The organism is Natronococcus amylolyticus DSM 10524 (assembly GCF_000337675.1).
Classification (GTDB): domain Archaea; phylum Halobacteriota; class Halobacteria; order Halobacteriales; family Natrialbaceae; genus Natronococcus; species Natronococcus amylolyticus.
Map to the genome: position 1 here is coordinate 1 of NZ_AOIB01000026.1, position 54442 is coordinate 54442.

The window sequence follows — 54442 nt, forward strand, 5'->3', positions numbered from 1 at the left end:
CAGAGATGTGTATAAGAGACAGGGCGGTAAGCGGCGAGACCCTGTACGAGGAGTACGTCACCGAGGACACCACCTGCGCGAACTGCGCGGTCAAGTGCGGCAAGCACGTCTCGGTCGAATCCGAGGGGATCACCGAGGGGAAGATCCCGGAGTTCGAGTCGCTGTTCGGGACGGCGACGCTCCAGGAGGTCTACGACCCCGAGCGCGTCATCAAGGCCAACGACCTCTGTGACCGCCTCGGCATGGACACGATCTCGTGGGGCGTCACGGTCGCGTTCGCCCGGGAGTGTTACGAGAAGGGCCTGCTCGACGACGACGACTCGCCCCACCTCGAGTTCGGGGACGCCGACGGGCTGGTCGAACTCGCCCGACAGACGGCCGAGCGCGAGGACTTCGGAGACGACCTCGCCGAGGGCTCGTTCCGGCTGGCCGAGTCCCTCGACGACGAGGCCGACCGCTACCTCTACGGCGCCAAGGGTCTCGAGTTCGCGGCCCACTCCGCGCGCGGCCTGAAGGGGATGAGCATCGGCTACGCGACGGCGACGCGCGGGGGCTCCCACCACGACACCCGACCAACCCTCCAGTACGACGGCAACCACGATGAGACGACCGAGGGAACCCCCGAGTTCGCCGCCCGAACCCAGCACTTCACCGCGCTGGGCGACTCGCTGACCCAGTGTCGGTTCGTCAGCGAAGCGGGCTGGGGCGCTCAAATTAACGAGCGCTACGCGGAGGCGATAACCCTCGCGACCGGCTGGGACCTCTCGACGGAGGACGTCGAGGCGATCGGCGAGCGCATCTACAATCTCGAACGCCTGATTAACGTCGCCCGCGGGGTCGCCGACCGCGGGACGGACACGCTCCCCCACCGGACGATGCACGAGCCGATCCCCGACGGCCCCTCGGAAGGGATGTACTGTCCGCCCGAGGAACTCGAGGGGATGCTCGACGAGTACTACGAGTTCCGCGGCTGGAACGACAACGGGCACCCGACGACCGACACCGTCGAGCGCCTCGATCTGTCCGACGTCGCCGAGCGCGTCGCCGACTGATGGAGCTCGAGCTCCGGTATTTCGCGATGATTCGCGAGGCCGTCGGCGAGCGGACGACGACTCGTGAGTTCGACTCGGGAACGACCGTTCGGGACGTCCTCGCCACGCTCGAGAACGACTATCCCGACCTCGAGGGGACGCTGCTCGCCGACGACGGGACGATCGCTCGGAGCGTCACGGTGTTGCGAAACGGGACCAACGTGACCCACCTCGAACGCGGCGCGACCGAGCTGGCCGACGGCGACACGCTCTCGATCACGCCGCCCGTGACCGGTGGGTGAACGGTGCCGAGCTTCGGTGAGCGACCGCCGTCGTCATCTATAATGGTGAACCTTCTTGAACACGCTTTGCGTTGGCACAACACATGTCCGAGCTCACGCGCGGAACGCGTACCGTGGTCTCGCCGGGAAAGACGCTGTTCGGCACCGACGCCAGCGAGCGAATCGGCGAGTACGCCGATCGGTACGGGGAGACGGCGCTCGTGGTCGCCTCCGAGATGATCTACGACATCCACGGCGAGCGAATCGTCGAGAACCTCGAGGCGAGCGGCGTCGAGACGGCGCTGTACACCGGCGTCAGACCCGATCCGACGGTCGAGAACGTAGAGAACGCCTTCGAGGTCTGGGAGGACCGAGACTGCGACGTCATCGTCACGCTCGGAGGTGGCTCCTCGATCGACGTCGGCAAATCGGTCGGCATCCTCGCGGCCAACGACGGCGACCTCCGGGAGTTCGGCGTCGACAAGGCGGGCTACGAGGGGGTCCCGAACCCGGCGCCCCCGATTCTCGCGGTCAACACGACGGCGGGAACCGGCAGCGAGACGACCCGCACGGCCGTGCTGACCGACGAGTCCACCGCTACGAAGTTCATCATCGTCTCCGAGAACATCGTTCCCGACGTCGCCATCGAGGACCCCGAGCTGACCCGGTCGCTCCCGAAGAGCCACACCGCGTTCACCGGAATCGACGCCTTCGCCCACGCCATCGAGGCGTTCACCTCGGTCGAGAGCTACCCCATTACGGACGAGTACGCCCGTAGCGCGATGGAGCGCATCGTCGACTCGCTGCCGGCCGCCTGGGCCAACGGCGACGATATCGAGGCCCGCTCGGAGATGATGATCGGCCAGTTCCACGCCGGCAAGGCCTTCGGCAACTCCTCGGTCGCGCTCATCCACGGGATGGCCCGTCCCCTCGGCGCACAGCTACATATCCCACACGGGCTGGCGAACGGACTCATCCTCCCCTACGTCGTCGAGTTCAATCAGCTGGCCGCACCCGGAAAGTACGCCGAGGTCGCCCGGATGCTCGGGGTCGCCGACGAGACCGACGCCGATCGCGTGGCCGCCCGACGGGCCAGCGACGGCGTCGAACAGCTCTGTGAGGATATCTCGCTCACCGGCTACCTCGACGAGTTCGGCGAGGTTCCAGACCGCGAGGCCTACCTCGAGGTCGTCCCGAGGATGACCCAGGACGCCTTCGACTCGGGCTCGCCGGACAACAATCCCCGAAAGCCGACTCGGGACGAACTCGAGGCGCTCTTCGAACGGGTGTACGACGACGCGCTCGCGCCCGACAGCCGGCGCCGGTCCTGAGCCGCTCGGTAACTGCTCGGGGAACTGCCCGCAACGCGGTCTCGACGCGTCGACGAGTTGTTGGCACTCGATTCGGCGTGGGAGCCCACTCCTTGACATCCTTCCCGCCCTGAAGGGCGAGGATTCCCAAGCGTTGGGATATTACGGTTTGCAGACTCGCTGTTCTCTCGTCTGAAACGACCCGCTCTCGCGGTCGAACAGGAAGACTCCGGGCTGTGCCAACCAACCGTTACTCATATCCCCCGTTGGGGGACTCTGAGTTATCTTTCGTCGGATATTCACCGCACCGTTCACGTCCGCGTTCATCGGTGTCCCGCACGATGAACAGACGTACAATCCGCGCTCCACGCGGTTCGCATCTCGAATCTGCCCGCAACACGAACACGTCTTCGAGGTGTTCTCTTCGTCCACTCGGTCAACGAGGATACCATGTTCCTCGGCTTTGTATTCGAGGAGACGGGCGAATCGGTCGAACTCCCAGCCGTGGAGCTTCTTGTTCCCAGACTGACCCCAGTTCCGCGAGTCACCGTTCTCATCCTCACGGATGTCGCTGAGGTCGCCAACCGCAATCTTCCCCACACCTTCTTCGACACACCGCTCAACGATGTGCTTGCTGAGGGTGTGGAGGAAATGGTCTTTGCGTCGGGAGAGTTTTCGCCGAGCCTTCAATGCACGCTTCGACGGGCCGTTTTCGCCTTCAGTTTGGTACTCGTCGCGGGTGAAGTAGTGCTTGTCCTCTTTCAGCGTGTTCCCCGGATACAACTCCGAAGGGCCGTCTTCGTAGTCGATGGCGAGGTAGTTGCTGATACCGAGGTCGATACCCGCCGTTTTGTCGCCGGGTGCGTCCTCAGCGGGAATTTCCTTCTTGCAGACGAGGTGCAGTTCCCAGCGGTCGCCGTTCCAGACGGCACGCACTTGCTGGATGTTCTCGACTTCTACGTCAGGCCGGGTTTCGTACTCCGCGAGGATGAAGTCAGACCGACTCTCTTTCAGGTTGAACCCTTTCGAGAGGCGGAGTTGGCCGTGTTTGTCGTCGTGCTTGATGGCTCGTCTCTTCCATGTGACGGTGGAGCGCGGGTGTCGGTCGCCACGTTTTCGGTAGCCCGGTGGGTTGTTGCCGTCGTCGGAGTTGTACCAGCCGTTGAACGCCTCAGCAAGCTCTTCGAGAACTCGCTGACTTGACTGAGAATGCAGGTCACTGTAGCGTTCGTGGTCTTTCAACTCCGATTTCAGTTCTGATTCGTTGGGTATCTCACCGTCTTCGTCCCACCGACCTTGGATGTAGTAGCGTCCGACGTTCCACAGTTTGGATGCGGAGAACCCGCACTGGTCGAGGTCGTCACGAACCTGACTGTGGTTCGTGATGCGTGCGACGTAGGTGCGGGTCGTCTCCAGCATCGGACTGTATTCATAACCAGTTATGGAATAGAGTATACTGAAATCTGTGTTTAACGTGGAATATCCAACCGGACCGTTATCGGAGGGTAGCGTCTTCCCGTGACGGCGCATATCCCCGCGCTAAAACGCGAGGTTTTGCGCCTGTTCATCCCATAACCGAACCGACGACCGAACACCCATCGTGTGCAACGTTCACAATTATTGTGGCGGATGTTGGGACTGACGTGTATGGTAATGGACCCGCGAGACGACGAGAACGTCGAAGAATCGAGCGCGTTCCCCTGTCCAGTCTGCGAGGAGACCTTCGACTCCCAGCAGAAACTGGCGGAACACGGCGAGAACGAGCACGAAGATACTGATATCGGTTCGAAACAGCCCTGACCGGACGCTGGCGTACGCACGACGCGAATTCGGCGGGTACAATTAAGTAGTACGACGTTGATAAGTATAGGTAACGGAGAGTTGACTGTGTCTCTCACTGACAACCCGCGCCCGCCGCTTCCGTCGTGGATCACGGACGCCTACGAGGTGCTGTCGACCCGGATCGTCGACTCGAGCACCGGCCACGACGGGGTTCCGGCGATCGATCGCGAGCGGGCAGTGACAATTCTCACTGGCGTCGAGGAGCTCGCGCTCGAGCGGGTCGACGCCGAGCACGCGATCACGCGACTGCTCGAGCGGGGCTACCTCTACGAGGTCGACGGCGAGCTGCGCGTGACTAGTCGCTCCGACTGACCGTCGACGTCGCGACCCGCGTTCGCCCCCGTCCGCAAGGTGTGGGGCTCCAACAGTACCCAGCGATACGGCTCAGGGCCGTTCGTCCTCGCCTCGGAGCCGATCCCGGCGCTTTTCGAACTCCTCGTCGGAGAGCTCCCCGCGAGCGTACGCAACTCGCAGCGCCTCGAGTGCGGGATCCGAACGACGGCTCGAGGAGTCGACGAGAACCCCATACAGCGGTAGCCGACGCCGAGGATCACCGCCAGCGGGAACAGCCACAACAGGACTGCGAGCCACCCGATCCCTGCGGCTCCGTTCCATGTCCACACGTGGCCGCCGCCCCTCAGTCCCGTCATCGGAACGGCCAGCAGCATCAGCAAAACCGACAGCAAGAACAGGACGGCGAGAGCGAGCAGCAGGGTTCGAACGACCGTTTCGTCGGCAGCCGTACGGGGACGTTCGACGGCGATCACCAACGTATCGAACGGGTGCTTTCGCGGCCAGTCAGGCTCGACCGCCCAGCCGACTCGTCACCCGTCGAAGCGACTGGGTCACCGCTCCGGGGTGGGGAAGCCCGAGGCGATACCGGATTCGGTCATGGTGCTTGAACGGCTCGAGCACCGCGGGTTCCTCGAGCTCCCAGATCCGTGCGGTTTCGCGAACGCCGTGGCGCCGGCAGATCGCGTTCGCGGCCCGGCGCCCGGCCTCGTTGGCCGACTCCATCGACGCGAGGTCGCTGTTGGTCCGGACGTAGTCGCTCGCGATCGTCAGGTTCGGAACGCCGACGTCCGCGGGCGGCCGGTTTCGCAACGCGCCGACCGTGTTGATCAGCAGCGGCGAGCGGTTCTCGACGCCCTCGACGGTCTCGTCACGGGTCTCCGACGCACCGCCCACCTCGACGAGTGCGGGATCGAGGAACCAGTCGACCAGCAGACCGTCCGTGAGCCGCGTCTCGGGGCCGTCGAGGTGTCGCTTGAGCTGCTCCCAGATCTCCGTCGCGATCTCCTCGCGGGAACACCGTCGCGCGGGCTTGTCGTAGACGATTCCGGGTGTGTCCCAGTCGGAGGCGATCACCGAGAGGACGCCTGCGACCTCCTCGGGGCCGCGCTCGTCGAGGTCGCACCCCGTCCAGAACTGCCGCTGGGAGATCGACGTCAGCGCCCAGGGGGCGTCGGCGTACACCTGGTGGCCGCGGGTCAGCTCGACGTCCTCGCGAAGGTAGAACTGGATCCCGTTCATCCAGGCCGTCTCGAGGCGGTCGATCCGTCGGAGCTCGGGCGCGACTCGAGCCAGCTCCGGCGTGACGAACTCCGGGGCGACCTCGACGGGAACCGCGAGGACGTACTCGTCACTTCGGACTTGGTTTCCGTCGGCCAGCTCGAGGCCCGCGACCTGCCCCCCGTCGACCTCGAACCGGCGGACCGGCGTCGCCGGGCGGAACTCGACGCCGAGCTCCTCGAGGTACGCGACCCAGGGATCGATCCAGGCCTCGTTGGTCGGCCCGTTCAGGATCCGTTCGGTCGGCCTGCTCGGATCGAGCTGCCCGAACAGCAGCTGCATGTAGATCGTTCCGATCGTCCGGGCGCTACCGACCTCCGGCCGGAGCGCGACCAGCGACTGGGTGGCGAAGGCGAGCCGATCCTGAAACTCCTGCGAGCGGTTCTCGGCGTCGATGAACTCCCACCAGGAGACGTCGTCGAGCTCCTCCTCGCGGCGCTCCTCGCAGGCGGTCAGCAGGTACGCCAGCCGCTNCCAGCCGCTCGAGCAGGAACCGAACGTCCTCGGGCGGCAGGTCCTCGGCGAACGCCGGCCGGAGCGCCTCGAGCCACTCGCGGAGCGACTCCGGACTTCCAGTTTCGGCGACCTGGTCCGGACGGTGGGTGCTGGCGATCAGCGTCGCCTCGGTCTCGACGAGGTTGTCGGCGACGGTAGCCGTCCCGTCCGGAATCCGCTCCATCGTGTCGACGACGTGGCGGTAAAACGCCGGAAAGAAGCGAAACCCGTGCTCGCCGTGCAGTCCGCCGGGGTCGCCGTCGATCGGCATCGAACGGGCCTTCCCGCCGAACCGGTCGTTGGCCTCGTAGACGGTAACGTCGAACCCGCGCTCGGCGAGTTCCTGTGCCGCGGTGAGCCCGCCGATCCCGCCGCCGACTACGGAAACCTCGGTCATTACAGCGGCTAGGTCGACGACGTACCTAACGGGTGGGCCTAACAGTGGTGTTCCGGGAGTCGATCGAACGTATCAGCTCCCGAGGAAACGCCTATTTGTCCCTCCGTGGTGCGAGATCCTCGCATGATTCGGTCGTTCAAATCACCGGCAGCGTACGTACAGGGCCGCGACGCCCTCGACCAGCTCGGCGACCGCCTCGCGCCCAGCGGGGAGTCGGCGCTGGTGCTCGCCGACGCCGACGTCCTCGAGATCGTCGGCGATCGGGCCGAGGCGAGCCTCGAGGACGCCGACGTCGAACCGATTCTCGAGGAGTTCGGGGGCGAGTCCTCGGAGGCCGAGATCGACCGCCTCACCGAGATCGCTCGCGAGGCCGACGCTGACGCGATCGTCGGCGCCGGCGGCGGGAAGGCCCTCGACACGGCGAAGGCCGTCCGGGAGAACACGGGCGGCGCGATGGTCTCGGTGCCGACGATCGCCTCGACGGACGCGCCGACGTCGGCGCTCTCGGTGATCTACTCGGACGAGGGCGAGTTCGAGCGCTACTGGTTCTACGTGGACCACCCCGATCTGGTGCTGGTCGACACGGCGGTGGTCGCGGGCGCGCCCGTTCGCTTCTTCAGATCGGGAATCGCGGACGCGATGGCGACCTGGTTCGAGGCCGACGCCGTTCGCCGGGCCGACGGCGAGAACTTCTTCGACGAGGAACCGACCCACGCCGCCCACTCGCTCTCGCGGCTCTGTTACGATCTGCTGCGAGAACACGGTCGCTCGGCGGTGCAAGCTATCGAGCGGGGGATCGTCACCGAGAGCGTCGAGGCGGTGACCGAGGCGAACACCCTTCTGAGCGGCCTGGGGTTCGAAAACGGCGGGATCGCGGCCGCCCACTCGGTCCACAACGGACTCACCCAGCTCGAGGCCACCCACCATGCGACCCACGGCGAGAAGGTCAATTTCGGGATCGTCACCCAGCTCGTCCTCGAGGGGCGGGACGACGCGTTCGTCGACGACGTGGTCGACTTTTCGATCGAACTCGGGCTCCCCGTCACGCTCGGCGAGCTCGGGGTCGACGATCCCACCGAGGACGACCTCGAGCGGGTCGCGCAGGCGGCGGTCGCCGAGGGGGAGACGATCCACAACGCCTTCGACGCGAGCGCAGCGGAGGTTCGGGACGCGCTGCTGGCGGCCGACGACCTGGGCGCACGACGGCGCGCGGGTGACTGAGCCATCCGCTGAGAACGAACGGCTTTTACTCGGATTGGCCGAACCCACGCCATGGAGCGCCTGCTCGCCTCGCTCGACGACGCACCGATCATCGACAAGGACGGCTACGAGTATCTCGTGCACCCGATCAGCAACGGCGTCCCCCAGCTCGAACCCGCCCTGCTGCGGGAGGTCGTCGTCGAGGTCATGCGGACCGCCGACCTCGAGGTCGACAAGATCGTCGCCCCCGAGGCGATGGGAATCCACCTCGCGACCGCGGTGTCCCTCCAGACCGACATCCCGCTCGTGGTGATCCGCAAGCGCCCCTACGGGCTCGAGGGGGAGGTGTCGCTTCACCAGGAGACGGGGTACTCGGAGTCGGAGATGTACATCAACGACGTCGACGAGGGCGATCGCGTGGTGGTTCTCGACGACATGCTCTCGACTGGCGGCACCCTGGCCGCGATCTGTGAATCCCTCGACGATCTCGGCGCCGAGATCGTCGACGTCGTCGTCGTCATGCGGAAGGTCGGCGACTCCGCGCTCGACGACACCCCCTACGAGGCGACGAGCCTCCTCGACATCACCGTCGAGGACGGCGAGGTGATCGTCCACGACGTGCCGGACTCCGTCGATGCCGACACGATCTCCGACTCTGCACAGGATAGTGGATAGATGGGGCAGTAGCTGGCAGGAGACGGTCGCGATTTCGAAATCGCTTCTGTGACGGTTCGCAACCCGGCAGCCATAGCTGTCGACACCGGAACGAGGAGACGGACCTCGAGGACGAACTCGACGACAAGCCGCCGTTGCCGAAGGCGGTGCTGCTGGCGATCTAGTCCCTCAGGAAGACAGTGCCTCGACCTCGAGTGGCTCCGCCGTCCGCCAGTAGTGGTCGTAGGTGTCCTCGGCCCACGCCCGGACGGCCGGATCGTCGGAGTCGATCGACGCCCGGAGGACGCCGTTCTCGTCGCGAAGGAGCAGGTAGACGACGTCGTCGACGATCATCGCCGCGATCGGGACCCCCTCATCTCGAACTCTGAGTTCCGCCCGGTCGGACTCGACGAGCGACCGCAGTCGGTTCCGAAGCGCCGACTCCTCGGCGAGCGCCTCGATCGCGCGTCGGGAGAAGACGCCCCTGAACCGCTGGTTGCCCGCGGCCGTTCGCTCCTGAACGACCGTCAGCGTCTGCTCGTTGAACGCGTGGGAGAACGTTCGGACCTCCTCGCCCTCGCGCAGTAGCTCGAGCAGGCGCGACAGCGGCGCGTTCGGCCGCATCTGTGAGGGCCGGGTGATCGTCGCGTCCGCCAGCCGTTGCAGGTCCACGTCCATCGCGTGGGTCGGAAGGTAGTCGATTACCCCCCGAAGTTTCATCTCGGCCTCGAGAATCTCCCGGAGGTCGGTAAACCCCTCGGCGACGAGTCGCCCCGTCGCCGTCGCCACGTAGGCGTCGCCGTCGCGTCGAATCCACGATCGGTCCTCGAAGTCGCCCAGAATGCGTCCGAGCGTCGCCTGCGAGGCACCCGTCGCCTCGCCCAGTTCGCCTCGAGTCCTCCGTCCGTCGGCGAGCAGTCCGAGGACTTCGACGCGGTTCGCCGACAGCGCGAGAAACTCGATCTCCTCGAGCGTCGATTCCATACGGTCGCTGCGTCCTCCGAGTGTAAGTCGGTTTCGCACTGTGAAAGAGTTTCATACTGTGAAACCTCCGCGCGGGATCTCTGCCTTTCCCGATATGAAATATTTTACGAACGAGCCTATACGTGCTGCGTTCGTACTCGAGAGCAAGATGGAAGCTCTCGAACCTACACTCTCTGCGCTCGATACCGCGGAGGTGTCCAGTCGGTGATCGCCAAGCGAACGATCGTCCTGTTCGCGCTCGCGAGCCTCTTCTTCGGGGGTACGTTCGTCGCCGCGAAGGCCGGTCTCGAGTACTTCCCGCCGCTGCTGTTCGTGGCGCTGCGCTTCGACATCGCGGCCCTCATCATGGTCGCGTACGCAGTCGTCCGGTTCTCGCGGGAGGACCTTACCCCGACGACCGCAGGCGACGTCATCGGGATCCTCGCGACCGGTGGGCTGGTCATCGGGCTGGCGAACTCGCTACTGTTCGTCGGCCAGCAGTATGCCACCAGCGCCGTCGGCGCGATCGTCTTCAGCCTCAACCCGATCCTGACGCCCGTGTTCGCGGCCGTGCTCCTCTCGAGCGAGCGCCTCTCCGGTCGCGGTGCGATCGGGATGGGGCTCGGCCTCGTCGGCGTCGCGCTCGTCGTCAGCCCCGATCCCGCGATGCTGGTCGGCGGCGACGCGCTCGGGCGCGCGATCCTGTTCGCCGGGGCGGCCAGCGCCGCCCTCGGCGCCGTGCTCATCCGACGGGTCGACGCGACCCTCTCGAGTTCGGTCCGGATCGCCTGGGGACTACCCCTCGCCGCGGCGCTCTCCCACGCGCTGTCACTTGCCGCCGGCGAGTCGGCGGCGTCGATCACCTGGAGCACCGGTGCGATCGCCGCGCTGGCGTACGTCAGCGTCTTCGCCGGCGTTCTCGCCTACCTCGCGTACTTCGCGCTGCTCGACGAGACGGGCGCGATCGAGGCGAACCTGGTGTTCTACGTCGTCCCCGTCGTCTCGACGCTGGGCGGGTGGGCGATTCTGGGCGAACAGATCGCCCCGCTCGCGGTCGTCGGATTCCTGACGATCTTCGCGGGCTTTGCGGTGCTGGGCAGCGAGTCGGTCGACGTTCGCTCGCGGCTGTTCGCTCGGCTCCCGCTCGAGCGGTCGCGGTCGAACGCCGCCGACTCGTCCGATCGGACGTCGGTGCCGAACGACTCCTGGCTCTCCCGCTCCGACTGAGCCGGCGTGCTTGAGAACGCTGGCCGGTTTCCTAATCACTCGCTCCTCGTAGAGGCGGGTAGTTCCGGTTCGGGACTGCGTTCCCCTTCGTCTCGAGCCGATCGTCGAGCCTATGTCACTCTCGAACTACGACCTCCACGAACGACTCGACCGCCTCTCGAACGTCTCCGCCGAGCAGGATGTCCTGGTCTCGCTCGCGGTTCCGCCCGGCGACTCCATCGGCGAGGCCCGCCAGCCCGTCGAGACCGACTACGCCGAGGCGACCCAGCTCGACGAGCAGTCGTCCCCGAAGCCGCCCGTCGACGCCCTCGAGGCGGTTCGCGATCGGCTGGACGAGTACGACGAGATTCCCGACAACGGCCTACTCGTCTACGCCGGCGCCCCCGACGGCAACCTGTTGACGGCGACGTTCGACGACCCCCCCGTCGAGATCGAGGAGTCGATCTATGCACACGCCACCGAGTTCGACCTCTCGCCGCTCGAGTCCGTCACCGAACCCTCGGCGACGTACGGGCTGCTCGTCGTCGAGCGCGGCGGGGCGGCGCTGGGCCGACTCGACGACGAGGGCGTCGAGGAGATCGACGTCTTCGACAGCGACGTCCCCGACAAGTCGGGCGCCGGCGGACAGTCGGCCGAGCGCTTCGAGCGCGATCGCGAAGGCCAGGAACGCAAGTTCTTCGGCGACGTCGCCGAGCGGGCGACCGTCACCTTCGTCGAGGACGACGAAATCGACGGCCTGTTGCTGGGCGGCACCACGGGAACGATCGAACGCTTTCGCGAGGAGGCCGAGCTCGACGACCGCCTCGAGGAGCTGATCGCCGGCGAGTTCACCGTCGAGTACGCCACCACGCAGGGTCTCGAACAGCTCGCCGAGAGGGGCCAGGAGGCGATCGACGAGCGCGACCGCGAGGAAGTCAGCGAGGCGCTCGATCGCTTTTTCGACGACGTCGGCTCCGGCCAGGTCGCGTACGGCAACGCGGACGTCGACGACGCCCTCGAGTACGAGGCCGTCGACACGCTATTGCTCTCGACGACTCTCGAGGGAGCGGCGATCCAGAAGTTAGGCGAGCGAGCCGAGGAGCAAGGCGGCGAGGCGCTGGTCGTGCCCGACGACTTCCCGAACGGCGATCGGTTCGCCGACGCCTTCGACGGGATCGGGGCGATTCTTCGGTTCCCGATCGAGTAACCGGCCCGAGAACGCTCGAGACCCCTTCTCGAGCGACGTGGTCGGATCTCTCGGGACGACGGAGAAGAGAAATCCTCATAGGAGCGGATCGCGATGTGAGGACCAACGTCAATGAGTCCCGTCACTACCGGTGGCACCGCAGCGAGTATCGCCTCGAACATCGTCGCGTTCGACGCCACGTACGGCGTCACGGTCGTCGCGACCGCCATGCTGGCGCTGTTCATGGTCATGATGGTGTTTCTCGCCGTCGCGCCGATCGTCTCCTCGAAGTGGAGCGAACAGCTCGGAACCGACGTCGCCGTCGAGACGGCCGACGTCCTCCCGGAGGACGAGACGGCCGACGCCTCCTCGGAAGACGAGGCTGCCGCCGCCTCGCCGGAAGCCGAGACAGCCGTCTCCTCGTCCGAGGCAGCCGCTGCTGGCGGCGCAGGTGCCGCCGTCGGCGACGCAGACGACGTCGAGGAGGGAACGTTCACGAGCGAGGACCTCGGCAAGCTCGTCGAGCGGGCCGACGGCAAGGTGATCGGCACCGTCGCGTCGGTCGGCGGCGAGCAGGCCCGCGTCGAACCTAGCCCCGACGCGCTCGACCAGATCCTGATCCGCCTCGACCGGATGGAGGTCGGCGAGGCCTTCGTCCTCGAGGCCGAGGACGTCCGGGAGATCAGCAGTACGCGGGTCCTCCTCGAGCGGGAGTTCGTTCGGCCGACGGGCGAACCGACGCCCGAAACCGAGACCGAGGCGGACGACGTCTCCGCCGCGACGGAGTAACTCCCTTCTATCGGTGACGTCCCGGGCCCGATCCGAGACCCAACCGTGTTCGACTTCCTCGAGACTGACTTCTGCAGGCACCACGCTCTTTTTCGGCTGCCGTGAGGTCGACCTATGTGCGACACGTTCACGGACGACGATATCGGTGCGCGAGTCGAGACGGCCGGCGGCGAGACGGTCGGCGTCGTCGCCGCGGTCGACGGCGCCGTCGTCCGGGTCTGTCCCCCGCCCGCGACTGACGGTCCGGAGTCGGCAGCGCCCGCCATGGCGACCGGCCCCGACGAGACGCGCCCGCTCGAGCCAGCCGCCGTGGCCGAGCGAAAGGGAGACCGGCTCGTTCTCGAGCCCGGTCGATCGCTCGAGTTCGACGTCGAAGATCAGGATCGCATGTCGGCCGAAGACGAGGCCGCCGCGCTCGAGGCGACCGAGCCGACCGATCGCGGCGCCGAAGCGGGTCCCGACGCCCTGACGGACCGAGAGCCGGAGGCCGAACTCGATCCGTCGGATCCGGGCCGCAGCCCCGAAGTCGAGATGTCGATCGACGAGGACCCGGATCGAACGAACGGAACGAACGGTTCGAACGATGACCGTCGCGACGAGGGCGACTCGGAGGACCGCTGAGTGCGATCGGACGTCCGGCTCGTTTCCTCGAGCGACAGGCGGGTGGATCTCCTATACGATTCGACGGATGATTTTGGCGTGTAACGTGATTACGCCAGACTGGGAGGAATATACCGGGCAATCCGCGATGCCACCGCTCGAGTTTGGTGTCCGTTCTCAAGTCGACCCAGTGATAGCGACGACGCTTGAACTCAGAGCCAGTCGTCGGGCAGTTCGTCCGCGTGGGCCTCCATCAGTTCCAATAGCGGGCGAATTTCCTCGAACTGTGGCCCCTTCCTGACGACGTTCGTCTCTCGATCCCACTCGATGAATCCTGCCTCCTCTAGTTTGGGGAGGTGCGTGTGACGCATGCTGATCATCAGGGATTCGAGGTCCCCCGTTCCGAGGGTGACGTCGTCGGGGATCTGTGGGTTGTGATCGTCCTGGGGATTGTGCTCGAGTAGCGCAACGAGTACTCGTCGCCGGTACTTGTTCGCCAGGACATCCAGCATCGTATCCAGACCCGGACCTACTATCGCATCACCACCACTCATGAGCGCCGGCCATCCGTGTCGTGACTGTCTTCTCCGTCCGCTTCGGACGACGGATCGGTGGCAACTACTGTCAGGGACTCGAACGCGACCGACTCGTCCTCGCAACGCGGCCGGAAGCGGACTCGACACTCGGGGCGGCGACTGAGTGTGCCGACCATTTCCGAGATCGAATTCAAATTGCCAGTTGTCGAGGAAGTATCGACGTTCAGCATCCCCTCCTTGCGCTGCGATCGATCACCAGTCATACCACCGTCTTCGACACCACGATGGGTAACCCTGAACTGAAAGTAGTTCGTGCTGCGCCGCTGACCTGTGCAACTATTTCGACTCTTCTTCGAAAACTGTCGCTGACGAGCGAATCGAGTCTGTTGTAGATGGTGCGCTGCGTACAGTCGAACCCCTCGGCGACCTCCGGCGCACAGGGTTGGCCGAGGGTATGGAGCCTCTCCAGTACGCCTTTGGGTGTTGGTGGGCTGTCATCGCAGGAAAACATGGTCGAGAACAGACAAATCCGTTCTCTCGATGGAAACGGAAAGTTCAAACGATCGGGTTGGAATATGGCATCCATATTATGGGAAGCAGAAGAGTAAATCCTCTCCGTCACTACCGATAGATCGCTACCCAACGTCTGTCTGGAGTGAACTGCGGGACCACCGGCCATGCGGCGGGGCGAGTAAAACGAGGAACCAAATGACTGATGAAAACAACCCGCTGGCCGACGCCGAACCGGTCGTTCAGACGCAGTATTCGAGTGACGAACCCGTGAGTGAGGCGGTCGTCCGAGCACTCGCAGTGGTCGAAGACGTCGAACCGACCGAACTCGATCTGTTGTACGAGTCTATCGATCCCGAGGCACTCGATGCGATTTTTGATACACCGGTGATCGACAACAAACCACCGACGAGGATCGAGTTCGGCGTATCGGTCTACCTGGTCGTCGTCAACAGCAACGGCCAGATCACGCTTCTGGAGACCGATAGATAATCGTGGAGGCCCTGATCCTGACCGGGCCCGAACGCTACTGACGACGGCATTCAGTTCTTCGAACTGTAGACGTACACGAAGATGCCGCGATCTGAAAGCCCTGGATCGCTGGGTGGCGACACCCTAAACGACGGGGAAATCCAGTCAGTTTCTGAAGACAGCTCCGGTCCGAGGAACGTCGTCCGATCCAACCACCGTCGCGCTCTATTATTCCGGTGTAGCACGAAACTGGCCCGGCTCCAGCTCGTCCTCCGAAACTGTGATCGCGCCGCCAACACCGTTTGATATCGCACTGTGCAATTTATGCTGGCGGCCGAGGAGTGGCTCTCGGCTGTCGTTGCCGGGCCGGGAACTATCCACGTCGTCGTACACTGGGAGGCTATGGGGATATTCGACCGCAACGACCTCGAGGGCGTCGACGTCGACGGCCCGGCAGACGCACAGGCGATCGTGTTCGTCCACGGCGCGATGTTCACCAAGGAGATGTGGCTCCCCCAGCGCCGGGCGCTGGCCGACGAGTTCCGCGTCGTCGCGCTCGATCTGCCCGGGCACGGGACGTTCGCCGACGAAACGTTCCGGATGGAGCCGGCGATCGACCGTCTCGAGGCAGTGATCCAGACCGCAACCGACGGTAGCGCGGTGCTGGTCGGGCTCTCGCTGGGCGGCTACGTGGCGACCGAGTACGCCTCCCGCCACCCCGAGCAGGTCGACGGGCTGGTGTTGACTGGAAGCAGCGCGAACCCCGTCCGCGGGATGCGGCTGGTGACGCGGGCCAACGGCACCCTCGCGCGCCTGCTCACCCGACCCGACGTCGGCAAGCGCGCCGTGGAACGGCTGGCGACCCGTTGGGTTCGCAACCGCGACCTGCCGCCGGATATCGAGGCGGCGATCATCGACGCGGGCTTCTATCCCAAGGAGTTCGGCGACGCCGGCCCGGACGTCCGCGGCGTGAACTTCCGGGAGAAGCTCTCGACGTACCCCGGGCCGACGCTGATCGTCAACGGCGAGCACGACAAGATCATGCGCCGCGGCGAGCGCGAGCACGCGGCCGCCGCCCAGGACGCGCGGATCGAGGTGCTCGCGGGGGTCGGCCACATCTGTAACCTCCACCGACCGGAGACGTACAATGCACGGCTTCGGAACTTCGTGCACCAGCGCGTCGCGTCCCGGCAGGGATGAGCTACTCGGTCGAGCCGATCCCGTGGCTCTCGAGGGCAAGCGTCTTCGGATCGAGTTCGTAGTGGCGCTCCCAGGCCGGCGCGAGGCTCACGACGCGAGCGCCCTCGATCTCGGCCTCGCGGTGGCGGTGGTGGTGGCCGACCAGACAGAGCTCCGGCGAGAGCGCCTCGAGCAGCCCATCGATGTGCTCGCAGCCGGGATCGTAGCCGTACGACAGCAGCCCGGTCGGGGCCTCGTGGACGAGCAACACGTCGATTTCCGAGAGCTTGGCCGCCCGTTCGACGTCCTCGCAGGTGAAGTGTCGACGTCGCTCGCCGGAGAGCTCTAGTCGGGGCAGGTCGTACTTCGTCGGCGCGTAGTTGCCCGACAGCCCCGCTACGCGGACGCCCTCGACGGTCGCCGCCGTGCTCGCCAGCAGGTGGACGTTCCGGGTCCCCGCCTGCTTCTCGTTCCGTAACGCTTCGATCGTGTCGAACTCCTCGTTGTTGCCCGCCACGAACCACGTCGGCGCCGGCAGCTCGTAGCACTCGAGGTCGCCGACCTGCAGGACGACGTCGGGCTCGAGTCTGCGGTAGTGGTCGAGAAGCGTCTCCCGTCGGTCCGGATCGGAGGCGTGGGCGTCACCGAGCACGAGCATGCCCGTTTCGACGAGACGGATCCGGAAATACTGCCGGCCCGCGGGAAGCACATTCAGGGAGCGGGGTTTAGGCGACGGACGGTGACAGCGCCAGTATGAGCGAGACGCCCGAGCGAGGCGACCTCGAGTCGCCCGTCGACCGCATGCGGACCGAGCTTCGAACCAGCCGGCTCGCCGACGGGACCTGGCTCGTCGCGAGCCGTCCCTCTCGAGCGCTCGAGCCGAACCGACGTCTCGAGGGACGATCCCGAAACGACTCCCCGGAGGTGTGAACCGTGGTCGAGATCGGCTTCCACGCCTCCCACGAGCAGTTCGCGCCGAGTGACCTGCTGGAGTACGTCGAACTCGCCGACGAGTACGGGTTCGACGAGGTGCTCGCCTCCGATCACTTCCACCCCTGGAGCGAGCGCCAGGGCGAGTCGGGGTTCGTCTGGTCGTGGCTCGGATCGGCGATGGAGCGGACCTCGCTGTCGTTCGGTACCGTCAACGCGCCCGGCTACCGCTACCATCCGGCGATCATCGCTCAGTCAGCCGCGACCCTACGGGAGATGTATCCCGAGCGATTCTGGTTTGCCGTCGGCAGCGGCCAGCTGATGAACGAGGGGATCGCAGGCGTGGAGTGGCCGCTCAAGGACGAGCGCAACGCCCGCCTCGAGGAGTGCGCCGAGGTCATGCACCGGCTGTGGGACGGCGAGGAGGTGACCCACCACGGCCGGGTGGACGTCGAGAAGGCTACGCTGTACACCCGCCCTGAGTCGCCGCCGCCGTTGTTCGGCGCCGCGCTCTCGGAAGAGACTGCCCGCTGGCTCGGCACCCGCGAGTGGGTTGAGGGACTGATCACGATTGCGACGCCGGATCACGAGGGCCTCGAGGACCGAGTCGAAGCGTTCCGCGAGAACGCCCCGGAGAAACCGGTCGCCCTCAAGGTTCAACTCGCCTACGACGAGGACGACGACGCGGCGCTGGAGGGCGCCTACGACCAGTGGCGGACCAACTGCGCGCCCGGCTCGGTCACCCAGAAGCTCCGCACCCCCGAGGAGTTCGACGCGCTGGGCGAGCAGGTCACCCGCGAGCAGGTCGCCGAGAGTGTCCGGGTCTCGGCCGACCCCGAGGACCACCTCGAGTGGCTGCAGCGGGATCTCGAACTCGAGGTCGACAAGCTCCTGTTGCACAACGTCACCCGCGAGCAGGAACGGTTCGTCGAGAACTTCGGCGAGGAGGTCCTTCCCGAACTCGAGTGAGAAACAGTAGGCGGGAACGCGATTCCGTGATTCAGTAATGAAGCGAGATCCGAGTTAGTCGAACGTTATGTGGAGCATGCGAACCTAACACGCTTACTTCCGTCAGCTAACAGAACTGTTGAGAGAGTCGTGCTGAATACAGCGCGCGTATCGTGCAGTGGTTATATGACAGAGATGCTATGTGATTTTTTGGGCACACAGGTTGGATTGCTGGTTTGGTTCTGCTGTAGTGGGTACTCGTCGGTGGATACGTCGTGGTGGCTGGATGATCCTCGTCTAAAATCAGGGATTTAACCGAGCAGATCAGTTCAGCCCTGAGGGATACTCACCCGTCTTCTGATAGTGGGAGATGACCTTGGCGAACGCGGCGACCTGGAGGGCGACGACGAGAACGAGCGTGCTCAGATACAACCAGTGGAGCGGATCGTCGGACGGGAACCCGGGCCGGAGATAGGCCCTGTCGTAGATGTGGACGGTGAGGAGCCAGAAGATCACGTACGCACCGACAGTCTGATGCCACTTCCACGCTTTCCCGCCCATGTAGTCGTACGCTCGGTTGTTCGAGGTAGCCGCGAGCCCGACCGCCATGATCACGGCTACGAACGATCCGAACGCCCACGGGCTCATGTCAGCCAGGTAGCCGACGACGTCCCAGTCCCTCGCGTGGAACACGAAAAGCAGGTGAACGACGCTCCAAATCGCGAACCAGATCCCCAGTTCCGCCCGCCAGTTAACGGGGAAGTTGCCGGAGAACCGGCGTCTGATTCCGGGCCACAGCCTCACCGTCGGCCCGACGAGCAACACCAAAACCAGGAGGAACCACGGCACTGCTCCGACGACTCGCTGCTCGTGATATCCGGCCACCCACAACAACGCGGCGAATACGACGCTACCGATACCCACCGCAAGATGATGAGTGAGATCGTTGCTCGTGTCTACCGACATTATCTGTTTCCACGTCGACGTTCGAAGCCTTCAGTTATAAATTATAGTTATCGGATTGTGGATTGGCAGCCGGATTCGGGTTTAAAATAAGGTTTGCTCCGGTCGTCATCGTATGCGTCCCGCGGGGGGAGCATTGGCCCGGTTTCAGACATTCGGCTCGCTCCATCTGTAGATGGGTCCTTTAGACTGGAATGACAGCCGGGTTTAATATGGGACGGCAGCGGTGCTCTCATGTATGTACAACGAGATCCTCGTCCCGACCGACGGGAGCGAAGTGGCGGAGCGAGCCGGAGCCGTCGCCGTCCGGATGGCGGAACACTTCGGCTCCGATCTGACCGTGGTCTCCGTTCGGGAGCCGGGCAGCGAAGAGCGAGCAAAACAGGCCGTGACGGATATCGAGGGCATCGCGACCGAGGCCGGTCTTACCGCACGGACGGAGATCATCGACGACGAGGAGTCGGCGATCCACCGGGCGATCATCGACTATGCCGAAGAGCGCGGCGTCGATGTCGTCGTGATGGGGACGCAGGGCCGGACGGGGCTCGGCCGGTTCCTGCTCGGCAGCGTGGCCGAACAGACCCTCCGGGAGTCTCCGATCCCCGTCATGACCGTCCACAAAGATACCGTCATCGACTTCGAGGTGAATAACGTCCTCGTCCCGACCGACGGGAGCGAGGGAGCGGAAGCCGCCACGGAGCACGCGATCGACCTCGTGGCCGAGGTCGGCGGGACGCTCCACGCACTGCACGTCACGTCGGAGGAGCGCAAGGAGGAGTCGTCGCCGATCGACGACGTCCGAGATCGGAGCGAAGCCGCCGGCGTGGAGGTCGTCACGGCCACACAGAGCGGTCGGCCGCACGAGGCGATCGCCGGATACGTGGCGGAGGCAGGGATCGATGTCGTCGTGATGGGGACACACGGTCACACCGGCTTCAGGCGATACCTGCTCGGGAGCGTCACCGAACGCACGGTGCGGTTCTCGCCGGTTCCGGTCGTCTCTGTGAAACCGAAGTCGGTCGGCGCCACCGTCGAGTTCCTCAACTACGAAGTAATCGAGGATCGAGCCTGGTCGCTGGAGGACGACGATCTCTTCGAGAAGGCGGCCGAGGCCGACCTGACGGCAGAGGCCTACGGGACGATGACCGTCGAAAAGGGCGAGTACATCCTCGAAGCGGCCGAGGGGGAAGGCTACGACTGGCCGTTCTACTGTCGGGGTGGTGGCTGTATCAACTGTGCTGCGGTACTGGTTGATGGCGAGGTCGAGATGGAGGTCAACCGGAGCCTCTCCGATGAGGAGGTCGATGAGATGAACCTGCGGTTGACCTGCGTCGCCACGCCGACGACCGACGAGGTGAAATTAGTCTACAACGCCAAACAGCTCGAGCAGCTCCGTGAGCGGATTATCTAGATATTCTGTTCCCACACGAAAGCTGGGTATTGTCGACCAGTCGTCTGTGGCGTTCGCGGCGCTCGAATTCAGAGTCCGTTAAAACTTCGAGAGCCAGCTCTCCGACATCAATAAACAGGTATTGACTGCTGCATCCATGCTCTATACTCAGCACGACAGTAAAACTATCACTTCTTGAGGATTTTAATATAGCCATAGCTAAGCGTACTTGCTCGGCGTTGTTCACTAATACCATGAGCAATTTCATGGTAGTTCAACTAAAGCAGTAAATATGGTATATAGGCTGTCATCACGCACGTGGCGATTTCTGATTTTGGTCATGGTGACGACAGTCATCTTCACAGTCGCTTACAACATTGGGATGGCCCGATGGGAGAACCGGCCACAGAGCATGATTCAGTCGCTTGAAGTAGTTTTCCAGAGTTTTACCACGACCGGGTATGGGCAGGACGCACCCTGGGAAACACCACAGATGAATATTCTGGTTATCGGAATGCAATTAGCTGGTGTCGGTCTGATTCTTGCAGCGATCAATGCGGTCATTGTCCCCTGGCTCCGATCGGCATTTCAGCCTTCACTACCGACAGATCCAGTGACACTTGAGGATCATGTTGTCATTTGTGGGGTCACTCCTCGCACTGAATCATTCGCTTCCGAGATGGACACGCGGGGAAAAGAATATGTAATTGTCGAATCTGACTTCGAAATAGCTACTGAATTATACGAAGCAGGGCAGACAGTCGTACACGGGGATCCTGAAGTCGTTACCACTCTGGAACAAGCTAGTGTCGATAAGGCTGCGGCAGTCGTTGTGGATGCATCTGACGATGTCAATGCCAGCATCATTCTTTCTGTTCGAGAGATAAATTCTGAAGTAACGACGATCGCCGTCACCGAAGATAGAGAATTACGTGAGTACCAACGGATCGCTGGTGCTGACGAATTACTCTCCCCACGGCAATTACTTGGCGAAAGCCTCGCTGTCCGAGCGAAAACGGCTACGATGTCGATTGTCGAAAACCGGATGGAGATTACTGATGATCTGGAACTGGCTGAAATCTCAGTTACTGAAGAAAGCCCCTTTTGTAATACGACGCTCGCTGATTGTCGATTCCATAAACGATATGGAGTGACTGTGGTCGGTGCGTGGGACAAAAACGAGTTCATTAGACTACCGAGTTCCGATTTTAAAGTTGAGGAGACTACCCATCTTTTGATCGCTGGCACCTCTGATAGTGTAAATGATTTGCAAGCTGGGTTGCGATCAACCAGTCATAGAAGGATACCCCAACGGGTGCTGATTGCCGGCTATGGAGAGTCCGGAGCGGCTGCAAAAAAAGCATTATCTGAAGAGGATATGGCAGTGACAGTACTTGATACCGAAGATAAGTCTGGTGTAGACATTGTTGGAGACGCACGCCAGCCAGACGTGCTTCAGGAAGCAGGGATTGAAGACGTTTCTGCAGTAATTGTGACTGTTTCGAATGATACGACTGCGATTTTCACGACACTAATAGCGAGTGATATGAACCCTGATGCAGAAATTATTGTCAGAGCAATCGAAGAAGAGAACACAACGAAGTTGTATCGTGCAGGTGCGGCCACTGTCGAAGCTCTTGCGACAATCAGTGGGCAGATGATCGCTACAACTATTTTTGACGATTCCCCGTTAACTTCATTTAAGGCACAAATACTCACAGCATCGGTCACATCTGACTATCTATCCGGGAAAACAGTTGCTGAAGCAGAACGAAAGACGGACATGAACCCTCTCATTATTATTCGCAATGGTAATGCTATTTTTGAGTTTGATCCGGATTCGTTCATTCTAGAAACAGGCGATATGATTGTCGGCAAGGGATAAAGAGTACTGTGCTAATACGTGTTAACTTCCTAGCCGATGTAGAATGACCTTGCGCGCTGCGTATGCAGTACGATACGACGACCCTCACTCGGATCTGATAGAACGTCACTAATCAATGCGCACTCTTCAGCGATCAGTTGATTCAGCATAGATTGGTCGGAAACAACGATCCAGTTGTGCTGCACTCATCCTCTCTATTCAGCAGGCTTCCCTTGACAGATATCTGGGCATTCGATTGCTGCGCCAGTACCTACTTGACCTATGCGTAGCGTGAGAACGCCACCAGTTGCGGTTAGGCTTCGGCCTGGTCGATCCACTCTCGAGCCTGCGAGGTCGAGACCTCCGCGGCCTCGGCGACGGTCTCCGGATCGGTCTCCGTCAGGTCGTCGACGCTCGTGATCCCCGCCTCCGACAGCCGCTCGCTGGTCGTCGTTCCGATACCGTCGATTCCCTCGAGCGCGCGGTCGGAGTCGATCGGGATCGATGTTGCGCCGGCGTCGCGGGCCTGCTCGGCACGCTCCTCGAGTTGCTCCTGGATGGCGTCGATCTGGTCGGCCTGGGTCTCGAGGAGCTTCTCGACGTCCTCGGTTCGGTGCTCGAGTTGCGTTTCGAGTTCGTCCTGTAGCTCTCGGGTTCGCTCGAGCTGGTCGCGCAGCTGCGAGGCGAGTTCGCCGACGTTCTCGACAGTTTGGCCCTCGAGCTCGCGCGAGGACTCGAGCAGCCGGTCGGTGCTCGTCTCCATCGCGTCGGTAAACTCCGCGGAGAGCTCGTCGACGCTCTCGACGTCGCGTTCGAGCTCCCGCTCGAGGACGTCGTAGAACTCCGCGTGGGTGGTTTTCAGCTGGCCGAAGCTCTCGTCGATCCCCTCCTGGATCGGGTCCTGGTTTCCGCCCGGAACCATCGCGGTCATCGTCCCGACCGTCCCGTGGGCCATCGCCTGTGCGAGCTCGAGTTGCTGGCGCTGGAGGGACTCCTGGCTCTTGACTCCGGTGAGCGCCATTCGGCTGACGGTTCCGCGGGTCGCGAAGCTCCGCTCGACGAGTTGCTGGCTCCCCTCGATCGCGGCTCGCTGGACGTCGAACATCGCTCGGATCGGTGAATCTGACTGGCTCATGCGGTTCCCACCTGGCTCCACCACCGCTCGATATAAACCCCGGGCCTTGCACGTCTCCGAACGGTCCTCAGCGCCGCTACTGGCACTATAACACGGTCTCACGAGCGCTGCGACGCTTTCGTCACGGACTCACATCAGGCGCGCTGACAGTCGGCGTCGGGATGACGACGCTTAAGATCACGGTCGTGGTCGACCGGCTATGGTCGACAGCCGAACCTACGAGTTCGAGGGCACCAGTCCGTCGATCGACGATGAAGCCAGTGTGAGCAGGGACGCGATCCTCGTCGGCGACGTCGAGGTCGCAGCCGAAGCGAGCGTCTGGCCGGGGGTCGTCCTGCGGGGCGACGTTGGTCCCGTTCGGATCGGTCGGGGTACCCACGTCGGCGACAACGCGACGCTGCACGCGGCGACCCTCGAGGACCGCGTAATGGTCGGACACGGCGCCGTCCTCAACGAGGCGACGGTCGAGACTGGCGCGCTGGTCGGGTTCAACGCCACGCTGAACACCGGGGCGACGGTCGGATCCGGCAGCATCGTCGCCGCGGGAACCGTGATCCCCGACGAGTATGCGATCCCGCCGGAGTCGTTTGTCCGCGGCGTCCCGGCAGAGGTAACGCCCCTCGAGGAGACGGGGATCGACCCCGAGGCGATCTTCGAGGAGTTCTCCTCGGGGGCGTACACGGATCTGGCCCGCCGTCACGGCGACCTCTTCGAGTAGGGCCGCGTCGCCGTCGGCTCAGCGAACCGCGCCCGACTCGAGCAGCCGGTCGATCGCCGCCTCGTCGTAACCGACCTCGGCGAGGTACCGACGGGTGTGTTCGCCGTGGTCGGGCACGGACTCGGACGTCTCCGTCGACGTCTCGCGGTGACGGGCCGGAAACCCGATCCTCGGCGGCGCGTCTCCGGGTCGCTCGACGAGCCCGCGGGCCCGGAACTGCGGGTGCTCGTCTACCTCCGCGGGCGCGTAGACCCCGGTGAGGGCGGCGTCGACGTCCGAGAGCGCCGCCTCCCACTCGTCGCGCGTTCGCTCGCGGAAGAGGGCCTCGAGCTCGGCCCGTAGGGCCGCCCGGACGTCGGGATCGTCCGAACCGTGCTCCGCAACGAGGTCCTCCCGACCGACGGCCTCGCAGAACGTCCGCCAGAACTTCGGCTCGAGGGCGGCCAGCGCCACCCAGTCGCCGTCGGCGGTCTCGTAGCTGTCGTACCACGGCAGCGCGCCGGTCAGCGGCGTCTCGCCCGGTCTGGGCTCGGCGGGGTCGCCGGTGAGTGACTGGTAGGCGACCGCCTGGGAGAAGGAGGTGACGACGTCGGCCAGCGCGACGTCGACGTACTCGCCGCTTGCGTTGCCGAGTTCCCGTGCGAGGACGGCCTCGACGATCGCAAAGGCCGCGAACAGGCCGCCGGCCATGTCGCCGATAGGGTAGCCAGGAGTCTGCGGCTTGGCATCGGGCGATTCACGGGTCATGTCGAGCAGCCCCGCGACTGCGACGTAGTTGAGGTCGTGGCCCGCGCGATCGGCCCAGGGGCCGTCCTGGCCGTAGCCCGTGAGCGAGCAGTAGATCAGCTCCTCGTTGTGCTCGCGGAGGGTCTCGTAGTCGATCCCCAGTCGCTCGACGACGCCCGGGCGGAAGCTCTCGAGGACGACATCGCTCTCCTCGACGAGCCGGTAGAACGCCGTCCGTCCCTCCTCGCTCTTGAGGTCGATCGCGACGCTTCGCTTCCCTCGGTTCACCATCTCGAAGATCGCGCCGGTGCCGCGGTCAGTAATCGGCTCCATCGCACGGGCGTAGTCGCCCGCGCCGGTGTCTTCGACTTTCACCACTTCGGCTCCCGAGTCCGCTAACAGCTGGGTCGCGTACGGGCCGGGTAACAGCCTCGAGAGATCGAGGATTCGAACGCCGTCGAGTCGCATACCCGAAGGGTCGCGACGAGAATACTTTACAGTGGACCTCGCTCGGACGCGGAACGGAACCGGGGACGTCCGCGACTCCGGTTGCGAACCGTTCGCTCGACGGGTCTAACGGTCGACGTCGGACTGTCCCATCGGGCCCCACAGGACGATCAGTGCGCTCACGACGACGGCCGTCGAGAAACCGAACGCTGCGCCGGAACCGAACCCATCACCGAGACCGTAGCTCACTGCTCCGATCAGCGGCGGAAGCACGACCAGCAGGAGTACCGCTTCCCGGACTGCGGTCGATTCGGTGATGGCGTCGACCACCGCCCCTACACCCGCTCGAGGATCGTCGCGATCCCCTGGCCGAAGCCGATACACATCGTCGAGAGTCCGACGTCCTCATCCCTCCGCTCGAGTTCGTGGACCAGCTTCGTCACCAGGGCTGCGCCCGTCGCCCCCAGCGGGTGGCCGTGGGCGATCGCGCCGCCGTTGACGTTGGTTCGCTCCCAGGGGGCGCCGGTCTCCTCGAGCCAGGCGGCGACGACCGAGGCGAACGCCTCGTTGACCTCGAATAGGTCGACGTCGGCCAGCTCGTAGGCCGACTGCTCGAGGACGCGCTCGGTCGCCGGGATCGGCCCCGTCAACATCGTTACGGGGTCGACGCCGACGACCTCCGTCTGGACGATTCGGGCCATCGGCTCCCAGCCGTGAGCGTCGGCGGCCTCCTCGCTCGCGATCAGCAGCGCCGATGCGCCGTCGACGATCCCCGAGGCGTTGCCGGGGTGGTGGACGCCGTCGCCCTCCTCGCGGAACGAAAGCGGGAGTCCGGAAAGCGTCTCGAGGTCGGTTTCGGGACGAGGGTGTTCGTCCGATTCGACGACGACCGTCTCGCGGGTCGCTTCGCTCCCCGCTCGGCCGTTCGAGTCGCGCTGCGACTCGCTTTCCTCCCCGTCCAGTTCCGTCTCGACGGGTGCGATCTGGTCGTCGTACCGACCGTCATCCCAGGCCTCGCCCCAGCGTCGCTGAGAGTCGACCGCGAGTTCGTCGAGCTCCTCCCGTGTAAAGCCGTAGTTCTCGGCGATCCGCTCGGCGCCCTCGCCTTGATGGGTCAGCTCGTCGAAGTGTTCGAAGTAGGTGTCGGTGACGGCGCTCTCCCCAGCGACGCCGTCGACGCCGTCCGATCCCAGCGGCACGCGGGTCATGTGCTCGACGCCGCCGGCGACCAGCACGTCGTGCTGGCCCGCCATCACGTTCGTCGCGGCGAAGTTGACCGCCTGCTGGCCCGAACCGCACATCCGGTTGAGCTGGACGCCCGGAACGCCGTCGCCCCAGCCCGCGACCATCGGCGCGATGCGACCGATGTTGAGTCCCTGTTCGTCGACCGGCGTCACGCAGCCGTAGATCACGTCCTCGATCGTCTCCGGGTCGAACTCGTTGCGCGCCTCGAGCGCCTCGAGGGGCGCCGCAGCGAGGTCCTGGGGGTGAGTGTCCTCGAACGACCCGTTTCGCTTGCCGAAGGGGGTTCGGACCGCGTCGACGATCACTGCCGTTTGCATAGCGTATACGTGCCCGACCGCGCGCATAGTCGTTCCGGGCTCCGGCGTCGGTTTCGGTCCGCCTGCGCTTTGGTTCGCGGCCGCCCTCGAGACCGGTCCGAGATCGCACGTCCGCTTCGTTCCCCCCGACCCTGGGGACCGTTTACGTTCCCGGAGCCCCTATCGGTGACTGATGACGGACGATCCCGAGATCACGGCCGACCGACCCGACAGCCCGATTCAGCTCGCCGGCACCGACCACATCACGCTCATCGGCAGCAACGAGGAGGACACGATCGAGTTCTACCGCGATCTGCTGGGGATGCCGCTGGTACTCAGACAGCCCAACCTCGACGATCCGGATTCGACACACCTCTTCTTCGATACGGGCGACGGGCGAATCCTCACCTTCTTCGTGAGCGACGACCGCCAGTCGAACGAACAGCCGCTGCGCCACCAGGTCGGCTCGGTCCACCACATCTCATTTTCCGTCGAGCCCGAGCGGTTCGTCGAGACCAAGGAGGTCCTCGAGGAGGCGGGGCGGGGCTACAACGAGTTCGATCGGGGCATCTTCCACTCGCTGTACACCCGCGATCACAACGGGCTGACGATCGAGCTCGCGACCGACAAGTTCGACGTGCCCGACGACCGCCGCGGCGAGGTGCTGGCGACCGCTCAGCGACTCCGGGTCGAGGACGGCGCCAACTTCGCAGAGGAGCGCCACCTCGAGGCAGCCCTCGAGGAGCTGGGGGTCGAGAGCGAAAAGTACGATCTGCCCGACGCCCCGTCGGGTGCCGGGCTCTGAACTGCCGAGTCAGTCGGGCAGCTCCTCGAGCACGCCGCCCATGAGCGAGCGAACGTACTCGCCCTCGTCGTCGAGGTAGGTCGGATAGACGCCGAGCGTCGCGACCAGGTCGTCGCCGGCGTCGACGGTTTCGGTGACGAGGACGTCGACGTCGACCGTTCGCCCGTCGAACTCGGCCTCGCCGGTGAACGTCGACAGCGTCGTCGACTGCTCGAGCACGGTCAGCTCTTCGTCCGAGTCGTGGTCGACGCTTCCGAGCCCGTCGTACGTATCTACGACCAGATTGACGAGGTCGCTCGCCGAGCGCTCCCCGATCGGGTTGAGCTGTCGGCCGGCGATCCCGACCTGCGGGCTCGAGAGGACGACGAACTCAGCCCCCTGGTGTTCGCCGAGCAACCCCATGTCGATGGTCTTCTCGTACTCGGTAAGGGCGTTGATCAACACCAGTTCCTGAGAGATGACGGAGACGCTGACCGTCTCCTCGAGGCGAAGCTCGTCGACGTCGGTCCGTTCGTAGCCCGCCTCCTCGCGGATCTCCGGGTCGATTCCGGCCGGCGTTGCCTCGTGTCTGTCCAGCCCGACCGTCCCGAGACAGCCCGCGAGGCTCGCGAGTCCGACCGTCCCCGCTCCGGCGATCACCTGTCGGCGTTTCATCTTTCATTCATTCGTTCCATACATACAAGTTCTTTTGGTATTCTTCATTTTGAATAGGTGTTTCGATCGGGGACCGGTTTGTCTCCGAGAACGGAGGCGTTGCAGGTGCTCGGCGTAACGAGGACAGCTCGTCGCGCCGAATAACGTCTAAACGCCTAACTGTGCTCACGGGGAACGACTCGGGGATGACCGATCCGAACGACGACGCGGCAATGAGCGAACTCGTCGACCGCGCACGCGAACTTATCCCCGGCGGCGCACAGACGGGACTGCGGGCGCAAGCCTACGAGACCGGCGACGTCGCCTTCGACTCGGCGTCGGAGGCCACGCTGACAACCGTCTCGGGCGAGCGGTACACCGACTATCACCTCGGGTTCGGGCCGATCGTCCTCGGCCACGCACACGACGGCGTCGACAAGGCGGCTCGAGCAGCCATCGACGACGGCGTGTTGTACGGCGCGGGCACGACGACTCTCGAGGTCGAGGTCGCCGAGCGCCTCGTCAATCTCGTTCCCAGTATCGAGATGGTGAACTTCTGTAACAGCGGCAGCGAGGCGACCTACCACGCGATTCGTCTCGCGCGCGCCGCCACCGGGAACGAGAAGGTGCTGAAGTTCGAGGGCTGTTACCACGGCTGGCACGACTACGTCGACGTCAGCGTCTACCCGCCCGCCGACCGCGTCGGCGAGCGTTACCCCGAATCCGACGGGATGCTCTCGGCGGCCGTCGAGAACACGCTGGTCGCGCCGTTCAACGACCCCGACGCGCTCGAGGACGTCTTCCGGGAACACGGCGACGAACTCGCGGCCGTCATCCTCGAGCCGATCCCCCACTCCGTCGGCTGTCTGCTCCCGGAACCGGAGTTTCTGGAGCGACTGCGCGAGGTGACCGAGAGCCACGACGTCCCGCTCGTATTCGACGAAGTCATCAGCGGCTTCCGCCACTCGCCCCGCGGCGTACAATACGAGTTCGGCGTGACGCCCGATCTTACCTGCGTCGCGAAGGCGCTCGGCAACGGCTACCCCGTGGCGGCCGTCGGCGGTCGGGCGGACCTGCTCGCGCAGGCGGGCGGCGACAACGAGTCCGGCGTCGTCATCAGCGGGACGTACTCGGGGAGCCTGCCGGGGCTCGCCGCCGCCCGCGAGACGATCGATACGATCGTCGAGGAGGACGTCCAGGGGTATCTCACGAACCTCGGGGATCGCTACCGCGACGGCCTGACCGATCTGCTCGAGGATCACGCCATCGACGGGCGGGTCGTCGGCCACCGAAGCATCTTCAGCGTGCAGTTCGGCGTGGACGGCGAACCGCGAACCTACGAGGACGTGCTCGGGCTCGACGAGGAGCGCTTCCGCGCGTTCGCGGCGGGGATGCGCGAGCGTGGGCAGTTCTTTACGCCGAACCCGTACAAGCGCCACCACCTCTCGTTCGCCCACGACGAGAGCCACCTCGAGTCGTATCTCGACGCCGCGGACGCGGTCCTCGACGAACTCTGAGACGACCGCGTCGTCGGGGTCCGAACTCCACGTCGTCAGTGAGACCGTACTCCGCGTCGTTTCATCGCCCTCTCGAGACCGCTCGCTTAGCCCGCTTCCGCAGCGACCGTCGGATTCGCCGTCGTCGGCTCCGACTCCTCGGTCTCCTCGATGACGTAGCGCTGGCCCAGCATCGGGTCGAGCAGGCTGTCGACGGGTGCCCGGTCGTCGCGAAGGACGGGAACGTCGTCGGTTTCGGGGTCGGCCATGTAGTGGTTGACCTCGCCGCTCAGGTCGACGCCCAGGTCGCGCTCGTCGTTTCGCGCCTCGAGGTCGTCCTGTGAGAGCTCCCCGTCGTCGTTGGTCGCGACGAGCTGGATGTTCTGGACCGAGTCCTCGTCGGAGGTCCGGAAGCTGTACACCTCGGGGAACGCCTCCGCCATCGTCGCGTGTTCCGCGCGGTAGAACTCAGAGGCCGAGCCGCTGGGCGCCGAGACCACGTTCGCCAGCAGGACGCCGTCGTCGCTCAGCCGATCGGCCGCGAGCTCCATGAACTCCTCGGTCGTCATGTGGAACGGCACCTGGTCCTGTTTGTAGGCGTCGAGCACGATCACGTCGTACTCCTCGTCGTTGCTCTGGAGAAACTGCCGACCGTCCTCGGCGTGGCTGGTCATCGTCTCGCCGTGCTCGAGGCCGAAGTAGTCCTCGGCGGCCTCGGTCACCTCGGGGTCGATCTCGACGACGTCGACGTCGACGTCGTACCGGTCCTCGAAGTCCTGGGGACCGGTGTACCCGCCCCCGCCGATGAAGAGGACGTCGTCGACGTCCTCGTGGTCGTCGACCATGAGCATCGGCAGGTGGAAGTACCTCGTGTAGGCGAAGACGTGGCGATCGGGCTCCTCGAGGTCCATCGCGCTGTGGTGGGCGCCGTCCAAGTACATCGTCCGGACGTCGTCGTTACCGTCGACGACCTCGAGGTGCTGGTGTGGCGTCTGGCTCTCGTGGACGACGTCGCCGCGGTGGTCGAAGTCGACGGGGCCGCCGCCCGCGGCGGTGACGAGCAACAGCACGACGACGACGCTCGCGACCGTCGGATTCCGCGGGGGCGACGGCAGCGTGAGCGTGAGGGCGGTCGCGACCAGCGTCAGCCCGAACAGCAGGCCGATCTGGGCGATGCTGAGGTAGGGGATGAGGACGAACGTCGTCGCGCCGGCGCCGAGGATGCTCCCGATCGTCCCGAGGGCGTAGACGTGGCCGGAGGCCTCGCCGATCCCGCGTTTCCGGGAGAGTTCGGCGGCGTAGGGGCTGATGAACCCGAGCAGGTACGTCGGCGGGCCGAAGAGGATGATGACGGCCGGCAGCGAGGCGTATCTGGGCGGGATCGCCAGCGTCGCCGTGTACGTGAGCAGCAGGTCGTTGGCGTAGATCACCACCGCGACGTACACCGCTGTCGCGAGCATGAGCCAGGACATCTCTCTGTCTCTTATACACATCTCTGAGCGNGTACGTGAGCAGCAGGTCGTTGGCGTAGATCACCACCGCGACGTACACCGCTGTCGCGAGCATGAGCCAGGACATCTCTCGAGTGGTCGCCGTCGCCGCCCGCTTGCCGCCCTGCCAGTATCCCAGACTCAGCGCGGCGAGCAACACCGTCAGGATCCCGCCGACGGTGTAGATGTGGCTGCCGAACTGCGGCGCGACGATCCGCACCGCGAGGATCTCGAGGCCCATGCTGGTGATCCCCGAGACGAAGACGGCGAGCTCGGGCTTCGTGGGCCGGTAGTCGGGGAGGGCGTTCCGCATTCGTTGTTCCCACAGTGTCGCCGGGTTCGTGAGTACCTGTCGGCTCGAGTCGGGGGCGTCGAACTACCCGAGGGCGGCGACCTCGGCCGACTCGAGCGACCGGTAAGCTACACCGTTCGCCTCGAGGACGGATTCGAGTTCCTCGAGCCCGCGGTCGATATCGATCCCGATCCGATCGACGTGGGCGTCCGGGGACTCGCTCGGATCGGTCTCGAAGTGCGCGGTCAGCTCGAGCCCCTCCGGGTGGTGATACCCCCGCACGTGAACCTGCCACCACTCGTAACCGCTCGGGTGGTCGGCGACGTACTCGACGCGGCGGAGATTGCACACCTCCCCGAAGTACGCGAAGGACATGTCCCAGTTCGGCGCGAAATGGTGCTCTCCGAGCAGCCGTTCGACGTCGGACGACGACAGCGAGACGAGCAGCGCCGGCTCGAGCGGTTTCGGTCGCGTAAAAAAGCGCCCTCGCGCCGAGAGGAGCAGTCGTCTACAGTCGCGGAGCAGCGTATCCGTCAGATTCGCCCGGGAGAGGCGTCGTGGCATGTTGTGTACACCACCCAGAGGAGCCTAAAGGGATGGCCGCGTCGCAGTCGCCGAATCCGAGACGATCGGTTATACTCGTCGCTCGCGTCTCCCGGACCATGCCGACCGTTCGTCTCCTCGAGGGCGAGGACACCGACCGAATCGACGGACTGAGCGACGGACTGTTCGCTATCGTGCTGACGCTGCTGGTGCTTCAGTTTCAGATCCCCGACGTCCCCGCCGACAGCGCGGCCACGGAACTGCCCGCGGCGCTCGCCGATCAGGAGACGCTGCTGTTCAGCTACCTGCTGTCGTTCGGCGTCGTCGGCATCTACTGGATCGTCCACCACAACCTCTTCGAGCGGATCGAGCGCCACGACCGCGGGCTGCTGTACGGTAACCTCCTCTTCCTGCTGTTCGTCTCGTTTATCCCGTTCCCGACCGAACTGCTCGGGATCTACGGGACACAGTTCGCGTGGACGCTGTACGCGTGCAACCTCGCGCTCGTCGGTCTCTCGCTGACGGCGCTCTGGTGGTACGCCTACCGTCGCGGGTTCACGACCGACGAGATCACGCCGCGGGTCGGTCGTACCGTCGCGACCCGGGGACTGATCGGACCTGCCGTCTTTCTCCTCTCGATCGCCGTCGCCGCCGTCAGCCTCACCGCGGCGTTTCTGACGCCGATCCTGATCGTTCCGCTACAGGCACTGTGGGTGCGTCGGTTTCGCAGCTCTTGACGACGGACGATGAGTCGCTCAGGGCCGCGTCATCACGAGCGTGAGCACGAACAGCCCGGCGGCGACCGCGACGACGGTCGTGAGACTGACCTCGACCAGCCCGACGACCGCCGCGCCCGCGACGATCATCCAGCCGAACAGCAGCGACAGCACCGCGTTGAGAACCAGCAGCACGCGCGGATCGCCCTTGGAGGACTCGAGTCCCTCGCGGAACCCGTCCCGGTCGGCGTCGGGGTCGGCCATACCCGAGTAGGCGAACGTCGCTCACTTAGCCGTTTCCGTCGCTCGTCGAGGCCGACACTTATGCCGGCTCCGACGAACGACAGGGTATGCGGGAAGTCACGGTCTCTCGACGGATCGACGCGACGGCGGTCGAACTCTCCTCGCGGTTCGATCCGCCGGCGATCGTCGAGGCCGAGGGGAGTTTCACCGTCGACCACGTTCACGACGAGGGCGACGCGACCATCGTCGTCGCCAGCGGGCCCGGCATACGGCTCCCGCTCCGGTTCGAGTACCGCGACGACGCCCTCTACTACACCCAGGAGGGCGAGCAGGGCCCGTTCGACCACATGGAGACCTGGCTCGAGTTCGACGAGCGCGAGGACGGCACCGAGATTCAGTTTCGATCGTCGGTCTCACTTTCGGCCCCGCTGCCGTTCGGCGATCGGATCGCCGCCTGGAAGCGCAAGGGGGAACTCGAGCGCGCGCTCGAGGCGATGGCCGACGCGTTCTAGAGTTCTCGAGGCGGGAGCTGACTAGAGTTCTCGAGACGACGGCAGACGCGTTCTACGGTTCGCGAAGAACGACCGGCTCGTCGTCTATGTCCGGGAAGGGATTCTCGAGCGCTTCCGCCCGCTCCCACTCGTCGTCGGTGACCAGACAGTTCCGGAGCTGCGAGCGCAGCGATTCGTCCTCGAGGTCGGTCCCGATGAACACGAGTTCGGTCCGGCGATCGCCGTGCTTGTCGTGCCACTCGAGGTCGGGGCGGTTCGATCGGTAGAGGTCGCGTTTCACCTCCGGCAGCGCGGCGATCCAGGGGCCCTCGCTCGTCGCCCGAACCGACGGGCCGGCCTGGGAGAGGTCGACCCTCGCGTCGCTGCCGGCGACCCACGCGACGCCCTTCGATCGGACGATGTCGTCGGGCAGCTCCCGGAGGAACGCAGCGAAGCGCTCGGGGTGGACCGGGCGCCGCTCCCGGAACGTCAGCGAGTCGACGCCGTAGACCTCGTCGGGGTGGCGGTGATCGTGGTGGTCCTCGTCGTGATCGTGACTGTGGCCGCCGTGTCCGTGACCGCGGTTGCCGGCTTCGGTCCTCTCGCTTTCGTCCTCATCCTCGGCGCCCTCGAGCGCCCGCTGCCACCCCGCACCCTCGCCCAGCTGACCGGGGTCGAACAGGTCGACGCCGAGCAGGTCGTTGGGGTCGATCGCGCTGAACTCCGTTCTTCGAAGTTCGGCGTCGGGCCGCAGCGCCCGGACCAGCGCCTCGGCCTCCTCGAGCTCCGCGGGCTCGCAGAGGTCGGCCTTGTTGAGCAGGACGAGGTTCGCGACCTCGAGCTGTTCGATCAGTAGATCCGAGAGGGGGCGGTCGTCCTCGTCGGGGTCGGTGCGTCGTTCGGGGACGTCCTCGCCCGCGAAGGCGTCGAGAAAGAGCCGAGTGTCGAGCACCGTCACGAGCGCGTCGAGCTCGTAGCGGGCGGCGACCCGCGAACTCGTCGTAAACAGCCGCGCGACGGGTTCGGGCTCGGAGATCCCCGAGGACTCGACGATCAGGTGATCGAACGAGCGCTCGCGGGCCAGACGGACGACCGCCGTCTCGAGGTCGTCCTGGAGCTCACAGCAGATACAGCCGTTCGAGAGCTCGGCGACGCCGCCAGCGTCGAGATCCGATCCCTCGGCGACGAGTTCGGCGTCGACGTTAACCTCGCCCATGTCGTTGACCAGGACCGCGAGCTCGCGGTCGCCGGCGTTGCGAAGCAGGTGGTTGAGCAGCGTCGTCTTGCCGGCGCCGAGGCTCCCCGAGAGGACGGTGACGGGAATCGATGACATACGGGCGTGTTGGAACTCGGCGACTAAGGTGCGTCGGCTCGAGGACGGCCGGAGCACGACACCTTTTAGCCTCGAGCCCCGAGGATCATCGACAATGACGCTCGCCGACCGGATCGCGCGGTTCCGAGAAATCCTCGAGGAGTGGCTCCGCGGGCTCTACCACGGGATGATTGCTCACCCGGCCTACGAGAAGATCGAGGCCGAGGCCGAGGACCAGGAGGACGCGTTTATGCTGGCGTGTTTCCCCGACGCCTTCGGCATCCCGAGCCCAGTGTCGTACTACACGGCCGAGCTGTTACCCTACCTCGAGGACGAGTACGAGGCCTGGCAGCGACGGCTCTGGGATCGGGGATCGGTGATCGAGCGCAAGGGCCACCAGTACCACTTCTGATGACGGAGTTCGTCTTCTTCGGCGGGAAGGGCGGGGTCGGCAAGACGACCGTCTCGAGCGCGTACGCCCTCGAATGCGTCGAGGCCGGGCTCGAGACGCTGGTCGTCTCGACGGACCCGGCCCACAGCACGGCCGACGTCTTCGATCAGGAGTTCGGCGACGAGCCTCGCCCGGTAGCGGGGTACGACGGGCTCTCGGCGCTCGAGATCGATCCGGAGCGGGAGGTCCAGGACCACCTGCAGGGGCTGAAACGGCAGCTGAACTCGCAGCTGTCAGCGGCGATGGTCAACGAGGTGGACGTCCAGCTCGAGATGGCCCACCAGACGCCGGGCGCCTACGAGGCCGCGCTGTTCGATCGGTTCGTCGACGTGATGCGGTCGGCCGAGCCCTACGACCGGGTCGTCTTCGACACCTCGCCGACGGGGTCGACGCTGCGACTGCTCGCCCTGCCGGAGCTGCTCGAGAGCTGGATCGAGCGGCTGATGGACAAACGCGAGCGCAGCATCGACCTCTACGAGAAGGCCGCGATCGGCAACCAGGAGCCGCGGCGGGTGATGGACGGCGATCCGATCCTCGCCCGACTGCGAGAGCGCAAGGAACGGTTCGAGTTCGCGGGCGAGACGCTGCGCGAGAACGCCGGCTTCTACCTGGTGATGAATCCCGACGAGCTCTCGATCCGGGAGACCGAGCGCTCGCTCGAGACCCTCGACGAGGCAGAGCTTCCGGTTCGTGGGCTCGTAATCAACCGGCTAACGCCCGAACCCGAATCCCACGAGGAGGGACGGGGCGCTCGCTACCTCCGCCAGCGGGTGGCGACCGAACGCGATCGCCTCGAGCGAATCGAGGACGACCTCGACGCACCTGTAGTCGCGACCATCGAGACCCGCGTCGAGGAGGTGCGGGGGAGCCTGCTTGAGGACGTCGCGGCCGACCTCGAGATCGACGTCGACGCGAGTGCGGGCGAGCGCGCGCGAACCGAATGAGGACTGCTGGCGGGGGCCGGCGACCTCGTTTCGTCGCCCACGTGTCGGACTTCTCACCTTCTTTGGAATAAATCCTTCACAAATGTGTCGCAATTTGCTGCTCTCGTGCGTGATCTGAACTCAATGAATTATATTTATAGTGCCTCCGCGCAACCACCCGTCCGAGAAAGGATACCATGGTAGGTGTAATTTGGATCGTGGCACTGGTGCTGACGACGTTTACCGTCTCGTACATCGCGTACGGACGGTACCTGTCGCAGTTCGTGGGGCTCGACGACAGTCGGGAGACGCCAGCACACAAGTATCGCGACGGACAGGAGTACGTACCGGCGAAGAAGCCGGTGCTGTTGGGGCATCATTACTCGAGTATCGCGGGCGGCGCGCCGGTCGTCGGACCGATCACGGCTGCACTGATCTGGGGATGGGTCCCGGCGGTGCTGTGGGTCGCGATCGGCAACCCGCTGATGGGGGCGGTCCACGACTTCGTCTCGCTGTCGAGCAGCCTGCGACACGAGGGGAAGTCGATCGGCTACATCATCGGACAGTACGTCGGTGAGCGCGGGAAGAACATGCTGCTGTGGTTCGCGTTCCTGTTGACGATCCTCGTGGTGGCGGTGTTCGCACTCGTTATCGGGGTCGTGCTGGACGCCTACCCGCAGGCCGCGACCGCGAGTCTACTGTACATCTCGCTGGCGTTCGTCTTCGGGCTCTGGCTCTACCAGCTGGGGCTCCCGTTCTCGGTTGGAACGGTCGTCTTCGTCGCAGGGGTCTTCGCGTCGGTCTGGGTCGGCATCCAGTACCCGCTCGCGCTCGTGCCGCCCGCGGAGGCCGGCGGCTACCCCGAGGGAACGATCGTGTTGCTCGACTCGGCGCCGGCGTTTATCCCGGCGCTGCTCGAGAGCACCAACATCGGCGCCTGGGTGCTGGTGATGCTCGTCTACGGTGGTGCCGCGAGCGTCCTGCCGGTGTGGATGTTGCTCCAACCCCGTGACTACCTCTCGTCGTTCCTGCTGTACACCGGGGTCGGCGGGGGACTGCTGGCGGTCATCGTCGGCACGCTCATCACGGGAATGGGCACCGACGCGGTTCATCCCGAGACAGGCAACCAGCTGGACCTCGACATCGCGATCGGCGCCTGGTACGGCTTCTTCGGCGAGGGCGGTCCTCTCGCGGCCGAGGGGCTCATCCCGCTGATGCCGCTGTTCCCGCTGCTCTTCCTCACCATCGCGTGTGGAACCATCAGCGGCTTCCACTCGCTGGTCTCGTCGGGGACGACCTCGAAACAGCTGAACAAGGAAAGCGACGCCAAGCTGATCGGCTACGGCGGCATGCTGGCGGAGGGACTGCTGGCTGCGGTCGCGCTCTGCGCCGTGGCGGTCATGGCGATCCCTGCCGCCGACGGCGGAATCGGACTCGCGTTGCCGAACTTCGCGACCGGTGGCGGCGCGATCCTCACTACCCTGGGGATTCCCTTCCAGTATGCCGCGCCCTTCATGGCCCTCGTGCTCGCGAGCTTCCTGCTGACGAGCATGGACACGGCGGTCCGACTGGGTCGATACATGGTCGAGGAGATCGTCGGCACGCCGGAGACGCAGGTCGAGGAGTACGCGGCGAACCGCTACGTCAACACGTCGATCATCGCCGTCGTCGCGTTCTTCCTGCTCGGCAGCGGTCGGTGGGAGGACCTCTGGACGCTGTTCGGCGGCGCGAACCAGCTGCTGGCGTCGCTGGCGCTGCTCACCGGTACCGTCTGGCTCGCGAACTGGGACCGGTCCAAGCAGCTGATCTCGACCGGCGGCCCGATGGTGCTGATGGGGTTCATCACGACGATCGGCCTTCTCTGGGTCGGACTCTACCAGATCCTCGCCGGGCGACTACTCGGCATGACCGCCGAGGCCGAGACGGATCTGCTCGGACAGTCGTCAGCGGTCGCCCAGTTGGTCATCATCGCCGTTCTCATCTGGCTCGCGGTGTCGCTGTTCAAGATCGGCTACGACAACCTCCAGGCGCTCGAGGAGGGGGACGACGGCGTCGCGGCCGACGTCGGTGCCGACGACGACTGATCGCGCGGGCCGCGCTTTTTTCGTTTCGCGATCGACCAGCGGCGTCGCTCGGGAGACGGTGACTCGAACGTATCGACCGCACTGATGGTGACGACTACAGCTGCAGCCGCCTCGAGAGCAGATCCAGAACGCCCGGCTCCTCGTATTCGATCGGCTCCCAGAGGCGGAAGGCGGTCGCGACGTCGGCGTTCTCGCTTGCGACCAGCTCCTCGTCGTCGGGTGCGGCGACGACGAGGTTGATCTCGTAGTGGCCGTTGTAGCCGAACTTCAGGAGGGTTCGGCCGTCGAAGCCGGCGATGCGCTCCCGGACCGGATCGGGGATCGACGGCACGATAGCGACGAACGTGAAGTCGGTCGAGAAGTGTTCCTCGTCGGTGTCGATCCACTCGTCGGCCAGGCGCTCGCCCAGCTCGACGAACCGATCGAGCGCCCGGTCGTCGACGCGCTCGAGGCGCCGCACGAACAGGTGCTCGGTCGAGCCGTGCTCGCCGATCGAGATCGAGGGGTGGAGGAAGTGTTTCTGGCTCCGCAGCTCCATCCGGCCGTACAGCGTGAAGCGCTCGCCCTCGACCCGGTACTCCTTCTCGAGGTCGTAGTTGTGCAGCAGTCGGTCGCTCACCCGGTCGACGTACTCGTCGTCCCAGTCAGGTACGTCCGCAGGGCGCTCGCCCGACGGCTCCTCGAGGTCGGACTCCGGCGGCCCGTCGGTATCCATGGTTGGAGATACCACGGCGAGGCCAAAAACTCGTCGGCATCGGCGGGCGGGTACGCTTTAGTCGCTCGAGAGCGTGTCTCTGATATGGCCAAAGACCGCGAGTCCTGCGGTCGCTGCGGGATCTCGAGCGCGCTCGAGGCGACCAACGCCGACCGCGACGACGAGGAGCGCGCCGAGCGCGATCCGTACGGGGAGGCTCGCATCGAGATCGACGAGGACGAACTCAGGCGCCTCTCGCCGGGCGCCTGGCTCTCGGGGGTCGCCGAGCGGCTCGGATCGATCGGCGATCGGCTCGCCTGGGGTCGCTGATCAGTTGGTCGTGATGACCTCGAGGACGTCTCGCGATTCGACCGCGTAGTCCTTGCCGAGCTGGCGGTTCGATCGACAGTCGATCGCGTGGAGGAAGCCGTCGCCGATATCCGAGTGGAGACTGTAGGCGAACTCCTCGGCCGTCGATTCGGGCGGGATCAGGTAACAGTCCGGCAGCACCTCGCCGCGCTCGTTGCCCAGGCCGTTGGCGCCACCCGGGAACACCGGGACGACGCCGAGGACGTCGAACAGCGCCGTCTCGAGGGCGGCCTGGACGCCCGTCGCGCCGTAGCGCTCGAGGAAGTCGCGGATCTCCTCGAGGCCCTGTTCCTGCTCGCTCGAGACGTCCCCGACGATCTCGAAGTCGTCGTCGCCGGGTCGGTAGTCGACGACGCCGGCCTTGTCTGCCGACTTCAGTGCCTTCTCGGCGTGGGCGCTACAGGGGACGATCGTCAGGTGGTCGTAGTCGGGATCGCTCGTGATCTCGTCGTAGTTCTCCTGGGCTTCCGGCGTGTCCATCTTGTTCGCCGCGATCAGCATCGGCTTGGTCTCCGTGCGGATCTCGCGGGCGAGCGTGAGCCTGTCGTCGGCGTCCCACTCGGCGGGGTCGAAGCCGATGTCGACGCGACGGATCAGGCGCTTGATCTCGTCCTCGTTTGTCTTGAACGCGCTCATCTGTTCGGCGAGCTCCTCCTCGATTGCGTCGTCCTCGGTCGTGTAGCCGGACTCGTAGCGCTCGATTCCCTTCTCGAGGATGCCCAGATACCACTGGTCGAGTTCTTCTTCGAGGAAGTCGATGTCGTCGCGGGGGTCGTGGCCCTCGGTGGGTTCGCCCTCGAGGTCGGTCTCGCCGGAGAAGTCGACGACGTGGACGAGCACGTCGGTCTCGTTGAGATCGGTCAGAAACTGGTTACCCAGTCCGTTGCCCTCGTGGGCGCCGGGGATCAGCCCGGCGACGTCGACGAGCTTCGTCGGGACGAACCGGGTGCCGTCGTCGCAGTAGCCGACCGACGGCGTACACTCCTCGTCGAACTCCGGGGCGGCACAGTCGACACGGACGTAGGCCTCGCCGACACTGGGGTCGATGGTCGTGAACGGATAGGCGCCCTCGGGGACGTCGTTCATCGTCGCAGCGTTGAAGAAGGAGGACTTGCCGACGGAGGGTTTGCCGACGAGTCCGATCCGATAACTCATTGCCTGGTCTGGTGCGGCGACGCCTAAACGGGTTTCTGTCCGGCGTCAGCGTGTCATGGAACGTCATATCAGATCGGCGGTCGGAAGAAGAGCTGAGGTTAGCTTACGATCGCGCGCCAGCTCCAGCCAGCCAGTGCGACGACTACGAGCGCGAGGACGCCGAAGGCGGCCCACTGGCCGGTTTCGGAGTCCGCAATCGGTGCGAAGACGTCGACGAGACCGGTCGCCTGCATCATACCGACGGCGAGCAAGAGCAGGGTGAGAATCGAGACGACGGCGATGCCGATCCAGTTGCGAGCCATCCACTTCCCCTCCCGTTCGGCTTCCTCCCTGTCGTTGGTCGGTTTTTCCGTCGGCTCCTTGTCGGGTTCGTCCATGCGTAGGTATAGCGGCGGTTCCGAGGAAACGGTTCCACCTGCAGGCTCCGGGTTTGGGAAGGACACCCGTCCGGGTCGAGGCTCGGAGACCCGTCAGCCGAGAACGTCCGCGAGCGCGTCCATCGTTCGCTCGACGCGGTCCACCCGAGCGTTATGGCCCATATGACCGATCCGGAGAACGTCGTCCTCGAGGTCGCCGAGCCCCGTCGCGAGCAGAACGTCGTGGTCCTCGAGCACCGCTTGCTGGAGCTCCGTTGCTCGGCCCTCGACCGCGAGGGCGGTGACAGTCGGCGAGCAGTCGGCCTCGCTGGTTGGGTACGGCTCGAGACCGAGGTCGGCCGCGCGGGATCGACACGTCGCCGCAGCTTCCTCGTGGCGCGCGAAGACGTCCTCGAGCCCCTCCTCGAGCAGCAGGTCGACCGCGGCGTCGAGCCCGTACAGGTTCGAGGCGAGGTGCGTGTAGGGGAACCACTCCTCCTCGGCGGCCGTTCGCCAGGGCTCGAGATCGGCGTACAGCGAGGGGTTGTTGACGGACTCCATGCACCTCCAGGCCCGGTCGCTGACGGCGCAGGTGGTCAGCCCCGGAGGCGCGCTGAGACACTTCTGGCTCGCACCGATACAGACGTCGATCTGCCCGGTCGGCACCGGCGTCCCGCCCAGCGAGGAGACCGCATCGACGATCGAGAGCACGTTGCGGTCCTCGAGAACGTCGAGGATGCCCTCGAGGTCGTTCAGCGATCCGGTTGGCGTCTCGCAGTGGACCATCGTCGCGACGTCGAACTCACCGCCTCTGTCGATGGCGTCCGCGACGACGTTGCCGTCGAGGGTCTCGCGCCAGGGCACCTCGCTGACGACCGCCTCGCCGCCGTAGTTCTCGACAAAGTCGGTGAAGCCGTCGCCGTAGAGCCCGTTCGAGAGACAGAGCACCCGGTCGCCGGGGCCGACCAGCGAGGCGACCGCCGCCTCGAGGCCGAGGATCCCCTCACCTCCGAGGACGACGACGTCACGGTCGTCACCGCCCGTCTCGTCGCCCGCTCCGTAGACGGTCTCGAGCTTGTCGGTCAGCGAGCGGTAGAACTCGAAAAACTCGGGCTCGAGGTCCGGATTCGGCGTCGGCTCCCCCATCGCCTGCCGGACGGGTTCGGGAACCTCGGTGGGTCCCGGCGTCATCCGCAGCCTGTCGTCTGACATAGCTTGATCGGGGGCTTCCGTCTAAATAAAGCTGGTCCGATCTCAGCCGCAAACTCCGTCGCGACGCCGACGGAGCCGCCCGCGGACGATCGGCGTCGCGGGAAAGATCCCGACCCCGACGCGCTCGAGGTCATCGACGGCGAAGGCGTCGTGACAGACGAACCGCTCGACGGTATCTCGGGTGAGCTGACAGCCGCCCGCGGCGCGGCTCCACAGTGGGTTCAACAGTTCCTGGCCCGTCGCCCGCCAGCCGTCCGCTCGGACGTGCTCGAGAAAGCGCAGTTCGCCGCCGGGTTTCAGCACGCGGGCGACCTCCTCGAGCGCGCGGTCGGGGTCAGCGATCGTACAGAAGACGAGACTTGAGAGGACGACGTCGACGCTGTCGTCGGCGTACGGCAGCGATTCGGCTCGCGCGTCCCGCAGGGTCATCTCGCAGCCGGCCTCGCGGGCCTTCTCGGCGGCCTGTCGGCGCATGTGTGGATCGGGTTCGATCGCCTCGTAGTCGATTCCGTCGCTCCCGTCGGCGACGTACGGGACGTTCGCGCCCGTTCCCACCCCGACGTCGAGAACGCGACCCGAGAGGTCCGCGGTCAGATACTCCCGGTGGGTCCTGAACAGCAGCCGGTCGGGGACGACGGTGTCGTAGACGGCCGCCACGAGTGGGTGGGCGATCTCCTCGGACTCCTGCGGATCGAGCATAGCGTCCCCGACTCGAGTGCGGGTCGACAAAAGCCTGGTTCCGGACGGTGCCGATCAGCGGATCGTATCCGGGATTCGATCGATGACGTCCGTCGCGAGGACCCCGGGACCGTGCTCGGCGGTCGCGAGTTCGCCGCTTTTCCCGAGGATCCACGCGCCGAGCTCGGCGGCCTCCTCGCGGTCGGAGCCCTGTCCCAGCAGCGAGGCGGTGATCCCCGCTAACGTGTCGCCCGTTCCGGCGACGGTCAGCGCCGAGGTCCCGGTTTCGTTTTTCGTTCGTTCACCGTCGGCGATGATCTCGTCGGTGTCTCCGGTGAACGTGAGGACGGCGCCGGTTTCCCTGGTAAACGCCTCGAGGGACTCGTAGGATTCGGCGATCGCGTCCTCCTCTGACTCGTTGGGGGTCAGTATCGCGTTCGAGAGGTCGGCCTCGAGGGCGGGTTCGATCGCGATGGCGTCGACGACGATCGGGACGTCGATCCGATCGATCGCCTCGCTGACCGCGCCGGGTTCGGCGTCGGCGAAGCCGGGGCCGATCACCATCGCGTCGGCCCACTCGCTGACCTCGACGACGCGCTCGACGGCGACGGCGTCGAACCGTTCACCCTCGTACTTGCTCGCGAGCAGGTTCGGATCGTGGCCCGCGACGATCTCGTAGATCTCCTCGGTGACCACCGCCCGAACGTGGTCGGAGCCGGTTCGAAGCGCGGCCCGACCGACGATCGCGGGCTGGTTCGGGTAGTCGACGCTGCCGGCGACGATACCGATACAGCCGTTGTCCGCCCCTGATTCCTCGGTGATGTTCGAGAGCGTCCGCTGAAGTCGTCCCATATCTTGTCGTTCGTCGGCAGCCGGGTAGCCGTTCGGCAGGCGTCTCCCGGTCGCCGGCGTACCGATCAGCGTGTGTGACGACAACGCATAGTACGTCGACGTCGTAGAACACCTATGTTCGCGAACCGATCCGACGCCGGCGACCGACTCGCGGCCGAACTCGAGGATCGCGGGATCGAGGCCGACGTCGTCCTCGGCATCCCCCGCGGCGCGCTCCCGGTTGCGCGCCCCGTCGCGGACGCCCTCGAGGCCGATCTCGACGTCGTCGTCGCCCGGAAGCTCGGTGCACCGTCGAACCCCGAACTGGCGATCGGCGCGGTCGCAAGCGACGGCAGCGTCTGGCTGAACGACGACCTCGTCGAACGCCTCGGCGTCTCGGAGTCGTACCTCGCGGACGTTCGCGAGCGAGAAGCGACGAACGCGCGGGGGAAAGCCGACCGGTACCGAGGCGGAGAGCCCCTGCCCGAACTCGCGGGAAAACGAGTCATCGTCGTCGACGACGGGGTCGCAACTGGGGCGACCGCGATCGCCTGTCTCAGACAGGTCCGCGAGGCCGGCGCCGAACGGGTCGTTCTCGCGGTTCCGGTCGGCTCGCCCGAGGCCGTCGCCGACCTCGAGTCGGAGGCCGACGAGGTGATCGCACTCGTCACTCCGGGGAACTTCCGGGCCGTCGGCCAGTTCTACCGTGAGTTCGGCCAGGTTACCGACGAGAAGGCGGTCGAATATCTCGAGGAACGGTAGCCGTCCGGTCGATCACTCGAGGGGTGTCCCCCGATTTCGCATATCCGCGCCGCAGCTGGGGCAGCTCCCGGGTGCCGTCGCGCTGACGACGACGGTCCCGCAGTCGAAACACTCGTATGTCGATTCCTCGTTCGGGTCGAGTTTGACGTCCTTCATGAGTGGTGTGACGAGCGGTTCGATCGAGCTCGTATACTAACAATAAAAGGGATATTAGGTTGAGCGTATCCGTCAGATAGCTAGCCCCTCAGCCCAAACGGGGTTCACTATTCAACCCCCGGCCGACGGCACCGCCGGGAGGCCGGTCTCCTCGAGCAGGACCGCGAACAGCGTTCGCTGGACCCGACGGACGTGGCGGTAGAACGCCGCCGACGAGATGCCGAGCGTCTCGGCGATCTCCGCCCCGGAGCGCTCGCGGGGCGACTCGAAGTAGCCGCCGTAGTAGGCCATCTGGACGACCTCGAGCTGGCGGTCGGTCAGCCGATCGAGCAGCTCCGAGCGCAAGTCCCGCGGGGCCGTCCGTTCGACGGTGCGCTTCGAGCGAAGCTCGACGTCGGTGAAGGCGTTCGCGACGACGTCGGCGCTGGCGGCGGGGTCGACGCTGCTCGGCACGTCGACGACCAGCCGGGTCGTCTCGGGCGTCGCCTCGAGCCGGTGGAGAACGATCCCGTGATCGGCGAGCCGCAGCGCCAGGAACGGCCGCGAGAGCTCGAGCAACACCGTCGACCCGTCGCCGTCGCCGACGGTCTGGGCGTCCTCGACGGCGACGAGATCGGTCGCGGCCGCCGCGACGTCCTCCGCGGCGGCCCCATCGACGGTGACGAACACCGCGACGGTGCCCTCGTGCTGGCGAACGCCGCCGTCGAAGGAGAGTACGCAGTCCAGCCGACGAGCCAACCGCGCGAAGACGAACTCCTCGTCGGCGACGTCGAACTCGAGGCGGGTCCGCGAGTCCGACAGCAGCGCGCGCTTGCGTTCGACCGCAGCGATCGCGGCGGCGATCGTCTCGCCGAGTTCCGCGAGCACCGCGCGGGTGGTGTCGTCGAACGCGTCGGGACGATCGGCGTAGACCGTCAACACGCCGTAGGTGAACTCGTCGTAGGCCAGGGGCACGGCGATGGCCGACTGGTAGTCCCGCGAGAGGGCGGCCCGGCGCCACGGCTCGTCGTGGAGCTCGTCGACGACGTTCGGAACGACCGTTACCTCTCGGCTGGCCGCCGTCCGGGCCGCGGGTTCAGTCGGTTCGGCGAGCGAGAGGGAGACGCTGTCGAGGTACTCCCGTCCCCGCCCGCTGCCGTCGTGGGCGCTCGACTCGAGGCGCTCGCCGGCGGCGTCTGCGGCCCCGATCCAGGCGAACGCGAACCGTTCGGCCGCCGTCAGCCGCTCGCAGACCGCGCGTTCGATCTCCTCGCGAGTCTCGGCGCCGACGAGCGCGGCGTCGATCTCCCGGATGATCTCGTTCATCCGGTTGAGGCGGGTGAGTTGCTGGTTCCGTCGCTTGAGTTCGCGGTCCCGATCGCGTAGGTGCCGCTCGCGCTCGACCCGGTCGAGGGCGGCCTCCGCGGTCGCCGCGAGCAGCTCGGTCAGCTCCCGCGAGACCTCGTCGAAGGCGTCGACCTCGGGCGAGCCGACGACGAAGACGCCGTGATCGCCCAGCGGAACGAACCCCACCGATCGCAGCTCCGTGGTCGGATCCGACAGCGTCGGCGACTCGCGAACGTCACCGAAGAACTGTGCCTCGCCGGTGAGGAAGACCTGTCCGGAGATGCTGTCGTCGTTCGCTCGTCTTGTCGGGAGCGGACCGTGCAGTCGGTCCATCCCCGACGAGGCCGCCACCGGCCGCAATACGTTCTCGTCGGTGTCGAACCGCAGCGCCGCGCTGGCCTCGAGATCGAGGACGTCGGTCGCGTCCGCGACGATCCGGTCGGCGATCTCGGGTTCGGTCTCGGCGTACAGCAGCTCGCGAGCGGTGCCATGTAGCGCCGTCAGCGCCTCCTCGCGGCGCTTTCGGGTGGTGATATCCCGACAGCTGTACAGCATCGTCCCGTCCTGGATCGACACCTCGCGGACGTTGACCAGCAGGCTGTGTTCCCGTCCCGCCCTGTCGGTCGCCGTACACTCGATGTTGGTCAGCACGCCCTCCGCGGCGAGGGCCTCGCGATCGAACAGCTCCGGTCCCAGGAGCTCGTCGATCGTTCCCATCTCGTGGATCTGGTCGTCGGTGTAGCCGAAGATGAAGTGGACGTTCGGACAGACGTAGGTGAACGCGCCCTCGTCGTCGGTGATGAGGACGGTATCGGTCATGTGGTTGAGCGTCACCCGGTGGAGCTCCTCGGACTGGCGGAGTTCGGTCTCGAGGCGGACGCGCTCGGTGACGTCGACCGCGCGGGCGAACAGCGAGACGACGGCTCCGGTTTCGTCCCGAACAGGCCGCACCGTAACGTCGAGGGTTCGGGGCTCCGTTCCGCGCCCGCCGTCGACGCTCACCTCGAGCTCCCGCCGGGCGATCGTTCCCGCCGCGGCCCGATCGATCGCCTCGCCGATCACCGCCTCGGATTCCCACCACGACAGCGTTGCGAACGATCGGTCTATGGACTCGTCTGCACCGGCATCAAGCGCCTCGAGCGCGGCCTCGTTGGCTCGACGGATCCGGCCGTCAGGGTCGAGGGTCCACGAGTAAGCGTCGGGGTCCGCGAAGATCGACTCGAACTGTCGGGCTCGCTCTCGGCGCCGGCGCTCGGCGGTTCCCGTCGAGAGCGCGCGGTCGATCGTCGACTCGAGTTCGTCCAGCCCGCAGAGGGGGAGGTACTCGGTCACTCCCGCGGCGACCGCATCGCTCGCGAGCCCCTCGTTGCCCTCTTCGGGGACGAGAACGACCGGCAACGCCGGATTGCACTCGCGGAGTCGTTCGAGCAGTTCGAGCCCGGTCGTGCCGTCGAGTCGCTGTGCGGTGACGACGCAGTCGATCTCGGTCGCCGACAGCGTCTCGAGTGCGGTACCGACGTCGGGGACCGAGCGAACCTCGTCCGACTCGAGTTCGCGGACGCGATCCGTGAGCGGCGTCTCGGCGCCGGTTTCGACGACGAGTAGTCGAGAATCGTCGCGAGTCCGTACGGAAGCCATTCGTTCGTCGCTTCGACCTCCGTCGGTGAGAACGTACCGATCGGTCGAACCGACAGCCGCTCTACGTCCACCTTTGTCGGGCCGGTCTCCAGACCGGCTCGATCGGCCGACCGAGCGGATGTACGGCCGTATCGACGGAGTCGACAGACAGCGAGCGCGTCCGTGCTCGCTGCGGTCGGTGAACGATCGGTAGTGCGGACTCCGTGTTTCACTCGTTTCGTGCCGTTTCACACGGTTCGGTGGGACGAAACCGAGTACCGATCCAGTAACGAGCCCCTGTGAACGGTTCTATTACTTTCAATATTTTATATCAACCAGGTATTGATATACAGCAGCTACGACGGACGTCGTATGATAAACCCTCGCCGACGAAGTGTGATCGCGGGCGGATTCGCGCTGGTCGCTGGCGATGCGATCACCGCCGTCGGCACTGGCGACGAGGCCGTCGGCGACGGAGCCGACACGAACTCGAACGAGAGCGGACCGGACGCCGAGGGATCCGACGAGGAGTCGGCCCACGAGGCCGTCGACAACCCCGATACCGCCGCGCCTACGCTCGAGCTGTCCGTCTCGCCTCCGGAGTCGGTCGCCACATCGGAGGGGCGCGCCGAGTTCCTGATTACGGTGGCCAACTGCGGCGAGGAAACGCGCTCGGTGCCGATCGCCCTCGAGGTCGGCTGCGTCGAGGACGAACTCGAGACGCCGTCGCTGGCTCCCGGCGAGCGTACCGACGCGTACGCGAGCTACACCGATCTTGACTCGGGCGCCCTCGAGTGGTCGGTCGCCGTCGGGACGGTATGTGAGCGCGGGACGCTGACGGTGACGTAACGGGGCGTCAACGATCGGGGAGTTCGAGCTCCTCCGGCGGCAGCCACTCGTCGCCGGGTTCGACGCGGCCGGCGAGCACCGCGTTGACGACGGCGCCGATCAGCAGACAGAGCGCGCCGAGGTAGACCCACGTCAGGATCAGCAGGACGGCGCCGGCGATCCCGAACAGCACGACGCTCTCGGAGGTNTAGGTCGCGATGTAGATCCGAAAGCCGACCGCCAGCGCCGCCCAGGTGACGGCGGCGAACGCCGTCCCCGGCAACACCTCCCGCACCGAGACGTCGGTCTGGGGGAACAGGTAGTACATCGGGAAAAACACGAGCGGAAGGGCGACGAGGAGCCCGATCGCGCTCGCAACCGCTGCGAGCAGCCCGCCCGCCTGGATCGGGAGGCTGACCCCGACGACGCCGACGAGCACGACACCCAGCGCGATCGTGACCGTCGCGAGCAGGCTGTTGACTGCGGTCACGAGCGTGACGGTCGTCACGCTCTCGACGTACGACTGGTGCTTTCGAGAGCCGTAGATGCCGGTAAACGCGCTGTTTATCGCCTGGAACGAACGGGCCGCACTCCACAGTAAGATGGCGAGCGCGAGCAGCGCCGCGCGGATTCGGTCGCCGCGGTCGCCGGCGATCTCCTCGAGATCCGCGTCGGCCAGCGCGTCCTCGAGGCCGAACGTCTCGGCGACGCCCTCGAGGATCGGCTCGAGCGCGTCGACGAGCGCCGCCCCGACGAGAACGAGGATAACCAGCGGTACCAGCGTGTTGAACGCGTGGTAGGCCAGTCCGGCCGACTTGACGCTGATCTGTCGTTCACGGGCGACGGCGGCGACGTGACGGCCCACCTCGAGCCAGCGTGATCCTCTCATCGACTACTCGGGACGAACTCGAGCGGCCCGGGGTAAAATAGCGTCGAGAGTTACTCGTCGGGGGCGATCGACTGGACGTGGCCGACGACGCCGCTTTGCAGCTCGACGCGGGGCCCGTCGGGGGTGTCCTCGTAGACGGTGCCGACCTCGCCGATCAGCGGCTCGGTGTCCTCGGAGTGGATGTCCTGATCCTCCTGTACGATCTCGACGGTCAGTCCCTGTCGTAGCTCCTCGGCGGTCGGGCGTTCGCTCGACATGGATAGTGGTGGGAGCGTGCGTTCGAAAAGGGTAGTGCCTGCATTCGCTTCGGGTCCCTGTCGGGGACGAGGCGGGCGTGGTGACGGGTTACGGAAGTTCGAGGAGAAAGCCCCGTGCTTTAGCACGGGGATGAATCCGACAAACGATGATACAAACCACCGAGGATAGCACGGCCTGATATTCCAACGAATACTTGAGATAGCACACCTAATTACAACTGTAATGGTCACGGTGACTGTCACCGCGAAGTTCCACAACCCATCCCTCTCACGGCGCAAAGAGTGGCAATACGCCACCCGACTCTACCGTGACACCAAGCAATTCTGCATCGACGGATGGGAGAACGGCGACTTCGGAAAATCCGTGACCACAGCCAGCATCGACAACGACCTCTACTCGGCTATTCAGAATCAAGCCATTCGAGAGGCGAAATCCGACCACAACGAGGACGGAGAGGTTCGATATCGAGAAAGTCAGCCGTTCGCCGTCAACAACCAGAACTGGGAGATCGACACGACCGAGAACGGCACAGTCGTCGTCGGCTTCCCGTGCGTCTCTCAATGGTGGTACACTCCGATAGAGGTGTACGACGACATTGCCGACCCCGTAGACCGACTGGCCGAAGGTGACGCCGACAAGACCCGTCTACAGGTCTACCGTCGCGGAGACGACTGGTACTGTACGTTCAACGCCGAGTACGACACCGACACGTCAGGTGAGATGCCCATCGGTGTCGATATTGGCGAACGACACATCCTCGCTGTGACCGCCTACGCTGAGGACGAATCGATGCTGGTGTCTGGTGGTGAGGCGAAGTACGTTCGACGCAAATATCGTTCCCTACGCGATTCGCTTTCGGAAGCGGGTGCGCTTCGCGCACGTAACCGTGTGGGTGACAAAGAACAGCGTCGGATTAAGGACTTAAATCACAACCTCTCCCGTCGTCTCATCACGTTCGCGGAGCAGTTCGAGAATCCTGTCCTTCGGATGGAAGACCTCGAAGGCATCCGCGAGAACAGTTCGTGGTCGGGAGTTCACTCGTGGCACTTCCACCAACTCCAACAGTTCATCACGTACAAAGCCGAACGTGCAGGTATCCGCATCGAGAAGGTCGATGCGTACCATACCAGCCAGCGGTGTTCGGCATGTGGTTCGATGGGAACCCGTGATGGCGACCACTTTTCGTGTTCGGAGTGTGGTCGTGGCCGCCACGCCGACCTGAACGCTTCGGAGAACATCGCACAACGGGAGGGTGAACCATGCACGGCGTAGCAGTTCGGCTGACGCGAACCGTGCTACCTCGCTGGTTGAATAGCCAGCTGTCTTTGACGCCCGCTGTATGCGGGGAGGAAGGCCCCATTGACAGGGCTACACGCGCTGGAAAGCACACCGTTGGTCACAACTCGGTGGCGACCATTGACGTTCCACGCGAAAGCGTACTTGAGAACCGAGGAAACGCGCAACCTGAATATCCCCTTCGGGGAATCCTCACCCTTTAGGGCGGGGAGGATGTCAATCGCCGTCGAACTCGAGGATCGCCGAGTTGATACAGTAGCGCTTGCCCGTCGGCTCGGGGCCGTCGTCGAAGACGTGGCCGAGGTGGCCTCCGCAGTTCGCACACAGGACCTCCGTTCGCTGCATCCCGTGGCTGTTGTCGGGGCGGGTCTCGACGCGGTCGTCGTCGACGTCCGAGAAGCTGGGCCACCCGCAGCCGGAGTCGAACTTCGTCTCCGAGTCGAACAGGGTGGCGCCACAGCCGACACAGGCGTAGCTCCCGTCTCCCTTGTGGTCGACGTACTCGCCGCTGAACGGCGCCTCGGTGCCGGCCTCACGGAGGATGCGGTACTGCTCGTCGGTGAGTTCCTCGCGCCACTCGCGGTCGTCGGTCGGCACGTCGGGTTCGTTGCTCATGTGGCCCCGTAAGACGGTGAGGGCCAAGAGTCTGTCTCCCCTATCGATGGGTCATGACGTCGGTGCTGCCACAGGTCGGACACTGGGTCATTCGTCCGAGCTTCGGAACCTCGAGTCGGACCCAGGCGTCGTCGCCGCCCGGCGCCTCGAACCCGCAGCTTCGACACCGCGACTTGCCGAGTGTGGATGCCATACGGTACCGTATGTCCGGGAGACCCATATAGCTTGATCCCGAGCCGGTTCGTGAGTCGAGACGCACAGATTGACGGTGCCCCGTCGCCAACGGAACGGTGATGACTGTGGCGCGAACCGTAGAGCTCGAGGGACACATCATCGACTCGGGGACGATGGGGGCCTGTTTCGGAGCCGTAATGGATATGGGCGGGGAGTTCGAGGTCGAGGAGTTCGACGTCGGCCGGCACAAACACGCCGAGACCTACTGCCGGATGCGGGTGATGGCCGACACCGAGGAGGAGCTGCGGGCGATCCTCCACGAACTCAACCAGCAGGGAGCGACGGTGGCCGATCCCCGGGACGCGACCCTCGAGGCCGCGCCTGGAGACGGGATCGTTCCGGTCGACTTCTACTCGACGACGAACCACCCGACGGCCGTCCGCGTCGACGGCGAGTGGCACGACGTCGAGGGCGTCGAGATGGACTGTGCGCTGGTCGTCGACCGCGCGGACGGCGTTCGGGTCCGGACGAAGGTACTGAACGCGATCGAGGCGGGTGACCTCGTCGTCACCGGCGAGACCGGGATCCGAGTCGACCCGCCCGAACGGCCCCGCAACGGCGGTGGCGGCTCGTTCGGGTTCATGCAGGGTGGGGTCTCGAGCGAGCGCCCCTCGGCCTCGCTCATCGAGGAAATCGCCGACGAGATGCGGGAGGTCAACGCCGAGGACGGCACCGTCCTCGCGGTCTGTGGGCCGGCGATCGTCCACTCGGGCGGGCGGGACGCACTGGCCGCCATCGTCAAATCGGGCTACGTCGACGCGATCAGTGCGGGCAACGGGTTCGCCGTCCACGACCTCGAGCGGGACCTGTACGGCACCTCGCTGGGCGTCGATACGGAGAGCTTAGAACACCCCCGAAAGGGCCACAAACACCACATCTACACGATCAGCGAGATCGCCCGCCTCGGCGGGATCGAGGAGGCCGTCGCGGAAGGGGTCGTCGACGAGGGCGTGATGTACGAGTGCGTCCGGAACGACGTCCCCTACGTGCTCGCGGGTTCGATCCGCGACGACGGCCCGCTGCCCGACACGATCACCGACTCGATCGAGGCCCAGGACGCGATCCGCGAACAGGCCCAGGAAGCCGACCTCGTGCTCATGCTCTCGACGCTGTTGCACTCCGTGGCCGTCGGCAACTGTCTCCCATCGACCACGAAGACCGTCTGTGTCGACATCAACCCCGCGACCGTCACCCAGCTACTGGATCGGGGCAGCGCTCAGGCGATCGGGATGGTCACCGACATCGGGGCGTTCATCCCGATGCTCGCGGACGAACTCCTCGAGGCGAGCTACGAGACGTAGCTCCTCAACGAACCGGCAACATCGTCCGCTTTTGGTCCCCTATCGCAAGGATTCCGCCGGGAGACCATCCCTGTGAGGGCTAGTAGTTTTATACGTATCTGTCGTATGAGCTATTCCTGATCGCCGTCGGGCGGCGCCCCGAGCGGGCAACCGTCGGACGGCCGGAGTCGCAAATGCAACAGGAACACATTGACGCGGGCAAGGCGATCCAGAAGCGGACCGGGAAGACCTTCTACCTCGCAACACGGTTTCTCCCCGAGCGGGTTCGCAACGCCACCCACGTCCTGTATGCGTTCTTTCGCATCGCGGACGAGATCGTCGACGACGCCGCGGACGTCCCGGCGGCCGAACAGCGCGCCGAACTCGAGTCGCTTCGCGCGCAGGCCCTCGGCCGCACCGAGCCCAACGATCCGGTTCTCGAGGCGTTTCGCGAACTCTGTGACCGGTACGGGATCGAGGATGCGGAGATCGAAACCTTCCTCGACGCGATGGAGTCGGACATCGAGACCGACCGGTACGAGACCTACGCCGACCTCGAGACGTACATGCGCGGCTCGGCTGCTTCCGTTGGCGTGATGATGACCGCGATCATGGAGCCCAACGAGCCCGAGACCGCCCTGCCCCACGCGGTCAAACTCGGCGAGGCGTTCCAGATGACGAACTTCCTGCGGGACGTCCGCGAAGATATCCTCGAGCGCGACCGCATCTATCTCCCTCAGGAGACGCTCCGGGCCCACGACGTTCCGGAGCGTCAGGTCGAGAATCTCGAGTACTCCGAGTCGTTTCGGGACGCGATGGCCGAGGAGCTGCGCCGAACCGAGGACCTCTACCGGGAGGGCGTCGCCGGCATTCGCTATCTGCCCGAGGACTGTCAGCTGCCGGTGTTGCTCGCGGCGGTGCTGTACGCCGAACACCACGCGGTGATCCGCAACCGGGAGTACGACGTGCTCTCGGCGGATCCCTCGCTGTCGACGGTACGCAAGCTCAAGTGCCTCGCAAAGACCCGCTGGCACTGGCACTGGAACCGCGACCCGGAGGCGGTGTTCGCCCGCGTCTCCGCAATTCCGGCCCTCGAGCCGGATCGACGCGGTCCGGAGCACGGCGACCGCATTCCGACGCGATAACAGTCCGGTTCCAGTGTTCTGAGCCACTCCCGAAAATCAGCGGAATGATAACTACAGATGTGAGTTGACCGGGGCAAATTCTATCGGAAAGCGGGATCGTTCACTGGGTCGCGCTCCACACCACATGTCGATCCCTCGTCAGGAACCGTTCGTACCAACGACGTCTCTCTTCTCAAGTACTATGTGATGTATTACACAAAGTCTGCTACATGAGTAGAGTTAACACCACACACGGAGTGAGTGTATTGAGCGTCCCGCGGGAGAAGGAGTAGGTTGCCGAGTTCTGTGCGAAGGACGCTCGCTACCGAGGTACTACCAATGCCCCAAGCAACACCGCCAAAAGAAGGGGAGGAAGTAGAGTTGGTCACGTCCGCGGAC

The 54442-nt window shown here is 65.2% G+C and carries 58 protein-coding genes and 3 pseudogenes (1 of these 61 cut by a window edge); 32 read left to right on the forward strand and 29 right to left on the reverse strand.

Annotated features, from left to right (window positions below):
* From C491_RS11735 to C491_RS11745, 3 genes are all read left to right on the forward strand, one after another.
* Positions 1 to 1052, forward strand: a 1052-nt coding sequence (locus C491_RS11735) for an aldehyde ferredoxin oxidoreductase C-terminal domain-containing protein (protein WP_005556462.1), incomplete at its 5' end; no start/stop codon positions are given.
* Positions 1052 to 1333: a ubiquitin-like small modifier protein 1 gene (locus C491_RS11740; protein WP_005556464.1), complete on the forward strand. Its 282-nt coding sequence runs from the start codon at positions 1052 to 1054 to the stop codon at positions 1331 to 1333. The genes C491_RS11735 and C491_RS11740, both read left to right, overlap by 1 nt.
* 83 nt (positions 1334 to 1416) lie before the next feature.
* Entirely contained in the window at positions 1417 to 2643 is a 1227-nt protein-coding gene (locus C491_RS11745) for an iron-containing alcohol dehydrogenase (protein ID WP_005556466.1), read from the forward strand.
* A 141-nt stretch (positions 2644 to 2784) separates the two neighbouring features.
* Here C491_RS11745 and C491_RS11750 read toward each other — a convergent pair whose 3' ends face one another.
* A complete protein-coding gene (locus tag C491_RS11750) occupies positions 2785 to 4041 on the reverse strand; it encodes an RNA-guided endonuclease InsQ/TnpB family protein (RefSeq protein WP_005556468.1) in 1257 nt (418 codons plus the stop codon).
* 234 nt (positions 4042 to 4275) lie between these two features.
* Between C491_RS11750 and C491_RS22460 the strand changes: the two genes are divergently transcribed.
* Entirely contained in the window at positions 4276 to 4422 is a 147-nt protein-coding gene (locus C491_RS22460; protein WP_005556470.1) for a hypothetical protein, read from the forward strand.
* Positions 4423 to 4509: 87 nt separating this feature from the next.
* Positions 4510 to 4776, forward strand: a complete 267-nt coding sequence (locus tag C491_RS11755; RefSeq protein ID WP_005556472.1) for a hypothetical protein — start codon at positions 4510 to 4512, stop codon at positions 4774 to 4776.
* A 72-nt stretch (positions 4777 to 4848) separates the two neighbouring features.
* Here the strand turns inward: C491_RS11755 and C491_RS24115 are convergent, their stop codons facing one another.
* Positions 4849 to 5079, reverse strand: coding sequence for an SHOCT domain-containing protein (locus C491_RS24115; RefSeq protein WP_338042744.1), 231 nt, complete (start codon positions 5077 to 5079; stop codon positions 4849 to 4851).
* Between the two features lie 183 nt (positions 5080 to 5262).
* Positions 5263 to 6928, reverse strand: a pseudogene (locus C491_RS11765) (hydroxysqualene dehydroxylase).
* Positions 6929 to 7051: 123 nt separating this feature from the next.
* Here C491_RS11765 and C491_RS11770 point away from each other — a divergent pair.
* Both C491_RS11770 and hpt read left to right on the forward strand, forming a co-directional pair.
* The gene (locus tag C491_RS11770; RefSeq protein WP_005556476.1) at positions 7052 to 8149 is read left to right on the forward strand and encodes a glycerol dehydrogenase; all 1098 of its coding nucleotides are present in this window, start codon (positions 7052 to 7054) and stop codon (positions 8147 to 8149) included.
* Positions 8150 to 8200: 51 nt separating this feature from the next.
* A complete protein-coding gene (gene hpt / locus C491_RS11775; protein ID WP_005556478.1) occupies positions 8201 to 8803 on the forward strand; it encodes a hypoxanthine/guanine phosphoribosyltransferase in 603 nt (200 codons plus the stop codon).
* Positions 8804 to 8971: 168 nt separating this feature from the next.
* On the opposite strand, the gene C491_RS11780 is transcribed toward hpt, so the two are convergent.
* Positions 8972 to 9766 (reverse strand): helix-turn-helix transcriptional regulator, encoded by a 795-nt coding sequence (locus tag C491_RS11780; RefSeq protein WP_005556480.1) that lies wholly within the window; start codon positions 9764 to 9766, stop codon positions 8972 to 8974.
* A gap of 204 nt (positions 9767 to 9970) precedes the next feature.
* On the opposite strand from C491_RS11780, the gene C491_RS11785 reads away from it, so the two are divergent.
* From C491_RS11785 to C491_RS11800, 4 genes are all read left to right on the forward strand, one after another.
* A complete protein-coding gene (locus C491_RS11785) occupies positions 9971 to 10972 on the forward strand; it encodes a DMT family transporter (protein ID WP_005556483.1) in 1002 nt (333 codons plus the stop codon).
* Positions 10973 to 11084: 112 nt separating this feature from the next.
* Positions 11085 to 12158 (forward strand): Vms1/Ankzf1 family peptidyl-tRNA hydrolase, encoded by a 1074-nt coding sequence (locus C491_RS11790; protein WP_005556485.1) that lies wholly within the window; start codon positions 11085 to 11087, stop codon positions 12156 to 12158.
* A gap of 111 nt (positions 12159 to 12269) precedes the next feature.
* On the forward strand, positions 12270 to 12926 hold the full coding sequence (locus C491_RS11795; protein ID WP_005556487.1) for a hypothetical protein: 657 nt from the start codon (positions 12270 to 12272) through the stop codon (positions 12924 to 12926).
* Positions 12927 to 13040: 114 nt separating this feature from the next.
* On the forward strand, positions 13041 to 13547 hold the full coding sequence (locus tag C491_RS11800) for a hypothetical protein (RefSeq protein WP_005556488.1): 507 nt from the start codon (positions 13041 to 13043) through the stop codon (positions 13545 to 13547).
* Positions 13548 to 13738: 191 nt separating this feature from the next.
* On the opposite strand, the gene C491_RS11805 is transcribed toward C491_RS11800, so the two are convergent.
* A complete protein-coding gene (locus C491_RS11805; RefSeq protein WP_005556490.1) occupies positions 13739 to 14038 on the reverse strand; it encodes a DUF7344 domain-containing protein in 300 nt (99 codons plus the stop codon).
* Between the two features lie 732 nt (positions 14039 to 14770).
* Between C491_RS11805 and C491_RS11810 the strand changes: the two genes are divergently transcribed.
* Complete coding sequence (locus C491_RS11810) at positions 14771 to 15064, forward strand: HalOD1 output domain-containing protein (RefSeq protein WP_005556492.1); 294 nt, start codon at positions 14771 to 14773, stop codon at positions 15062 to 15064.
* Positions 15065 to 15445: 381 nt separating this feature from the next.
* A complete protein-coding gene (locus C491_RS11815) occupies positions 15446 to 16243 on the forward strand; it encodes an alpha/beta fold hydrolase (protein ID WP_152421315.1) in 798 nt (265 codons plus the stop codon).
* Position 16244: 1 nt separating this feature from the next.
* Here the strand turns inward: C491_RS11815 and C491_RS11820 are convergent, their stop codons facing one another.
* Positions 16245 to 16880: a metallophosphoesterase family protein gene (locus C491_RS11820; protein WP_005556497.1), complete on the reverse strand. Its 636-nt coding sequence runs from the start codon at positions 16878 to 16880 to the stop codon at positions 16245 to 16247.
* A gap of 95 nt (positions 16881 to 16975) precedes the next feature.
* Here C491_RS11820 and C491_RS22940 point away from each other — a divergent pair, with 95 nt between their 5' ends.
* On the forward strand, positions 16976 to 17152 hold the full coding sequence (locus C491_RS22940) for a hypothetical protein (protein ID WP_160167151.1): 177 nt from the start codon (positions 16976 to 16978) through the stop codon (positions 17150 to 17152).
* A gap of 3 nt (positions 17153 to 17155) precedes the next feature.
* A complete protein-coding gene (locus tag C491_RS11825) occupies positions 17156 to 18121 on the forward strand; it encodes a TIGR03885 family FMN-dependent LLM class oxidoreductase (protein WP_005556499.1) in 966 nt (321 codons plus the stop codon).
* Positions 18122 to 18424: 303 nt separating this feature from the next.
* Here C491_RS11825 and C491_RS11830 read toward each other — a convergent pair whose 3' ends face one another.
* Positions 18425 to 19066 (reverse strand): hypothetical protein, encoded by a 642-nt coding sequence (locus tag C491_RS11830; protein ID WP_005556501.1) that lies wholly within the window; start codon positions 19064 to 19066, stop codon positions 18425 to 18427.
* A 235-nt stretch (positions 19067 to 19301) separates the two neighbouring features.
* Here C491_RS11830 and fer point away from each other — a divergent pair, with 235 nt between their 5' ends.
* Positions 19302 to 20474 (forward strand): ferredoxin Fer, encoded by a 1173-nt coding sequence (gene fer / locus C491_RS24200; RefSeq protein WP_005556503.1) that lies wholly within the window; start codon positions 19302 to 19304, stop codon positions 20472 to 20474.
* 361 nt (positions 20475 to 20835) lie between these two features.
* On the forward strand, positions 20836 to 22338 hold the full coding sequence (locus C491_RS21510) for a potassium channel family protein (RefSeq protein WP_241431307.1): 1503 nt from the start codon (positions 20836 to 20838) through the stop codon (positions 22336 to 22338).
* Between the two features lie 292 nt (positions 22339 to 22630).
* Here C491_RS21510 and C491_RS11840 read toward each other — a convergent pair whose 3' ends face one another.
* A complete protein-coding gene (locus C491_RS11840; protein ID WP_005556506.1) occupies positions 22631 to 23422 on the reverse strand; it encodes a helix-hairpin-helix domain-containing protein in 792 nt (263 codons plus the stop codon).
* Between the two features lie 229 nt (positions 23423 to 23651).
* Between C491_RS11840 and C491_RS11845 the strand changes: the two genes are divergently transcribed.
* Positions 23652 to 24170, forward strand: coding sequence for a gamma carbonic anhydrase family protein (locus C491_RS11845; RefSeq protein WP_005556508.1), 519 nt, complete (start codon positions 23652 to 23654; stop codon positions 24168 to 24170).
* Between the two features lie 18 nt (positions 24171 to 24188).
* Here the strand turns inward: C491_RS11845 and C491_RS11850 are convergent, their stop codons facing one another.
* The 3 genes from C491_RS11850 to C491_RS11860 form a co-directional block, all read right to left on the reverse strand.
* On the reverse strand, positions 24189 to 25364 hold the full coding sequence (locus tag C491_RS11850; protein WP_005556510.1) for a CaiB/BaiF CoA transferase family protein: 1176 nt from the start codon (positions 25362 to 25364) through the stop codon (positions 24189 to 24191).
* 105 nt (positions 25365 to 25469) lie between these two features.
* The gene (locus C491_RS11855) at positions 25470 to 25673 is read right to left on the reverse strand and encodes a hypothetical protein (protein ID WP_005556512.1); all 204 of its coding nucleotides are present in this window, start codon (positions 25671 to 25673) and stop codon (positions 25470 to 25472) included.
* 5 nt (positions 25674 to 25678) lie between these two features.
* Positions 25679 to 26905, reverse strand: coding sequence for a thiolase family protein (locus C491_RS11860; protein WP_005556514.1), 1227 nt, complete (start codon positions 26903 to 26905; stop codon positions 25679 to 25681).
* Positions 26906 to 27077: 172 nt separating this feature from the next.
* Here C491_RS11860 and C491_RS11865 point away from each other — a divergent pair, with 172 nt between their 5' ends.
* Positions 27078 to 27689, forward strand: coding sequence for a VOC family protein (locus tag C491_RS11865; protein WP_005556516.1), 612 nt, complete (start codon positions 27078 to 27080; stop codon positions 27687 to 27689).
* A 9-nt stretch (positions 27690 to 27698) separates the two neighbouring features.
* Here C491_RS11865 and C491_RS11870 read toward each other — a convergent pair whose 3' ends face one another.
* The gene (locus C491_RS11870) at positions 27699 to 28343 is read right to left on the reverse strand and encodes a DUF6517 family protein (protein ID WP_005556518.1); all 645 of its coding nucleotides are present in this window, start codon (positions 28341 to 28343) and stop codon (positions 27699 to 27701) included.
* Between the two features lie 185 nt (positions 28344 to 28528).
* Here C491_RS11870 and C491_RS11875 point away from each other — a divergent pair, with 185 nt between their 5' ends.
* Positions 28529 to 29839, forward strand: a complete 1311-nt coding sequence (locus C491_RS11875) for an aspartate aminotransferase family protein (RefSeq protein WP_049891810.1) — start codon at positions 28529 to 28531, stop codon at positions 29837 to 29839.
* An 86-nt stretch (positions 29840 to 29925) separates the two neighbouring features.
* On the opposite strand, the pseudogene C491_RS11880 reads toward C491_RS11875, so the two are convergent.
* The 3 genes and pseudogenes from C491_RS11880 to C491_RS11885 all read right to left on the reverse strand — a co-directional run.
* Positions 29926 to 31299: pseudogene (locus C491_RS11880) on the reverse strand (spermidine synthase); the annotation flags it as partial.
* A 106-nt stretch (positions 31300 to 31405) separates the two neighbouring features.
* Positions 31406 to 31621 (reverse strand): annotated as a pseudogene (locus tag C491_RS22465) (spermidine synthase); the annotation flags it as partial.
* Between the two features lie 63 nt (positions 31622 to 31684).
* On the reverse strand, positions 31685 to 32164 hold the full coding sequence (locus C491_RS11885) for a hypothetical protein (protein ID WP_005556523.1): 480 nt from the start codon (positions 32162 to 32164) through the stop codon (positions 31685 to 31687).
* Positions 32165 to 32262: 98 nt separating this feature from the next.
* Between C491_RS11885 and C491_RS11890 the strand changes: the two genes are divergently transcribed.
* Positions 32263 to 32880, forward strand: a complete 618-nt coding sequence (locus C491_RS11890) for a TMEM175 family protein (RefSeq protein WP_005556525.1) — start codon at positions 32263 to 32265, stop codon at positions 32878 to 32880.
* 18 nt (positions 32881 to 32898) lie between these two features.
* Here the strand turns inward: C491_RS11890 and C491_RS11895 are convergent, their stop codons facing one another.
* Positions 32899 to 33123 (reverse strand): hypothetical protein, encoded by a 225-nt coding sequence (locus C491_RS11895; protein WP_005556527.1) that lies wholly within the window; start codon positions 33121 to 33123, stop codon positions 32899 to 32901.
* 86 nt (positions 33124 to 33209) lie between these two features.
* Between C491_RS11895 and C491_RS11900 the strand changes: the two genes are divergently transcribed.
* On the forward strand, positions 33210 to 33614 hold the full coding sequence (locus C491_RS11900; protein WP_005556529.1) for a hypothetical protein: 405 nt from the start codon (positions 33210 to 33212) through the stop codon (positions 33612 to 33614).
* Between the two features lie 52 nt (positions 33615 to 33666).
* On the opposite strand, the gene C491_RS11905 is transcribed toward C491_RS11900, so the two are convergent.
* Positions 33667 to 34926 (reverse strand): CobW family GTP-binding protein, encoded by a 1260-nt coding sequence (locus tag C491_RS11905; protein WP_005556530.1) that lies wholly within the window; start codon positions 34924 to 34926, stop codon positions 33667 to 33669.
* Positions 34927 to 35020: 94 nt separating this feature from the next.
* Between C491_RS11905 and C491_RS11910 the strand changes: the two genes are divergently transcribed.
* The 3 genes from C491_RS11910 (at position 35021) to C491_RS11920 (ending at position 38363) form a co-directional block, all read left to right on the forward strand.
* Entirely contained in the window at positions 35021 to 35317 is a 297-nt protein-coding gene (locus tag C491_RS11910) for a hypothetical protein (protein ID WP_005556535.1), read from the forward strand.
* Entirely contained in the window at positions 35317 to 36300 is a 984-nt protein-coding gene (locus C491_RS11915) for an ArsA family ATPase (RefSeq protein ID WP_005556537.1), read from the forward strand. The genes C491_RS11910 and C491_RS11915 overlap by 1 nt, the downstream gene beginning before the upstream one ends.
* A gap of 176 nt (positions 36301 to 36476) precedes the next feature.
* The gene (locus tag C491_RS11920) at positions 36477 to 38363 is read left to right on the forward strand and encodes a carbon starvation CstA family protein (protein ID WP_049891815.1); all 1887 of its coding nucleotides are present in this window, start codon (positions 36477 to 36479) and stop codon (positions 38361 to 38363) included.
* 94 nt (positions 38364 to 38457) lie between these two features.
* Here C491_RS11920 and C491_RS11925 read toward each other — a convergent pair whose 3' ends face one another.
* Complete coding sequence (locus tag C491_RS11925) at positions 38458 to 39078, reverse strand: hypothetical protein (RefSeq protein ID WP_005556543.1); 621 nt, start codon at positions 39076 to 39078, stop codon at positions 38458 to 38460.
* 84 nt (positions 39079 to 39162) lie between these two features.
* Here C491_RS11925 and C491_RS11930 point away from each other — a divergent pair, with 84 nt between their 5' ends.
* Entirely contained in the window at positions 39163 to 39387 is a 225-nt protein-coding gene (locus C491_RS11930; protein WP_005556545.1) for a cupin domain-containing protein, read from the forward strand.
* Here C491_RS11930 and C491_RS11935 read toward each other — a convergent pair whose 3' ends face one another.
* From C491_RS11935 to C491_RS11955, 5 genes are all read right to left on the reverse strand, one after another.
* Positions 39388 to 40581 carry a redox-regulated ATPase YchF gene (locus C491_RS11935; RefSeq protein ID WP_005556547.1) on the reverse strand — a complete coding sequence of 398 codons (1194 nt, stop codon included), beginning with the start codon at positions 40579 to 40581 and terminating at the stop codon, positions 39388 to 39390.
* 98 nt (positions 40582 to 40679) lie between these two features.
* On the reverse strand, positions 40680 to 40958 hold the full coding sequence (locus C491_RS11940; RefSeq protein ID WP_005556549.1) for a hypothetical protein: 279 nt from the start codon (positions 40956 to 40958) through the stop codon (positions 40680 to 40682).
* A gap of 93 nt (positions 40959 to 41051) precedes the next feature.
* Positions 41052 to 42149: a pyridoxal-phosphate-dependent aminotransferase family protein gene (locus tag C491_RS11945; protein WP_049891816.1), complete on the reverse strand. Its 1098-nt coding sequence runs from the start codon at positions 42147 to 42149 to the stop codon at positions 41052 to 41054.
* Positions 42150 to 42191: 42 nt separating this feature from the next.
* Positions 42192 to 42848, reverse strand: a complete 657-nt coding sequence (locus C491_RS11950) for a class I SAM-dependent methyltransferase (RefSeq protein ID WP_005556554.1) — start codon at positions 42846 to 42848, stop codon at positions 42192 to 42194.
* A 54-nt stretch (positions 42849 to 42902) separates the two neighbouring features.
* Positions 42903 to 43679: an NAD(P)H-hydrate dehydratase gene (locus tag C491_RS11955; protein ID WP_005556556.1), complete on the reverse strand. Its 777-nt coding sequence runs from the start codon at positions 43677 to 43679 to the stop codon at positions 42903 to 42905.
* Between the two features lie 114 nt (positions 43680 to 43793).
* On the opposite strand from C491_RS11955, the gene C491_RS11960 reads away from it, so the two are divergent.
* Positions 43794 to 44420 carry a phosphoribosyltransferase gene (locus tag C491_RS11960; RefSeq protein ID WP_005556559.1) on the forward strand — a complete coding sequence of 209 codons (627 nt, stop codon included), beginning with the start codon at positions 43794 to 43796 and terminating at the stop codon, positions 44418 to 44420.
* Positions 44421 to 44432: 12 nt separating this feature from the next.
* On the opposite strand, the gene C491_RS22470 is transcribed toward C491_RS11960, so the two are convergent.
* Both C491_RS22470 and C491_RS11965 read right to left on the reverse strand, forming a co-directional pair.
* Positions 44433 to 44576 carry a rubrerythrin-like domain-containing protein gene (locus C491_RS22470; RefSeq protein ID WP_005556561.1) on the reverse strand — a complete coding sequence of 48 codons (144 nt, stop codon included), beginning with the start codon at positions 44574 to 44576 and terminating at the stop codon, positions 44433 to 44435.
* Between the two features lie 111 nt (positions 44577 to 44687).
* A complete protein-coding gene (locus C491_RS11965; protein WP_005556563.1) occupies positions 44688 to 47540 on the reverse strand; it encodes a bacterio-opsin activator domain-containing protein in 2853 nt (950 codons plus the stop codon).
* Between the two features lie 375 nt (positions 47541 to 47915).
* Here C491_RS11965 and C491_RS11970 point away from each other — a divergent pair, with 375 nt between their 5' ends.
* Positions 47916 to 48368, forward strand: coding sequence for a hypothetical protein (locus tag C491_RS11970; RefSeq protein ID WP_005556565.1), 453 nt, complete (start codon positions 47916 to 47918; stop codon positions 48366 to 48368).
* Positions 48369 to 48375: 7 nt separating this feature from the next.
* On the opposite strand, the gene C491_RS11975 is transcribed toward C491_RS11970, so the two are convergent.
* Together C491_RS11975 and C491_RS11980 are read right to left on the reverse strand one after the other, a co-directional pair.
* Positions 48376 to 49236, reverse strand: a complete 861-nt coding sequence (locus tag C491_RS11975) for a YihY/virulence factor BrkB family protein (RefSeq protein WP_049891818.1) — start codon at positions 49234 to 49236, stop codon at positions 48376 to 48378.
* A 50-nt stretch (positions 49237 to 49286) separates the two neighbouring features.
* Complete coding sequence (locus tag C491_RS11980) at positions 49287 to 49493, reverse strand: YwbE family protein (protein ID WP_005556569.1); 207 nt, start codon at positions 49491 to 49493, stop codon at positions 49287 to 49289.
* Positions 49494 to 49716: 223 nt separating this feature from the next.
* Between C491_RS11980 and C491_RS11985 the strand changes: the two genes are divergently transcribed.
* Positions 49717 to 50766 carry an RNA-guided endonuclease TnpB family protein gene (locus C491_RS11985; protein ID WP_005556571.1) on the forward strand — a complete coding sequence of 350 codons (1050 nt, stop codon included), beginning with the start codon at positions 49717 to 49719 and terminating at the stop codon, positions 50764 to 50766.
* Positions 50767 to 51006: 240 nt separating this feature from the next.
* On the opposite strand, the gene msrB is transcribed toward C491_RS11985, so the two are convergent.
* Both msrB and C491_RS23250 read right to left on the reverse strand, forming a co-directional pair.
* Entirely contained in the window at positions 51007 to 51405 is a 399-nt protein-coding gene (gene msrB, locus C491_RS11990; RefSeq protein WP_005556572.1) for a peptide-methionine (R)-S-oxide reductase MsrB, read from the reverse strand.
* 40 nt (positions 51406 to 51445) lie between these two features.
* Complete coding sequence (locus tag C491_RS23250) at positions 51446 to 51598, reverse strand: hypothetical protein (protein WP_005556575.1); 153 nt, start codon at positions 51596 to 51598, stop codon at positions 51446 to 51448.
* Between the two features lie 100 nt (positions 51599 to 51698).
* Between C491_RS23250 and C491_RS11995 the strand changes: the two genes are divergently transcribed.
* From C491_RS11995 to C491_RS12005, 3 genes are all read left to right on the forward strand, one after another.
* Positions 51699 to 52940, forward strand: coding sequence for an ornithine cyclodeaminase (locus C491_RS11995; RefSeq protein ID WP_005556577.1), 1242 nt, complete (start codon positions 51699 to 51701; stop codon positions 52938 to 52940).
* Positions 52941 to 53113: 173 nt separating this feature from the next.
* Positions 53114 to 54064 carry a phytoene/squalene synthase family protein gene (locus C491_RS12000; protein WP_005556579.1) on the forward strand — a complete coding sequence of 317 codons (951 nt, stop codon included), beginning with the start codon at positions 53114 to 53116 and terminating at the stop codon, positions 54062 to 54064.
* A gap of 318 nt (positions 54065 to 54382) precedes the next feature.
* Positions 54383 to 54442: the 5' portion of an alpha/beta fold hydrolase gene (locus C491_RS12005; RefSeq protein ID WP_005556581.1), read on the forward strand. 765 nt of this gene lie beyond the right edge of the window; 60 of the gene's 825 nt are visible here — the first part of the coding sequence; it begins with the start codon at positions 54383 to 54385; its stop codon lies beyond the right edge, outside the window.

What these genes read in the sequence shown, in the direction of transcription:
- C491_RS11740 (WP_005556464.1), top strand. Translation starts at nt 1,052, where the DNA reads ATGGAGCTCGAGCTCCGGTATTTCGCGATGATTCGCGAGGCCGTCGGC.
- C491_RS11745 (WP_005556466.1), top strand. Translation starts at nt 1,417, where the DNA reads ATGTCCGAGCTCACGCGCGGAACGCGTACCGTGGTCTCGCCGGGAAAG.
- C491_RS11750 (WP_005556468.1), bottom strand. Translation starts at nt 4,041, where the DNA reads ATGCTGGAGACGACCCGCACCTACGTCGCACGCATCACGAACCACAGT.
- C491_RS22460 (WP_005556470.1), top strand. Translation starts at nt 4,276, where the DNA reads ATGGACCCGCGAGACGACGAGAACGTCGAAGAATCGAGCGCGTTCCCC.
- C491_RS24115 (WP_338042744.1), bottom strand. Translation starts at nt 5,079, where the DNA reads ATGGAACGGAGCCGCAGGGATCGGGTGGCTCGCAGTCCTGTTGTGGCT.
- C491_RS11770 (WP_005556476.1), top strand. Translation starts at nt 7,052, where the DNA reads ATGATTCGGTCGTTCAAATCACCGGCAGCGTACGTACAGGGCCGCGAC.
- hpt (WP_005556478.1), top strand. Translation starts at nt 8,201, where the DNA reads ATGGAGCGCCTGCTCGCCTCGCTCGACGACGCACCGATCATCGACAAG.
- C491_RS11780 (WP_005556480.1), bottom strand. Translation starts at nt 9,766, where the DNA reads ATGGAATCGACGCTCGAGGAGATCGAGTTTCTCGCGCTGTCGGCGAAC.
- C491_RS11790 (WP_005556485.1), top strand. Translation starts at nt 11,085, where the DNA reads ATGTCACTCTCGAACTACGACCTCCACGAACGACTCGACCGCCTCTCG.
- C491_RS11795 (WP_005556487.1), top strand. Translation starts at nt 12,270, where the DNA reads ATGAGTCCCGTCACTACCGGTGGCACCGCAGCGAGTATCGCCTCGAAC.
- C491_RS11800 (WP_005556488.1), top strand. Translation starts at nt 13,041, where the DNA reads ATGTGCGACACGTTCACGGACGACGATATCGGTGCGCGAGTCGAGACG.
- C491_RS11805 (WP_005556490.1), bottom strand. Translation starts at nt 14,038, where the DNA reads ATGCTGGATGTCCTGGCGAACAAGTACCGGCGACGAGTACTCGTTGCG.
- C491_RS11810 (WP_005556492.1), top strand. Translation starts at nt 14,771, where the DNA reads ATGACTGATGAAAACAACCCGCTGGCCGACGCCGAACCGGTCGTTCAG.
- C491_RS11815 (WP_152421315.1), top strand. Translation starts at nt 15,446, where the DNA reads ATGGGGATATTCGACCGCAACGACCTCGAGGGCGTCGACGTCGACGGC.
- C491_RS11820 (WP_005556497.1), bottom strand. Translation starts at nt 16,880, where the DNA reads ATGCTCGTGCTCGGTGACGCCCACGCCTCCGATCCGGACCGACGGGAG.
- C491_RS22940 (WP_160167151.1), top strand. Translation starts at nt 16,976, where the DNA reads ATGAGCGAGACGCCCGAGCGAGGCGACCTCGAGTCGCCCGTCGACCGC.
- C491_RS11830 (WP_005556501.1), bottom strand. Translation starts at nt 19,066, where the DNA reads ATGTCGGTAGACACGAGCAACGATCTCACTCATCATCTTGCGGTGGGT.
- fer (WP_005556503.1), top strand. Translation starts at nt 19,302, where the DNA reads ATGTACAACGAGATCCTCGTCCCGACCGACGGGAGCGAAGTGGCGGAG.
- C491_RS21510 (WP_241431307.1), top strand. Translation starts at nt 20,836, where the DNA reads ATGGCCCGATGGGAGAACCGGCCACAGAGCATGATTCAGTCGCTTGAA.
- C491_RS11840 (WP_005556506.1), bottom strand. Translation starts at nt 23,422, where the DNA reads ATGTTCGACGTCCAGCGAGCCGCGATCGAGGGGAGCCAGCAACTCGTC.
- C491_RS11845 (WP_005556508.1), top strand. Translation starts at nt 23,652, where the DNA reads ATGGTCGACAGCCGAACCTACGAGTTCGAGGGCACCAGTCCGTCGATC.
- C491_RS11850 (WP_005556510.1), bottom strand. Translation starts at nt 25,364, where the DNA reads ATGCGACTCGACGGCGTTCGAATCCTCGATCTCTCGAGGCTGTTACCC.
- C491_RS11860 (WP_005556514.1), bottom strand. Translation starts at nt 26,905, where the DNA reads ATGCAAACGGCAGTGATCGTCGACGCGGTCCGAACCCCCTTCGGCAAG.
- C491_RS11865 (WP_005556516.1), top strand. Translation starts at nt 27,078, where the DNA reads ATGACGGACGATCCCGAGATCACGGCCGACCGACCCGACAGCCCGATT.
- C491_RS11870 (WP_005556518.1), bottom strand. Translation starts at nt 28,343, where the DNA reads ATGAAACGCCGACAGGTGATCGCCGGAGCGGGGACGGTCGGACTCGCG.
- C491_RS11875 (WP_049891810.1), top strand. Translation starts at nt 28,529, where the DNA reads ATGACCGATCCGAACGACGACGCGGCAATGAGCGAACTCGTCGACCGC.
- C491_RS11885 (WP_005556523.1), bottom strand. Translation starts at nt 32,164, where the DNA reads ATGCCACGACGCCTCTCCCGGGCGAATCTGACGGATACGCTGCTCCGC.
- C491_RS11890 (WP_005556525.1), top strand. Translation starts at nt 32,263, where the DNA reads ATGCCGACCGTTCGTCTCCTCGAGGGCGAGGACACCGACCGAATCGAC.
- C491_RS11895 (WP_005556527.1), bottom strand. Translation starts at nt 33,123, where the DNA reads ATGGCCGACCCCGACGCCGACCGGGACGGGTTCCGCGAGGGACTCGAG.
- C491_RS11900 (WP_005556529.1), top strand. Translation starts at nt 33,210, where the DNA reads ATGCGGGAAGTCACGGTCTCTCGACGGATCGACGCGACGGCGGTCGAA.
- C491_RS11905 (WP_005556530.1), bottom strand. Translation starts at nt 34,926, where the DNA reads ATGTCATCGATTCCCGTCACCGTCCTCTCGGGGAGCCTCGGCGCCGGC.
- C491_RS11910 (WP_005556535.1), top strand. Translation starts at nt 35,021, where the DNA reads ATGACGCTCGCCGACCGGATCGCGCGGTTCCGAGAAATCCTCGAGGAG.
- C491_RS11915 (WP_005556537.1), top strand. Translation starts at nt 35,317, where the DNA reads ATGACGGAGTTCGTCTTCTTCGGCGGGAAGGGCGGGGTCGGCAAGACG.
- C491_RS11920 (WP_049891815.1), top strand. Translation starts at nt 36,477, where the DNA reads ATGGTAGGTGTAATTTGGATCGTGGCACTGGTGCTGACGACGTTTACC.
- C491_RS11925 (WP_005556543.1), bottom strand. Translation starts at nt 39,078, where the DNA reads ATGGATACCGACGGGCCGCCGGAGTCCGACCTCGAGGAGCCGTCGGGC.
- C491_RS11930 (WP_005556545.1), top strand. Translation starts at nt 39,163, where the DNA reads ATGGCCAAAGACCGCGAGTCCTGCGGTCGCTGCGGGATCTCGAGCGCG.
- C491_RS11935 (WP_005556547.1), bottom strand. Translation starts at nt 40,581, where the DNA reads ATGAGTTATCGGATCGGACTCGTCGGCAAACCCTCCGTCGGCAAGTCC.
- C491_RS11940 (WP_005556549.1), bottom strand. Translation starts at nt 40,958, where the DNA reads ATGGACGAACCCGACAAGGAGCCGACGGAAAAACCGACCAACGACAGG.
- C491_RS11945 (WP_049891816.1), bottom strand. Translation starts at nt 42,149, where the DNA reads ATGTCAGACGACAGGCTGCGGATGACGCCGGGACCCACCGAGGTTCCC.
- C491_RS11950 (WP_005556554.1), bottom strand. Translation starts at nt 42,848, where the DNA reads ATGCTCGATCCGCAGGAGTCCGAGGAGATCGCCCACCCACTCGTGGCG.
- C491_RS11955 (WP_005556556.1), bottom strand. Translation starts at nt 43,679, where the DNA reads ATGGGACGACTTCAGCGGACGCTCTCGAACATCACCGAGGAATCAGGG.
- C491_RS11960 (WP_005556559.1), top strand. Translation starts at nt 43,794, where the DNA reads ATGTTCGCGAACCGATCCGACGCCGGCGACCGACTCGCGGCCGAACTC.
- C491_RS22470 (WP_005556561.1), bottom strand. Translation starts at nt 44,576, where the DNA reads ATGAAGGACGTCAAACTCGACCCGAACGAGGAATCGACATACGAGTGT.
- C491_RS11965 (WP_005556563.1), bottom strand. Translation starts at nt 47,540, where the DNA reads ATGGCTTCCGTACGGACTCGCGACGATTCTCGACTACTCGTCGTCGAA.
- C491_RS11980 (WP_005556569.1), bottom strand. Translation starts at nt 49,493, where the DNA reads ATGTCGAGCGAACGCCCGACCGCCGAGGAGCTACGACAGGGACTGACC.
- C491_RS11985 (WP_005556571.1), top strand. Translation starts at nt 49,717, where the DNA reads ATGGTCACGGTGACTGTCACCGCGAAGTTCCACAACCCATCCCTCTCA.
- msrB (WP_005556572.1), bottom strand. Translation starts at nt 51,405, where the DNA reads ATGAGCAACGAACCCGACGTGCCGACCGACGACCGCGAGTGGCGCGAG.
- C491_RS23250 (WP_005556575.1), bottom strand. Translation starts at nt 51,598, where the DNA reads ATGGCATCCACACTCGGCAAGTCGCGGTGTCGAAGCTGCGGGTTCGAG.
- C491_RS11995 (WP_005556577.1), top strand. Translation starts at nt 51,699, where the DNA reads ATGACTGTGGCGCGAACCGTAGAGCTCGAGGGACACATCATCGACTCG.
- C491_RS12000 (WP_005556579.1), top strand. Translation starts at nt 53,114, where the DNA reads ATGCAACAGGAACACATTGACGCGGGCAAGGCGATCCAGAAGCGGACC.